Raw genomic sequence first — 57,671 nt, 5'->3', positions numbered from 1 at the left:
ATGCAGCAAGTTGGCAGCAGTATAGGTATTGCTATTCTCGGTACGATTTTTTTCAATTATATTGGAAGTTCATTTGAATTCAGAGGATTTACTTTGGGTGCAAGATATGCAATTTGGTCTGCTGTCGGTATTTTGATCTTAACTATACCACTTGTTTTCTTACTACCTAAAAAGATACACCAAAATACTGACAACCTGTAAAAACGGGATAGAAGATTCACATTTGATGGATCTTCAGAGCTAAAAGACCCTCAGATAAACTTTTCTGGAGGTCTTGATTTCACTATATAAATAAGCAAATAGGATATCAAATGAAGCCAGCATACCGAGAAATCCGAAATGAGCATTAGCTTCTTCGTGAGAAATACTTATCACTGGAAGGTTTAAATGTTTTCCGATAGTACTGGCAATTCCAAGGATATGTGTAAGTATGCTTTAATGTCAATCCAAATGTTGTTATTGACATTAAAGTACACTTACATGATAGACTCGAAAATACATAAAGAATACTTCTTTATGAAAATCTTGAAAGGAAGATGATTATGGAACTGTATGATAGCATATTTCGGCGCAAATCCACACGGAGGTATCTAGATCCATTGCCTTCGGCAAAGCTCAAAGAAATACAAGCTGAATTTGAGAAACTTACTCCCCTTATACCAGGTATAAAAACGGAATTGGTCGTACTCCCTCCTAGCGAAATGAAGATAACTATTCCATGGAGAGCTCCTCATTATCTGGTACTGTACTCCGATACTACTGATGGTTACCTAACCAATGCTGGTTTTCTACTCCAGCAAGCAGATTTATACTTGTCCTCCATCGGACTTGGAAGTTGCTATGTCGGAGCAGGGCGTCCGGCAAACGAAATAAAGAGTGGCAAGAAACATGTTATGATTTTAGCTTTTGGAGTAGCCAGGAACTCTCCACACAGGGAGTTGTCTGAATTTAAACGGAAGCCCATATCCGAGATTGTGGAAGGTGTAGATCCAAGAATGGAGGCGGTACGGCTAGCTCCGTCTGCAGGGAACTGTCAAGCATGGTATTTTCGCTGTCATGATGGCATTGTGGATATCTATAAGAGAAAGCTAGGAATTCTTCAGGGTGCTATTTATAACAAGTTGATTCCCATTGACATGGGCATTGCCTTATGCCACCTTTGGTTAGCTAGCCAGCATGCAGAAATAGAATTTCATTTCGAGCTAGATATGAGCGGTATTGAAGTGTCAAACAGCTTAACTACCTTTGGGCGGGTGACAAGTTAATATACTCGTTTAACTTTGCTACATGTTCTGCTTGTAAATGTTAATATGGAAGTGCATAAAAGTTCCAACATGGAAATGTAGGAATTTATGCACTTTTTATGTACGATTTTTTCAAGGTATAAGTGTATAGAAATTCTGATGAAGTAGGTGCAATTATCATGCGAAAAGATGTACATAATAGGCTGAAAAAATATACAAGAGAGGAGCAATGTTTCTTATTTTGAATAAAAGTTAGTTAGCTGAATGATGGATGATTATACCTACTAATAACAATAAATGGGCTAAGATTGCTTATTACTCTGTAAAAACAGGAAGCAGTATTTCATCGACAAATAATGCAATCTGCCTCGAATCAACATTTTTATACATAAGATTTTCCATACGAATAAGGTTAAACGGTAAGGCTAGTGTTATATCGCTTACCTCTTTTATCTTTTCGCCTCTTGACTTTGCATTTTCCAGTAACTTTCGCATAACCAGGATATTTTTTGCTGCTGCGTCTACCTCAGCTTCGGGTACTTTGTTATTACCTTGCCCTATTTCAAATAAAACTGCACTCAAAATTTCAGGTCCAACTTCTTCGTAGGTACTCTGGTAGGATGTATGTAAACTTAACAGATCTCCCCTTAAAGTTCCGGTATTTTTTATTATATCGATTAATTGACCGCCAAGTGCTTTAGATGATCTATCATCAACTATTTCCATAAGTAAATCAAACATAGTTGCCCACCGGCGGTATAACACACTACGGCTGGTTTTTGCTGTCTTTGCAATCTGCTGAAAAGTAAGATTTAGATTTGCATAGCCGACTTCTTTTATGAGCTTTACTGCTGCGTCATAAATACTTTCTACTAACGTATCTCCCCGTTTTCGTGTATTTGCGGTTTCCTCGTTCATATATACACATCTCCTCTCTCTATTTTTTATAAGAAATAATATATGATTTCTTATAAAAACATAAGATACACCTTGTATCTTGTCAAGAAATTGTTCGAAATAGATGAGGAAATCATGACAAATAATATAATGAAATCAAAACCGAATTATGGTTTGGATGGTTCACCTTTCGGCGTTACCATTTTTTGTTTTGCGGGAATAGTTTGTTTTGGTGGAGGAGTTTCTTTAATCACTTTTCCCAGCATCAGCCTAAAAATTGTGGCCTTTGTTCTTATACTTTGCGGTTTGTTAACGACTCTTGTTTGTGGTTCATATCTTTATTACATTAAGCTCGGCAAACTACGCCGTAGGGACAAGATAATTTCCATGATTGATTGGAAAGGAAATGAAAAAGTCCTTGATATAGGTACTGGACGGGGACTTCTAATGATTGGTGCTGCAAAAAAATTGACTCTGGGAAAAAGCATCGGCATTGATATTTGGAATGCGGAAAATATGCACAACAATACTTATCAAAATACCATGAGAAATGCTGAACTTGAGGGGGTCCTTCAAAAAGTTGAAGTAAGAAATGAGGATGTGCGAAGTATGTCCTTTCCCAATGATACATTTGACGTGGTTCTTTCCAATCTTTGTATTCACAATATCCCTACCAAAGATGGACGAAAGAAAGCCTGCCAGGAAATAGCGAGAGTATTGAAACCGAATGGAACAGTGATCATTAGCGATAAATCACACATAAAAGAATATGGCGAATTTTTCGCAATGGAAGGGCTAACGGTGGAGCTTTTTCACACTTCTTATGACGGTTCACTCCGCAGGATTGTAAAGGCGGCCAAAAAGTAAAGCCTATACTTGATACTAAACGCCTCAAAACTATTTGTGATTGGTGATTTTTGCAAAACTTAAAAGATAAACGTATAATAACTATTTTACGTCATAACAGCTACAAAATAGTAGTACCATTTTGATTTATAGTGCATTATAAATGGTAAATACTGTCTTGTGGCTGTTTTTTACACGAATCGTTGCCGTACCCCTATTAACAACATACATAGTGCAATTTTAGTGGTAGATGATCCCGTACCCAGGTTTTACTTGATGGTGCCTGCTTAAAGTATTATATATATAGTTTAATACATAAAAAAAGATAAGTCTATTCAGATATGGTTCTATAAAGTTGTAGTATGTTCGAATCATAACCACCAGCTAATGCTGATTTATCATCTGAATTGCATAGCATTCAAGAATGGGTTTTCTATTGTCAAATTCATAACTTCTTTTTGACAACTCTGAATATATAACCATCTCTTATTTTTGATTTGTTAAAAAACTAATTTTCATAAGTTCCTTTCAACGTATATTCTTCTAAAATATGTTCATCCATCAGATGATATAGTTCATTTAACAAGAAGCCTCTTTGTAGATTCAGCAGTTTATCTAAAGCAAAAACATGTATCTCATAAACATGTGATTTATCTGGTGGTGTCATACCGCCATAATAGCTAGAAAGCTCTTTTGACTGCTGATTCCCTTGTAAGCTAGTCCAGCTATTTATACCTTGTATAAAATCCTCTGCCGTCTGACTCTCATTATCTTTCAATTCATTACGTGTAATATTTGCTGCAAGCCAGTGTATCCATGAAAAGCCTCCTGTCACCGGATAAGCATCTTTATCCTCTAATACTATTGCAAATGAAACAGTATTTACTGGAGCATTTTCAATTTTTAAAGGAATCGAAAAAGTAGGGACTCCATTTTCATTAAAATATTCTCCACGGCTTCCATATTTATCTTGAATTATTCCATTTATAATTCCTGTACTTGTTACTATCATTTTGATTACCTCCATCACTATTATTTATAGGCAAATTATAGCAAAGGCTATCTATAAGGTAAATTACTAACTTTTTTGTGGGTATTACTCTGGAATGACCCCCTTTTCAATCAATATCGTTTCCATACCATGTTCTTTTAAATAATTAATGCCAATGGACTGCATAATTTTTAGAGCATCTATAATCTGCATTCCCATATCTATTGTCAGAGAGTATTCCACTCGAAGAGGATACCCATCAAATGTTTTCTTTTGTACAAATCCATAATCAATCAATTCTTTCAATTGCTCTAGCAGCATTTTTTGATTGATTCCATCAATATCTCTTTCTAATTTGGCCAATGATGTAGCACCTAAGCGTAACCTCCATAATATAATAGATTTCCATTTTCCTTTAATCATATCGTGCACCAATTCTAAAGGACAAGTATATTCTTCTCTTATTTTCATTTTATCTCCTAACACTTACAATCACCAATTATTCCTTACCTCTCGTACATCCTCTCTAAAAATCATATTCTCACGCTTTACTAAGTTAAGTGTGAGATAACTTTGGAAACATGAATTGATTTTCAGCAAGTAATTTTGTGTCTTTACCTAGAATAAATAAAGTATCTTCTCCCTCAAGGGGCATAATTGTATAAGACTCTATTTCTTTTGGTGTAAAATAAAGCTTCTCTCTTTTTATATTTTCGTTTATTAAACAATTAAGTATTTTATCTAAAGAATTTTCTTTTGTACAAAAAACATCTAATACTTCTATGGTATCTTCCTTAAATTCTGCAATTACAACTGCATCATAATCTTCGATATAATAAGCGTTATTCTTCATAAATAAAGTACAGTAAAACATAATTAATTCCACATTACCATGCATATAAATTTTTGATAGCGAACATGAATTATTTGCTTTGCTATACACCAGTGCCTTGTCCTGTTCATTAGACATATCTAATTTTCTTGCAAATCCACACTCCTCCTTTTTATTTATTAATTTAGAATATTGATATTCTTGCAATTTATTAAAACCAAATTTAGGATAAAAATCAAGAACTGAATTATTAGCAAACAAATAAATCAATTCACATTTATCTTTCCATTCTGCAATGACTCTTTCTATTATTATTCTTAGTAGTCCCTGATTTCTATATTTAACATCGGTCATCACAGTTCCTAACTGAATATACCTCTTTGTTTTTCCAAAAACATCAAAATCCATTGTACTAACTGATACATTTGAAACAACCACATCTCCATCCATAAGTGAATATGGTATATATTTATTTTTCCAGTATCCATTCTGATACCAGCTCTCAAAATTAAATCCAAATGTTTTCTCAGTTAGCGTATTAAAACTTTTTCTAAATTTATAGTCTTTACCAGTTCCAACAACAAATTTAAATTCTTTTTCATTAATCTTTATATATTCCATGAGTTATATACCTTTCGTAAAATTAAATATTTTCTCTTCCCCAATCACACATATCCTTAACTAGCTTAATAAGACTTTGTCCTTTTATCGTAAGGGAATACTCAACTTTGGGTGGAATCTGAGGATATTCTTCTCGAGATACTATATTTTCATTTTCTAGCGCTTTCAATTGTGAGCTTAACATCTTGTGGGTAATTCCTTCAATATTCTTCTTTAATTCCCCATACCTAAGGGTACCACTGCAGGCAAGTAAATAAATGATTTTCAAATTCCATTTTCCACTTATAATTGACAAAGTATATTCAAATGGCTCTTTATTACTAACATAGCACAGCTTTTCCAAATTCTTCACTCTCCTTAAGGATAGTATAGCACAAAAAAGTGCATACTTTTATTTTCTTGTATCTCATATATAATTGTCCCATAAGGCCTTATTAAAAATATTGTTAAAAAGGATTGATATATATGATTATTGATGGACATTCTCATGTCATTCTTCCAGTAGAAAAACACATTGAAACAATGGATAAAGCTGGAGTTGATAAAACTATTCTCTTTTCAACAAGAATACATCCCGAAAAAGCAGATAATCTAACTGATTTAAAGAAAGAAATGAAATCATTAAGTGAAATTGTAAATGGTAACTCAAATGCATTATTGATTAAAAATGACAGCGCTATTACTGAGCTCAAGGACGCAATAGAAAAATATCCATCAAGGTATATTGGCTTTGGCAAAATACCTACAGGACTAAATAAAAATGATACAAGCTCATATATCGAAGAACACATAATAAAAAATAACATTGCTGGACTCGGAGAATTTACACTATCTAGTGGACAAGTAAAAATACTTAAAACTGTTTTTGAAGCTTCCATTGAATTTGGAAAATTACCCATATGGATACATGCTTTTAATCCTTTAAATTTACAAGACATTAATGAAATTGCAGAATTAGCTAAGTTATTCCCTGCTATTCCAGTTATAATGGGTCATATGGGTGGCACTAATTGGCTAACAGCAATAGAATTATCCAGAGAAATTCCAAATTTATATCTTGATACATCAGCCTATTTTTCTACCCTTGTTTTAAAAATAGCTGTAAATGAGCTTCCACATAAATGTATCTTTGGTGTAGACATGCCTTATGGTGATTTGCAATTATCACTGGATACAGTAAGAAAAGTATGCAATGATTCATCTATCAGCAGTGCTGTTTTAGGTGAAAACATAGCAAAACTACTAGATCTATAAAAGCTTAAATATTTAGTGAAGAGTGTTTATCTATTTTTTATTAATTTCATAGAATTATAATTTATATATTGAAGACACTAGTAATGTACTTAAATCTATTAACTTTTTATTTTAGGAGGAAAATATTATGAGTGAAAAACATGATCCTTCTTGTTCAAGTCAACAGGAAAAAGAAAAGAAAGCGAATAACGGCAAAACAAAACATAATAAGAAAACCTACAAAAAGGATTAGACTGGTAATAGGGAATCTTCTATGGATTCCCTATTTGCATAAAAATATCATATTATTCATTGCTACACTGAATAATATGATATTTTAATTATATTTATTTTTAATGATTAATTATTTATAAAAGATCAACAGAACTGGATTTAAAATTATTCTACGTAAGCTTTTCAAATTGGGAATTTGATAAACTCCCAATTATACTCTTTTACGTAGTTATTTTTTCCTAATACGTAGTTATTTTTTCCTAACAGGAATCCAAATTTCACTGTAGTAGTTTTCATCTTGAATACCTTTTGGATAGTCAGCTGCATTAGTATACGTTTCAATGTTATAACCTGCTGCAATTTCATAATCCTTGCAATTAGGCAGCCATTCTGAGAATATTTTTTTATTCATATCTTGCAGAGATTTTGGCATTGCACCCTTGCAAGCAAAAACAGCCCAAGTGAATTTAGGAATAATCTTTGTAACAAAATCATTTGGTATTTCCATGGACGGATCATAATTGTCTGCAATCAAATATTCAAACTCATCTGAACCCATGCTCTCATCTATGCTTATTCCGTACATTCCACATACAATTTTCTCTTTTCCCATTGCATAATACTCTGTCCAAAACGGTGGAATTTCTGTAGTTGCCTTATCATATTTAAATACCTTTGATACACCCATGACAGTAAACGAGTCTTTTTCAACAATTTTGTAATCCATAATATAACCGCCTTCCAATAAAAACTTAATTTTCAGCGGAGCAAACGATTTAATCATTGCTCCATCTTTTCGAACAGCAGTAGGTGTCACACCATGAAATCGAGTAAAAGCTTTTGTGAAACTATCTGGTGAAGCATAGCCATATTTCAGTGCAATATCAATGATTTTTTCATCATTAGAAACAAGCTCACTGCCGGCAAGAGTAAGCCTACGTTGTCTGATATACTCTCCAACCGTAAAACCACAAAGCATTGCAAAGCCCTTTTGAAAATAGAAGGTCGACATATATGCTTTCTCCGCAATATTTTTTATTGTGATTTCTTCAGTGATATTATCCTCAATATAACTTATAGCTTCACCGATTCCTTCAATCCATCTCATAATCATCCCCCCTGTCTGTACATATATCTTATCTCTTTTCAAGCAGTTATTCCCGATTTTTTGTGTTATGTTTTGTCTTGCCAGAAATATCAATACATAACCTGTAAATGAAATTACTATTTATTGAATTGTTTTGCATATTTCATAATGATACTATATCGTTATTTTCTAGTGTTTTTAATTGTGAACTTAGCATCTTGTAGATAATTCCTTTAATTCCCTATATCTAATTGTACCACTATAGATAAGTAAATAAATGATTTTCAAATTCAATTTTCAAAATGTCTTCTGTTATAGAAATCAATATTATTTTTTGTGTTTCAATATATTCTAATAGTATTATCTCTTGATAACATTGCAAAACTTTAGTATCTTAAAAAGCTTAAGTATTTGGATAATATATGAAAAATATTGTTGACAATATCGAGTATCGATATTACTATAAATTTATAAATATCGATACTCGATATTAAAGGAGTGACAACAAATGGCGCGAGAACAGTTCCAAAACCTTACTGAACCAATGTATTACATACTGATATCTTTGCTCATTGAACGCTGTGGCGTTGATATTATGGATGCAGTTTCAGAAATATCAAAAGGCCGTGTGAAAGTTGGTCCAGGAACCTTGTATACCCTTCTTGGTAAATTTGAAAAAGAGAAAATTATAAGAGAAACCGAAGTACAAGGCAGAAAACGCAGCTATATAATAACAGATAAGGGTAAGCAGATATTACTAGATGAATATTCAAGACTCAATACTTTGATAAAAGATGGTTCTTTATATATGGAGGAAAAACATGATATTTAATAATATAAAAATAACTTTTTTATTTTACTCACCTTATGAGTGCACTGCTGTAGAGGAATACCTTGAAAACATGGCTGAAGATGGCTGGCTCTTAACTGGAATCAAAGGTCCCTTTTTTAAATTTAAGAAAATCAAACCACAAAAAATTAAATATTCAGTAGATGTTATTGGTAAAAGTTCATCTTTTGATTCAAAAAAATCCGATGAACTTTTAGAATATCGAGAATATTGCAGTGCTGCCGGATGGAATTTCATATGCCAAGCAAACGAAATTCAAGTGTTCTATTCAGAAGAAAATACCGAGATTGTATCAATACATACTGATGAAACCGAAAAGTTCAAACTTGTTTTTAAAGCTTCATTACGTGGAAGACTTAATGAATTATTTATAACTATTATGCTTATATTTAATGCTTCATTACAATTATCATCTAACACAGAATACTTGTTATCCTCAAACCTTTCAATATTCATATTATTTATAACAATACTCCTTATATTCGTAGATATAATTAAACTTATTAATTTTTCTACTTGGGCAATACGGGCAAAATTGAAATTAAAAGAAGATGATTATATGCCTTATAATACTTATAAGGTATTAAAAAGAAAAAATGCATTTCTAATTATTTTCTCTTTATTTTCAATACTAGGAATACTATTGTTTACACTTTCAGCTGATTATCAAAAGCGAAAATTGAACTTTATAATTTTTGCAATACTAACTGCTTTTATTATAATATATCCATTTATTAAAAAATTTATAAATAAAACTAGATATTCCAAAAATACAAGACTAATAACAAATGCATTTATTATACTTATATCTATTTTATTAATAATTTCTCTTACTACAAGAGCGATTCTTTCAAACGTATATAATAATAGTAACTACAATAGTATATCTTATTCAAACGTGAATTTAACAATTGATGATTTTATAAATACAGAAATCGTAGATAAGTCACCTGATATTGACTGCACTAGTAGTATTTTAGCTACTAGAATTGACTATTCCTGTGGTAATAAGGATAATTATTTTAACTATATGCTTCTTGAAAGTAAATATCCACTGGTTGTCAAATTTTATGAGAACAGATTATTAAATTGGTTAAATAGTATATCTTATAACTTCGTCAAAATTGATACTAATTTACCTAAAAATATCGTAGTTTATTCAAGCAGTAAAAATAAATGGTTTATCTTAGTTTCCAATGATAAAGTTATTAGAATAAGAAATCACTTCAATAATGTAAGTGATGATGACTTTTTAAATACTGTATATTTAAAACTTTTCTGTAATTAAATATATAGATATTAATTAAAATTCATGCAAATCCTATGATTTTAAGTATATTAAATCAATTTTGTCATAAAATTACCCGCTCTTCTTATAAACATATTATTTGCATTAATATTGTTCTTTGTTACAATTATTCATAAGAGATAAAAACACAGTTTCTGTTGGTAGTCAGAACCTATATATATATTTCAAATTTAATATAGCAGTAACCTGCCCTCCTGGGGTTGTCCATTCTCTGTGAATTTATACACATACAGGAGGATTAACTATGATATCTAAAATCAAATTAACTGTTCTTTTTGCTACTCCATTTTGGATTGGTGTCTTTGAACTCAACCAAAATAATGAGTACAAGGTAAGCAAAGTTACCTTTCCTATATAACTATTAATTTTTCATTTATTAAGCATGTGATAACTTTAATATATTTTGTCCATATACCTTTTTATATACTATAAATCCATTTATAAACAACAAGCTACTTGTAACAAAAAATACATATCTAATTCCAAAATCAGCAGCTATTTGTCCACCTAATACCGAACCTAAAAATGTCCCTAAATACTGTGCAGATATACTAAGTCCAAAAACTCTTCCTGTTATCTCTTGTGGGACAATCTTTTTTACTAATATATTAACTGATGGCAATAAACCTCCTGCTGCAAGCCCTAATATAAACCTTAACCCCATAAGCTCCCAAGGAGTTTTAACAAATGCTTGAGGTATAAATACAACACCTGCTACTATAAGTGCTACAAACATAACTTTTTGAGGGCCAATCTCATCTGAAATTTTACCAAGCTTTGGAGCTACAAGTATATTGGCTATTCCTGAGGCTGAAAAAGCTAGTCCAGAAATTAAAGCTAAATGTGACATGCTATCCGATAACTGATATACATATACAGTAATGATTGGCTCTATTGAATAAAATGCTAATTGTAAAATAAAAGCTGTTAAAAACATTATCAGTACTAAACTAGCGTTAGGAAGCATACTCCATACTTCTTTCATATTAAGTACCTTTTTATTTGAAGCAGTAAAATCTTCCTTTACATATAATAATGTTGTGACAAACGCAATTATTAGAAGAAATGATGTTATAATAAATACACTTCTCATTCCCAATGTATCATCTAAATATCCTCCTATTAACGGTCCTAAAAGAGAACCTGCAATAGATGCAGTTGAAAGTGTCCCTAATGCAAATCCTGCATTTTCCTTATCTGTTTGAGTTGCTATAAGAGTTGTACACGCTGTTCCATATCCTGAAATTATTCCTTGCAAAAACCTAAGTGCAATTAATTCATATACATTAGTTACATATCCCATGCAAAATATAACTATAGCCATTCCTAAACTGGCACGCAATAACATTGGTTTTCTTCCAACCTTATCGGCAAGTTTTCCCCAGATTGGAGAAAATACAGCTGAAACTATAAATGTAGCTCCAAATGCAATTCCTGAAAACTTTTCTATTAAAGTTGTATCTGTAACTCCAAGCCCTTTTATATACAAGGGCAATACTGGCGCAATTTGGCTTATTCCAACCATTGTCACAAACATTCCAAACCAGCAAAATATTAAATTTCTTTTCCAATTGTACAAATCTAAGCCTTCTTTCTTTAGTAAATAATAACCTTTTCTTAAGTATTTTTTGCCTGCATTATATACCTTTTTATAAAAATCTTATTTATAATCCATAAATATATATACTACAAAAACCATATTAATTGCAAGAATCCCTAAAAAACTATTCCTTGACATAAAGCACCAAAATGCTATCATAAAATTATTAGCTAAAAGCAATTTATACATAAAAAGGGGATACTAAAAAAATGATGACATTAGAAAAATTCGAAGAAGCATATGAAATTGTTCAAAAAGTGATTTTGAAAACTAAATTAGTGTATAGCGATTATTATTCTGGCATTACTGGAAATAAAATTTATTTAAAACCAGAGAATATGCAAAAAACTGGAGCTTATAAAATTAGAGGGGCTTATTATAAAATTAGTACTCTTAGTGAGAAAGATCGAAATAAAGGGTTAATAACAGCTTCTGCTGGTAATCATGCCCAAGGAGTTGCATATGCTGCTAAAGAATATAATACAAAGGCAATAATAGTAATGCCTACTTCTACTCCACTTATGAAAGTTAATCGTACTAAAGCTTATGGAGCTGAAGTCATTTTGCATGGCGAAGTTTACGATGAAGCCTGCAATTATGCATTAAAGCTTGCTGAAGAAAAAGGTTATACTTTTATCCACCCATTTGATGATCTTGACGTAGCAACTGGTCAAGGTTCTATTGCTATGGAAATCATAAAAGAGCTTCCAACTGTAGATATTATTTTAGTTCCAATAGGAGGCGGTGGACTTGCAACCGGAGTTTCCACTTTAGCTAAACTTCTAAATCCAAATGTTAAGGTTATAGGTGTAGAGCCAGCTGGCGCTAACTGCATGCAGGCTTCTTTAGAAAAAGGTGAAGTTGTTACTCTTCCTACTGTTAATACAATAGCTGATGGTACTGCTGTTAAAACTCCTGGTTCTAAAATTTTCCCATATATAAAAGAAAATCTTGATGAAATTATAACTATAGAAGATCATGAATTAATTGGAGCTTTTTTAGATATGCTTGAAAATCATAAGATGCTTGCAGAAAATTCAGGTTTGTTAACTGTTGCTGCTCTTAAACACTTAACTGTAAAGGACAAGAAAGTTGTATCTATCATAAGTGGTGGTAACATGGATGTGATCACTTTTGCATCTTTAGTTCAACATGGCTTGATTGAAAGAGAACGAATTTGTACAATTTCTGTTTTACTTCCAGACAAACCTGGAGAATTAACAAATGTATCTAAGGTAATAGCTGAAGCTCAAGGTAATATAATTAAACTTGATCATAATCAATTTGTTAGCATTAATCGTAATAATGCAGTTGAGCTTGATATCACTATGGAAACCTTTGGCCATGACCATAAAGAAGCTATTATTAAAGCACTTATTGATAATGGCTATAAACCTGAACTTATTCAACCTAAAATGATATATCAATAGTCATAACTATATATAACAATTAGAACTACTCGAAGATGTTTTTCTTAGTGCTAAGGCATAAAATAAAAGGTTAGTATTAATAGTTTTAGAATGATAATGAATAAATAATTCTCATTTCCGAAACTATTAATACTAACCTTCTTCTTTCTATTTATTAAGGCTTAGCTTTATTATATACATAGCTATTTTATTAACTTAAAGAATATCTATTTATATTTTAGATAATGCTGATTCATCAAAACTTTATCGCACACTGATCTTATTATTTGGAGATTGTATATAAGTTCACGGACAAGTAGTCCCCTCCAAATAATCTTTTTCAGCTCTAATAACTTTATTTAGAACTTCGATACTCTCAAGCACACTGCCTTTTATATTTAATGAATGATCACCATTTTTTATCTTCATTAAATTTACGCCTTTGATTTTTCTTATAATTTCAATAGTTTCTTTATTAATCAAAGGATCACTAGTTCCGCTTACAACTAGAGAATTCTCTTTAATTCCAACCTTTAATGTTTCATTAACAGGAGTTAAATAAATATTTTTAATTTCACACTCTTTAGCTTCATTGCAAAGTATAGTATGAACTATAGTCCCTATACTTTTAGATATAAAAACAATCTTTTTATAATCATTCTCCAAAGCATTTTTAAATATTTCTATTGACTCCTCTTTTACATATTTAAATTCATTTTCACGATCTAAAATTTTTCGAGCTACTTGAAAGCCATATTCAATTTGAAGTACATCATAGCCTAATTCTAAAGCTAATTTTTTTGAATAATCCAGAAGTGGCCTGTCCACTGTATATCCTATTCCTGGTAGTATCACAGCTAAAGTACCACTTTCCTTACTTATTATTTTATCTTCTAAATCAACTCCCCAATAAGAAATTATTGCCTTTTGCTCATCCATATATCATGACTTCCTTTCTAATTATGTTCTTCTAAAAATCCTTTAACATCAATTAGATTTTTGCATATCTTAAATGCTAATTTCTTTGTTTCGTCTTCTAATTCTTTCATATCAGGAACATGTATACCAACCATCTTAGCTGCATGTGCTGCTGTTATTCCCGCATCTGAATCCTCTATAACCATACAATTTTCAGGTTTTACCTCTAACCCCTTTGCTGCTTTTAAAAAGATTTCTGGATTTGGCTTAGAATGTTCTACTTGATCTCCGCACACTACACAATTCACCTTATCCTTTACTCCTGCCTCTTCTAATAATTCGAGTGCTCTTTCTCTTCTTGTAGAAGTAGCTACCGCTATCTTATATTTTTTATTATTTAAATAATCTAATAATTTATGTACATCTGGTTTAACTTTTACTCCATTTTTATTAGTAAACTCTAACGCCATTTTAGATTTTTTCTTATATATCTCTTCGAATGGGAAGTCTTCTCCATACTCTTTCTTTAATACTCCCCTTATACCATCAATGTTTCTCCCTATGAATTTAAGATAAATTTTTTCATCCATCTCATAGTCATAATCTTTTAAAACTTCCTGGAAACACTTAAAAGATAATCTTTCTGAATCTATTAATACTCCATCCATATCGAAAATTACTGCGTCTACTTTTTCCATCTGTGTCTTCCCCTTTTCATCAAATTATTACTTTTCTAATTAATTCTAACATATATAAGTATAACCTCAAAATAATTTGCACTAAATTATTTTGAGGTTATAACGTTATATACTTACTATTCTCCAATTATGGCATTTAAAACATCTGCTTTCGCATTATCATCTGCCTGCCAAACATTTCCTTTTTTATTTAAAGTTATTGATACTGTTTTTGTATCATCTTTAAATGTACCATCTGCCAATTCTTCTCCAATAACTTTAAAAGATTCTTGTAACACATCCTTTTGAGACATTGATGGATTAGCAAGATATTCTCCTGTGATCTTATCTTGAGCATCCTTAACAATCTTATTCATATCAAAAACTTTTACTTTTACATTAACTTTTGCTGTTTCTTTATCTGTTGAATCTGGAGTCACTTCAAAATCTGCTTTAGACATACCTTTAAGAACATTATCCTTAAATGTATTTTTAACATCATCTGTCACTATATCGCTTCCAAGTCCTGAAGCTGCAAAAAATGCCATTATCTTGTCTTCATCGTCTTTCTTTATCTTATCAAGATCTTCTTGCTTCATTCCTATTTTGTCAATTCCTGTTTTGTCGTCCTTTAGCAAAGCATTAAAATAAATTTTAGCACTTTCCTCTGGTGTAGCTTTCATTCCGCATGAAATAAGCATGATACTAGCCATCATTACAACTAACATCATTGAAAATAGTTTTGTTAATTTTTTCATAATTATTTATCCCCCTAAAAATAAAATTTCACTCTATAATTTTATCCTATAATTTCTGTTTATGGCAATCCGCTGACATTCTCTCTAGTCAAATCCCTCTTATTTTCCTCTTATTTCCTTAGAATCTCTCCCATTTTTACACCATTAATGGAACAACTTCCAAATAAGTATATAAACATTACATATCTCTACAATTATCTAACAGAAAAATTCTAAAAATTTCTTTGCACTTATGAGTAAACCCTCCAATGATCATATTAGATGAAACTATAAGCAGCATAGATACACGAACTGAGATAAATATCCAAGAAGCTTTCAATAAACTGATGATTGGCCGCACAAGCTTTATAATATCCCATATATTATCTACAACAAAACAGGCTGATGCAATCTTATTCCTAAAAGACGGACAAATTATAAAACAAGGTAATAACAATAACCTTCTATTACAAAATGGCTTCTACACAGAATTATACAACAGCCAATTTGCAGTCGGTTAACCCAAACTTGAAACTTAAACTTATGTAGCGGCTAACCAAAAAAACATACATTTTTGTTCCACAGGACTTATGAAATTTTCACTGGAAAGTTCTAAGTGAAAGGTTGTCCCCATTTCTGCATGCTCCTCAAACAAGTTGAGGACAAGCAGTAAATGGAACAACCATTCACTAACAACTTTCATCAGCTCAATTTCAAATGCCTATTGCAAAGATATGTATGTGATTTCTGGTATAGATGTACAAAAAAGTTTAACAAGTATAGATTATTATCCTATGTGTCAGTAAATCTACAAATTGTATACCCATATAGATTTAGAATTTATAAATCATATTTATACTTTGGAATATATGCCATATCAGAAAGGACAGGTACTCTTTTATGCAGTGTTACATTAGAGAATTGGTTGTAGGCATTTCTTCAGCAGAAGTTGTTCCATTTTTTGCTTGTCCAAGTTTATCTTGGAGCATGCAGAAATGGTGCAACTTCTGCTGTTAGAAATCCCCAACCAATTCTCTCAGTAACCGAAATAATAGAGTACCTGTCCTTTCTGTGAGTTATGGCATAATTCTAGTATAAATATCTATACAAATTCTATAGATCCTTTTGATAATTTTGCTATTCTTGCTAAAGAGTAAACATCGTAACCTTTGTCTTTTAGAATTTGTGGACCTTTTTGGAATGACTTTTCTATTACTATTCCTATTCCTGCAACTTTGGCTCCTGCTTCTTCTACTAGCCTAGCTGCTCCAAGAGCTGCTTCTCCATTAGCTAAGAAATCATCTATTATTAGTATGCTATCTTCTTTACTTATGTATTTTTTAGACAATGTCAACTCATAATTTAGATCTTTTGTAAAAGAATGAACGGTAGTTTGATAAACTTCACCATTTAATATTTTTGAATTTTGTTTTTTTAGAGTAACCATAGGTAGACTCATTTGCATTGCAGTCATTACTGCTGGTGCTATACCTGAGCTTTCTATTGTAAATATCTTAGTAACTTTATGATTTTCAAAATAATTTTTGAAATATGTACCCATTTCGAACATCAATGCTGGATCAACTTGATGATTTAAAAATGAATCAACTTTTAATACATTTTCAGATAATGCATTTCCTTCTTCTAATATACGTTTGCGTAAACTTTCCATTAATTATCAACTCCATCTTTTTCGTCTTTAAATATAAAATTTAGTATTAACACTACAATTGTTCATGTTGATGTTGCTAAAGAGAATATTATTTTTATTCCTTCTTGCAATTACCTCATAAAATATGGCAGGCAAATATGATTATTTTTTATTCTTTTTGAACCATTTAACTATAGTAAAATGTCCATTTATAATAATTATCCAAAGATTTAAATTTATTATAAATTCCAAAAGAATAAAAAAACACCTCAAAAAAATGAGGTGTCGTATTTTTAGATATAAATATACAATAAATATTTAAAACCAAAACACTACCTCGTAGTCTGCTAATTTACGGATAGCAGGTAGAGACTTCCTAAGCCATAACCTCGGGAATATACGAGTCTTTTGTATGAACTGTTTTTTATTATATCACATGCATATTTATTGTACAAACATATTAATAATTAATTCTTTTTATTTAGAGAGATTAACTTCATTTCCTATTTGGAATCTATCTATTTCTTTTATAATGGACTCAAAACCTAACTCCATTTTCTCATCCTTATCGAAATTATCAAATTCCACAATATATCCTAGAGAATCATTTGCGTCCTTATAGAAAGACATATTTTCTTCATCTTTATAGAAACTATAATGCTTTGCTTTTATGTCTTCAATTGTAGGATATAAACCCATAGTGCTTGCCATTAAAAGACTTTCTTTTTCAGTAGCTCCCTTACAATATATTTTTACACTATTATCATTTCTTTCAACCTTATATATTTCTCCTTTTGTTCCATCAGAAAAATCAAAGTTTTTATCATAGCTTATATTATTGGTTATTTCCTTGCTAGCCTCAGCTTTTTTTTCATCAAAATTTTTATAATTCTCCTCATTAATTTTTTCTCTCTCATCCTCACTCATGTTGCAGCTTATAGGTATTATACTTATAGCCTTTTGATCTTTTACTTTATCAAAGGTAGCTGCTTCTGATTCATAAACACCTTTAACCACAGTATTATCACCATTATTTGAACTGTAGGTTTGTTCATTCATTGTTCTATACATCCTATCTCCAGCTTTTAATATCAATTGATCAGAGAAAATGTCATAATCTTCAATTGAATCACCTTTCTCTTGCTTATCATAAGTAATTTCTGTACCTAAAATATTGGATTCTAATTTGCTTACTGTAAAATCAGATTCTGGCACCTTAATTGAAACATCTTTTTCCATTGTATCGTTAAATGATTCTGTAAAATCTACATTGGCATCCATACCTACATTAATTTTATACTCAGGAATCACAATATCTACTCTTAAATTTCCCTTTTCAGGTATTTCTTCATCATCTACTTCTTTATTAAGGGTAATTTGCAATGTATTTTCATCAATATCCTCATATGATGTACCAGAACTCTTCTCTTTATTGTCACCATAGGTTAATAATGATATTACATTATTTCCATGTGATTCACCAAAGGCTTTTTGACCTTGAACTTTAATTACAGCTTGTAATTTATGCTTTGTTGCTGTTATGCTGTCTATTGATATTTTCAAACCATTTTGTTCTATATCATTATCTTTACTAACAATGTATTTTTGATTTCCCAAAGAATTATCGCTTGCAGTATAAGATGAAACTGCTTGCATACCGCCACTATTGGCAAAAACAGGTATTTCCAATATTCCAAAATTTAAAGCTACTCCAAGTATAGAACTCAATAATATATTTAACTTTTTATTTAACATAAAATCTCCTCACTTTTACAATACAGTATTTTTTCGTCTAAATAGTAAATTTTAAAATATACTTTTATAATAAAAATATTACTTTAATAAGCTTATTTCGTCTTCCAATTTAAACTTATCAGCCTGCTTTATTGTTTTATCAATATTTAGCGCAACTGGCTTGTCTTTTTCAACATTATTAAATTCTAAAATATATCCAAATGCTTTGTTTGCATCTTTATAAAAACTTACGTTTTTATTATCATAATATATGCTATCAACTTTTCCATTTGCATTTTCATAATGCATATTTATATTGCATGCCATTAATAAACTTTCTTCTTCAGATTGTCCAGCACAGTACACTTTAATTGTATTGTCCTTTCTTTCTATATTATATATCTCTCCCTTTGTTCCATCCGTAAAATTAAACTCTTTCTCATAACTTATATTATTAGCAAGGTCTTTAGTAACATTGTTTTCATCTTTATCTTCATATAATTTATTCATTTCATCTGGAGTAAGATTACAAATCAAAGGTATTAAGCTTATATTTTTTTCATTTTTAACTTTATCATATGATAAGGAACCTATTTCATAATTTCCTGTGCCTACTCCATCTTTTTCAGAATATCCACCTTTTCTACTCATTCTATACATCCTATCACCAGTTTTTAATAGTATTGCTGAGTTCCACAAAGCATTTTCATCTTTGCCTTTATTTCCATTACCTTCGGGTCTTGTATAGCCAATTCTTGTACCTAGCGCATCAGCTTCTAATTTATTAAGATTATAGTTTGTTCCTGGTATCTTTCCTGATATGTCTTTATCTAATATATTATTAAAGGATTCTGTGAAATCCACAGGAATATCCATTCCTATATTAACTTTATAATTAGCAAGTACTATATCAACTCTCATATCTCCCTTTGAACTATATTCTCCATCATAATTATATTTTTCTAAAGTTACAGTCATGGTTTTATCGTCTATATTATCCTGCCTTGAAATCGCGCGGCCAAAATCATTATCATAATTTCCATACGTTACTTCAAAAATAGAATTTGAATGATCCACTTTATCAATCGGCTTGTCACTTTCTATCTTAAGTATTACTTCCATATCCTTCTTAGTAGCAACTGCTTTATCTACAGTCACTTTAATTCCATTTTGCACTTGACTTTTATTTATATTTACAAAATAGTCCTTATTTTCTGCATATGTAACCCCTGCTGATGTAGTTGTAGCTGCAACGGTCAAATTATTAACTGAAGCATTTACTGCTGTATCATCGGCATAAGCTGGCGTCAATTCCATTACTCCTATTATTAACGCAAATGCCATACTTCCTAACACTGGTCCTAGAATCCTACTTATTTTCCTATTTAACATCTTAAATACCCCCTTGTTTTATTTCAAGGACTTTCCTTTATGATTAATTTTATCCTTATAATGGTATTATAAACCAATTATTATCTTATAACATCTTAATTTTTTCTAAACTTTCAGGTTAATCCCAATAACTTATATAATAATAGGTTGTTGAATAACTATTTGTAAAAATTAGTTACTCAACAACCTATACTTAAATTATCTGTTAATTTTATTTAAAAGCCAAGCCATATTATCGCCAATAGATTCCATATTTTTCATTCCTTCAATATCATTAAGCACTTCTCCAACTTCTTTTCCGTACACCATATTCCAATAAGTGCCACCAACTAGATACATTTGTGTACAGTGTAAGAAATAATTCATAGTATCAAAAGCACGTGTTGCCCCCCCTCTACGAACAGCTACTACTGAAGCGCCTGCTTTATGTTTAAAAAGATCTCCATTAGCGCTGGATACCATACCAATCCTCTCTAATAAAGCCTTCATATTAGCTGATACATCTGCAAAATATACTGGTGAACCTAAAATTATACCATCAGCTTCAATCATTTTTTCTATACATTCATTTACAATATCATTTTTAAAAACACATTTATTATCTTTGTTTTTAAAGCAATTTCCACAGCCTATACATCCATTAATTTTTGCATTACCTAAATCAATCAGTTCAGTTTCTATACCATTTTTATTTAATTGGCTAAATATTTCTTTAATAATAATAGATGTATTCCCATCCTTTCTCGCACTTCCATTAATACCTATAACTTTCATTTATATACCACTCCTATTTTGTAATTATTGTTTTAAATTATTGATTTATATGATAAAATCAATTTAAATGCTGTACAACATAGTTTTATTATATTTTATATGCAGAAATTTTAATAATATCAATACAATATATCTATATAACTTTAAGTTATAACAAGAGGTAAAAATGATTAGTGTGGATCAAATGAAATATTTTATAGAAATAGTTAAGCAAGGCAGTTTAAATAAAGCCTCACAGCATTTATATATTTCGCAGCCTGCACTTACAAAACAATTAGGAATTTTAGAAAAGTCTATGAAATGTACATTATTGATAAGAACTCAAAGTGGTATAAAATTAACTGCTTCTGGCAGATATTTTTATGAACGTTCAAATATGATTATTTCAATGATTAATGAAACTATAAATAAGGTTGAAGGATTTAGTGATGAAAATACAATTAGGATTGGTGCACTACCAAATTTAATTACATATTTTCTGCCTAAGTATGTAGATAAATTTAAGGGTATGGATCATGATGTATTTATTGAAGCAATGGATACAAACAGTGAACTTCTTGCAAATTTAGATGATAATGTATTCAATATAGTGTTCGTATCTGATGCAATAGAAAAATCTAACTTTGTTACTATTCCGTTAATTGTTGAACCATTTTTCGTAGTTATGAGTAACAGAAATCCTTTAGTTAATACTCCGGAAATTGATTTTTTCACCATCATGAAGGAAAGATTAATTTTGTATAGAGATCCCTGCCCAATAAGGGCAAAGATCAGGGAACATTGCAATCTTATGAACCTTATACCAAATATTGTATTAGAACTTGAAGAAACAGAATCAGTTATAAAGTATGTTGAACAAGACTTTGGCATAACAATTTTACCTAAAATGGCTATCAATAAAATAGATAACCATTTAATAAAAGTTCGAGAAATAAAAAAATTTCCTATCTGTAGAGTAGTATCAGCGGTAATAAAAAACGAGAAAAGTTCGTTTTTCTTACCAATGCTATTGTAGGAATCACTTTTATTTATATTTACAAAATGATAATAGATATGCACTAAGATTTCTAAATCGACATTTGAAATAGGTATGAAGCAGAACTGGTGTGGACCTAATGGAGCAATTGATTCAAAATGGATGTGGAATTTCTAATCATAGTGAGTTTTAAGTAATCTTCTCATATTTCAGGCAAATTAAACCTTTAAGATAAAAATGTTAAAATCAAATTAGACTTGAATGTAGCTAGATCTATGTTAAATAAATCTACTACATTATTTTTTGTGATGGTGCATTAACAATTTTTGCTCCAACTTCATTTTCCATGTCTGTTTCCATCCTCTAAAAAATATTTTCACCTTAGTATAACTTCATATTCTATTTTTTTGAAATCTATGTGACGTAATTTAATTCTATATCTTAAAACTTAACACTAACTGAGTTAATTTCTCTGCAGTTTCAGCCTGGGATTGTGCAACCTTTGCAACTTGCTCAATTGCATTATTAGTTTCACCTATTCCCACTAAAATTTCTTCAGAATTGCTTTTAGTATTCTGCATCTTTTCTGCAATATTTTGTACAACACTTGTGATTTCTTCTGTAGATGCATTTAATTCTTCAGCCATTGCTGCAATATTTTGTGATAAATCACTAATAAAAACCGCATCTTTTTCATATTTTTCACCTGTATCAATCAATAAATCATAATCTTTTTTTACACTATCATCTATATAATATAAGATATCTTTGGAATTACCTGATAAGTTATCAAAAGTAGCTTGGACATTTGAAACTACATCCTGAATATTTTTTACATATTCAGCCGATTGTTCAGCAAGAACTTTAACTTCATTTGCAACAACTGCAAAACCTTTTCCATTTTCTCCTGCTCTTGCAGCTTCAATGTTAGCATTTAAAGCTAGTAAATTTGTTTGTTCTGCTATTGCTGCTATAGATTTAGCAATTACACCTATTTCACTTACTACCTTTCCTTGCTCAATAGCACTAATTATTTTTCTGTGCTTTTCTTCATATAACTTATCTGCATCATTTTTAGATTTAAAACCTTTATCTTTTATATCAGTAGCTCGTTCTTTAATGTCTATAGATTGCTCACTGCTTTCTGTTGAATTAGATGCTAATTGAGTTATTCCAGAGTTAACTTCACCAATTGTTGCAGTCAATTCTTCAGTAATTGTATTTATTCCAAGTATATTATTTACTATTTCAGATGTATTCTTATCTATATATTGAAAATTACTAGACAATTCTTCTAAATTTGAAGATAATTCTCCACTAGACGCTGTTACTCCTTGTGCCTGATTTATTACATTTTCAATTACTACTTTCATTTTTTCTTTTGCATTATTCAAAGCTTTAATGAGTTTTCCAAGCTCATCATTACTGTTACTTTCCATTGAATAAGTCAAATCTCCATTTCCTAAAGCTTCTGCAAATAGTAATCCCTTTTTTACTGCCTTTGAAATATATGACGATAAAGCTATTCCAATTGCTATTGCTGAAATAAGGCCTAATATTAAAATTCCATGCATTATATTAGTTGTTATATTATAATCTTCCGTATTGTTTGTATACGCCTCTTCTGCTTCCTTTTCATTTATTTGAATCAAATTATTAAGATCTTCCGTCATACTATCTGTAATTTTAGTAACCTCAGCCCCCTTAATTTTGGCCTCCGCATAATTTTCTTCCTTAAGAAGCTCAAAGACATTATCTTTTTCAGTTGAATATTCCTGTAAAAGAGCTTCAAAATCATTAAATGCTTTTTTTTCATCATCTGACATATCACTATTAGCAAAAGCATCAACATATTCAGTATTTTTAGTTCTAATTGACTCAATTTTCTGTAAAGCTGCTTCTACTTTTGAATTATCTTGCTCTAAAACAGCGTTATTAACCATTGCAATTTCACTTAAAAAATTCTCTTTAATTGCATGTATTTGATCAATACTTTGAAGGTTATCTAAATATAATTCCTCTGAACCACTTTTCATTTTTGTCATACCAAACTTCCCAAAAAATCCAGTTATTCCAATCAATAAGGCAACAATCATAAACCCTGTTAATAATTTCGTTCTAACAGATAAATTTCTTATGCTTTTCATATGTATTCCTCCTATGTAATCTTATCTTTAGTGTTATACTTAATTTTAAGCATATTTATGCAATAACTATGTTAGCACATTAAATTTATCTTTATATCACTAATATACCATCTAAAGATATAATTTCATGTATTTCTAGATTTTAGTGAAATCACTTCACCAATAGAATAGCAAAGAAATATCTCAGTTCTGTCACAGCCATGTCACAATTTAGTTATAAATTAATAACTAACTCAAAGTTATTTATTTAGATAAACTTATTTCTTCACCAATAATAATACATTTTGAATCTTTACCATGACCTATTTTACTTGTTTTAACAATTGGAATGTTTGGATTATCTACTATTCTTGTAACAATATCTATTATATTAGGTAAATACTTTTTCTTTTCCATTTCTGTGAAACTTCCAAGTATTATACCTTTAACCTTTTTAAACGCTCCCATTTGTTTATAGTGAGTTACATAGGTATCCATTTTAGGAACATCCCCGCCTAAACTCTCTAAGAAAATAATTTTATCCTGAAAATCCGGCATATATTCTGTACCTGCAAGTTTTGCAAAACAACGAAGATTTCCTCCCACAACAATTCCTTCCATGTTCCTACCCTGTATCCATTCATAATCGAAAGTTAATAATTCATTTCCATCACCCATAAATGTGCTTTTAAACTCTTTAATTTGTTTTTCCCTATTATCTTCTACTAGGTTCCTTATTTGATAAAGATAAGTTTTTATATTTGTCTTTGAATACAATGAATTTATAATTACAGATAAATCGCTGTATCCAAAGAAAGGCTTTGAATTTTCCTTAATAATTTCAAAATTCAAATACTCTAAAACCCCATTTGCTAAATCCCCACCTGATACATCAAATATAGCTTTAATACTATTGTCTTTAAAAAACTCCATCAGAATCTCGCCTCGTTCTTTTCCATTACCATTAAACTCCGAGTATTTTTTATATATTTTATCACTAAAAACAACTTGAAGCCCTAAATTATTTAGTGTATTCTCTAGTTCCATCATTGTTACTTTTCTACTTTCATCCAATCCATTGGAACAAGCCACTATTCCTACTTTATCTCCATTATTTAATATCTTCATATAATACCTACTCCTTTTCCGTCAAATTAAAACTCAAAAATATTATTATAACAAATATCCTTATATATACCCAATTCGCAAACTTGACTTATTATATACTAATTATCTATTTAATTTAAATTTTTATATGTTCAACTATACCAGAAATCACATATATTTTTGTGAAACAGGCATTTGAAATTGAGCTACTCTAAAGTTCTTAATGTGAGTTTGTTCTATTTATGCTTGTCACAAACTTGTTTCGGGAACATGCGTAAATGGATGCATACTCATATTTAGAACTTTTCAGCGAAAATTTCATAAATCCTGTGGAATAAAAATGTATGTGATTTCGGTAAGTTTCCAAATAACTCTAAGTTCAAGTTTATAATAAAATATCTCCTTTTTGTAATTCTATCACAAAAAGAAGATATTTCATCTGCTCAATCCCACATATTAACTTTAATTAGAACTATTGTCCTACATGTGTTCCAGTTTTCCCTAAATTCACTTGATGGTCTAGTCCTATAAATTTTCCGTTAGCCTGCCATAAAGTAGGTTGTACAAGTGCTAATTTTTGAGTATCAACAGTTTTAAAATCATATTCTAAGATCCCCCCAGTATCACCTGAGTTAGGATTTAAGCACCAAAATGTATGGCTCATGTTATTTTCTTTAATTGTATCAGCTAATGCCTGCATCCATTTTTGATTATCTCCGCCATCCATTTGTCCTCCCCATTCGCCTATTAATAATGGTGCTATATTTTCCTTTTGAATATAAAACCAATTAGGTTCCCACGCGTCCTTCATTAAACTATCTTTAGTAAATCCAGACTGGAACCATGTCTGCGCTGAAACACTTGGGCCATAGTCATGTGGTGAATATACAACTTGATTTGGATGATTTGCTATAGTTACTGGAAGGTCTTTAACTCCTCGAAGATTTCCTCCCCACCAAGTTCCATAATAATTATTAACATCCTTCGTAGTGTAATCAAAACCTTCCTTTGGGTAAGTTTCTACCCCTTCTACCATTACTAAAAGGTTTGGATTAATATCTAAAATTTCTTCACCTACTTTTTCCGCTTCATACTTCCAGTTATTTATATCTGTTGTGTTATCCCATTTTGCAGTAACTTCGCCTTGGTAAACCTTTCCATGAGGTTCATTAAAGATATCCATGGCAATTACAGTATCATCATTTTTATAATGATCAGTAAGCCACTTCCAACATTCCTCATAATCATTTACACTATAATCATTTGTATACCAAGTATTTGATTGGCTTCCATTTATAATTCTATGCATATCAAGCATAACTTTTATTCCCTTTTCTTTACACTTAGCTATAGCCATATCAAGTATTTCTAAGCTATTCTTACCTGTCAAATCTGGATTAACATAATCATTAATAGAATCTGGCATTGGATAAGTTCCCTGTCTCCACTGATTAACTAATTGTACGGATAAAGGCACCCTTAAGGTGTTAAAGCCATTATCTGCCACCTTATCTAAAATATCATCCATTGTGTTAGCCCATAATCCATGAAAAGAATTATTTGGAGTTTCAAATCCAAACCATGCTATTCCAGTCATTCTAACCTCATTACCTTTAGAGTCTAAAATTTTGCTTCCATTAGTGTGAAGGTAATCGTCATTACTGCCATTCTCTCCAGCAAACACTATGCTACTTGGTGTCATTAAAGAAAGTACCATAATTAACGTCATTGCAATGTTTTTTAAATTACTTTTCATTGTTAAAACCTTCCCTTCTACAAAATATAAATTTTAGAATAACTTTATTTTTGTAAAATTATTCTATTTGATTATAATTTTATATTTTTGCATACGTAATTCAAGACTCTATGCTTTATTGCCCATTTTTTTGTCAAGAAATAAAACATATTTTATATTTTATATTTTATGTTTAAAATTTAACATTTCAGGAATCTTAAATATTTATAGCTTCATCCATATGCATAAATTAAATACGGAATGACATATTATTGGTATCCATAACGACTTATATTCTTTAAAAAGATATCCTAACACAAGGCTAACTATTGAAATATTAACAGCTAATTTTATAATATCTCCATTAGAATTTATAAGCCATGTTGGTATATGAAATAATATAAATATTACTGTAGTCAGTGTATTTGCCTTCCAAAATCTCATGTTTTCATTGAGCTTTTGTAATATGAATCCTCTAAATGGAATTTCCTCTAAAAATCCCACGAGTAAACCACTTACCCATAACATTTTTATATCCAATTTATCGAAAGCAAATACACCATTTCCATTTTTGTAAAATAGTAGTATTATAAAAACAGAACTTATTACAATTCCTATAAGTATACCCCGTTTAGTATTTCCTAAGAGTCTTAAATAAATTAACGGATTAACCTTACTTTTGAATTTTAGATATAAGAATATTGGAATTATAAATAAAATCGAATATGTTAAAATACCTTTAACTAATTCTGATATATTATACATGTTAAAATCCACCTCCAAATAAGGAATTATTCATAACAATAGTATAAGATAAATAATACCTTTTTCCAATATGCACCATTCGTAATTTCTTTTAATACATAAAAATTTCTGTTTTAATCCGTTTCTCTTTAACTTTCATAGAGAAAATAACATAATAATAGTATGGTATTAGAAAGGTGTTGGATATTTATGAGTATTTCTAAAAAATTAAGTCTAGGGTGCTTAAATTTTGTGAAAAATAATACTACTTCTTCAGAAGAAGATTTAGAAAAAATTTATTATGGTATACAAATTTTTTGGATAAATATATTTAAATTCATCCTTTTATTTATAACTGCATATTTATTAGGAGTGCTAAGGTATACGTTTACCGCATTTATTGTTTTTGCAATTCTTAGAACCTTTGCTTCAGGAGTTCATGCAAATTCTACACTTCAATGTATTATTATAAATTATATATTGTTTTTGGGGAACGTATATCTAAGTTTAAACATAACTTTAAACTTAGAAATCAGAACTATTATATACTTCATTAGCTTTGCACTACTTTTATTATATTCTCCGGCTGATACTGAAGAGCGTCCTTTAATAAGTAAGAAATTAAGAAAAATTTTAAAAATAAAATCAATATTAGTTATCATAACCTTTTATATAATAACCCTATTTATTGTAAGTAATGAATACGTCAATTTAATAACCTTTTCTATTTTAGAGGAAACCATAGTAATTACTCCTATGGCTTATAAATTATTAGGCAAAAAATACGCAAATTATAGAAACGTTAGTATTTAGCACGTTTTCCACTTTATATCATACAAAATTAACTATTAACATGCTTTTCTAAATATATTAGTATTTTTTATTTAAGGAGGTTAATAAAATCATGCTTAATGTTATTATTTGCGAGGATAATGCCGTTCAAAGAAAAGAAATTGAATCTATTATTAACGGAATATCAGATTTTCATAATGAAATTGCAATTTCTACCGATAATCCAAAAGAAGTTCTTACCTATATAGATAATACTGCTGAAAGCTTTATTTATTTTCTTGATGTAGAATTAAATTCTGATCTTAATGGTTTTGAATTAGCTCATTTAATTAGAACTATTGACACTACTGGATATATTATTTTTTTAACTGCTCATGCGGAATTAACTCTGCTTACTTTCCAATATAAAGTACAAGCTCTCGATTATATAATCAAAGGTAATTCTAATATCCTAAAAGAAAAAATATTAGATTGTTTTAAAGCTGTAAATAATAGTTTAAATATTTCAAAATCTAAAATTAATAATAAAATTCCTATAGACATAGGTAATAATATCGTCTTTTGGAACTTTGATGATATTTTGTTTTTTGAAACTGCAGGAAAAGGCCATAAAATATCTATACACACAAAAAGTGGGCAATCTGAATTTTATGGAACTTTAAAAAATATTGAAAAAAATGTATCTTCTGACTTCTATAAAACCCATAGATCCTATTTAATTAATACAAAAAAAATCAAATCCATTAATAAAAGCAGTATGGTTGTAGAAATGATAAATGGTGAAATATGCTATGTATCTATAAGATATTTGAAAGGACTGTTAAGGAAATGCTTACATTATTAATAGATATTTTATATCCACTAATTTCTGTACTCACTATACTTGTTCCAGTTATAAATTTCACATTCTTCACTAAATTAAACAAAAGAAATCTAGTAGTATTTACATTCATTCTTTATATATTTACAATTTTTTTATGCAAATATAAATTAAATTATCTATCTACTATCACTTTGTTTATAGGAAGTTTTATATATATATTATTAATTTATAAAACGATTGTTGCATCTATTGTTATTTCGATATTTATAGGAAGCTTTGTCTTTGTTTGTGACGCCATTACAGGCTTTTTGTTTGTGTGTATTTTTCAATATCGTTACTTAACTTTAATTAACGATACTTTATTATATTTTTTATCTGGGCTTTGTGTTCTTTTATTTAGCTATATTTTCAGTAAGTTGTCGAGAATAATTATATTAAAAATTCTCAATAAAATTGATGTTAACTTAGAATTTCCCAGCAAATTTCGTAAATTAGTTATAATCACTCTTATTATCCCAGCGGTTATATTTTCAATTTTGGTAGGATTTTTAAAAGGAGAAGTAAATATTGGTGACACATCTATAATTTCGATATATACATTAGCTGCATTCTTATTACTGCTATCTGCAGTAACTTTAATATATTATACTTTTAAAACATTAATAAATACTTATAAAGAAAAGGAGTTTATTCAATTAAGAGATTATACCATTATGCTTGAAAATATGTACAAAGATTTACGAAGTTTTAAGCATGACTATTTAAATATACTTTCAACTTTGGAGACATTCATCCAAAATTTGGATATAAATGGACTAAAAAAATACTATTATAAAGATCTATTACCTGAAAGCAATAATATAATGAAGAAAGATATATCATTATCATTGTTATCCCATATTAAGCTTAATCCTTTAAAGGCATTATTATCTTCAAAAATTATTAATTCTCATTCCAAAGGAATTAATGTAAAAATAGAGATACTAGATGATATTGAAAACCTTAATATTAGTACAATTCACATTTGCAGAATTATTGGTATTTTAATGGACAATGCCATTGAAGGAAGTGCTTTATGTAATAATAAATTTATTCACTTCGCTATTATTAAAACTGATACTGATGTTATTTTTAATATAACTAACTCATGTTTAGAATCTACCCCTCCAATTCAAAAGATTTACCAAAAAAATTTTTCTACAAAAGGCGAAAATAGAGGCATTGGTTTAAATACTGTACGTTACCTAATTGATAAATATTATAAAAATATCCTTCTTAACACTTCCATTGAAGATTGTATTTTTAAGCAAGAACTTATAATACATAGCTAGATAAAAACTGTTGCAAGATTTGTGACAGTTTTATAATTTTTCTTAATTTTATAACTTTTCTTAAATTGTAACTATCTTCTTTTTACTACTTGTAATCTTTTCTTATTTCTATTATTAATCAAACTACTAATTTTTTCTATAGTATTTCTTAATCGAGAAATACATATTCATTATATAGTATATTTTTACCAATGAGTTTTTTTAAGTTGATATTGTATCATTTTAGGAATTTTATTAATTACAATATAAGACAAGATACTCTTGATCTATAACCGATCAAGAGCATCTAAATCACACACCAAAGTTATATTTAATCAACTTTGTATAGAGACTTTGGCATTTTTATATCTTCAAATCCATAAACTATACACATAGAAGATGAAGTTGCTGCCAAAAACATTGACACCGCAGCTAAGCTAACCGCAACAAGATTTTTAATTTTACTAATTTTCATATAATACACCTCCAATTTATTAACAATAAATGTTATAATATTAGTTTACATAAATATATACCATCGCTTTTTCGCTATGATAACTTATATATTATAAATTTCATATTATATCATATATATTAGCTGGATTTTTCTATTTATATAGTACAATATTTTCTACTTTTTGTAAACTTTTTCCATAAAAAAATACTCCTAAAAACATAAAATAGCAGGAATCCTACTCTTGTTTGTTTCATTATTCATTTAACAAACAAAAGTAGAATTCCTGCCATTAGTAATTAATTTAAACTATAGAATGTCACTTTCTATATCATAGCCCCGTCCTCTCCCAGATAATATCCATCTACATATGTATTATATGCCATAGAACCATCAGAATTTAAATAATACCATGTTGTTCCATTATTTATCCATCCAGTTTGCATTACTCCATCAGCATCCATGTAATACCACTTTCCTCTTACACTTTGCCAACCAGTTGCCGGAACTCCTTGTTGAATTAATATCCATTTTCCATCTTTAGTCCTTCCCCAGAAGTCTCCTCTGTTTCCTGTACTTGGAGCAGTGCTATCAATAATATTTCCTATATTATCGGCTACAGTAGTGGTAGTTGTAGTCGAAGTATCATCCTTCTTATCTTCTTCATCATCTTCATCATCTGTTTGAGTACTTGCAAATGAATTTTTATATGAGCTAACGTTATAATTACTTTTATTAATATCATCTTTTTCCCATCCAGGAGTTAAATTTTCCAATTCCTCCTTTGTATAATCATCGTCATCCTTACTGCTCGATGAACTTGCTGCATAAGCACATGTTCCCTGAGCCAAAGCTGCTATTAAAGCAAAAGTTAAAATTCTTAATTTATTCTTCTTCATTCTTATCATCTCCTAGAATATTTTATGTAAAAATTTAATGTCGTCATAGTCCATATTCCTATAATTTAATATCGATTTAATTTTAGAATTCTTAAGCTTAAATTTTTAAATTTTCTAATTTATATTATGATAAGAATTAATTTATTTTCGATCAATATACTGATTAAAATCTTAAAAATAAATAGTTTTATAAAATTATTTTCAATTAAATTAAGTTCCAATTAATCAACACTTAATTGGAACTCATTATCTAATCATGATATTTATTTTTTATTATAAATTGCTTTCTAAAATAAATCTTTAAATAAATGAATGTCAAAACTTTATTATTCTTTATCTTTAAATGAATACGTATGTTTATTTATTTATTGAACTTCTTACATAATTCTATCATATCCTCTTGAGCATTAACATTTTTGCCTTCTGCCTCTACCTTTGTATACGATCCATCTGAAAGCAATATTCTGCTTTTAACATTATCTCTTATATACATCCCCAACATTTCTTTAAGCTCCTTCTTTATGGTTGTATCCTCAATTATTGTCATAGTTTCAACTCTTTTATCTAAGTTTCTATACATCCAATCAGCACTTGATATATAAATATCTTCTTTACCTTCATTATGAAAGTAATATATCCTACTATGCTCTAGATAACGCCCCACTATGCTTCTAACCGTTATATTTTCACTTAATCCTTTAATTCCGGGTTTTAAACAGCAAATTCCTCTAACTATAAGTTCTACTTTAACACCTGCTTCTGAGGCTTTATATAAAGCTATCATAAGTTTTTTATCTACTAAGGAATTCATTTTAGCAATTATTTTAGCATGTTTACCATTTTTAGCATGCTCGGTTTCTCTTTCTACCAAGTATTCCAATTTTTTTCTTAATCCATATGGTGCAATAGTAATTTTACTCATATTTTCTGGCTTAAAGTATCCTGAAAGCATGTTGAAAATTACAGACGCATCTTCCCCATATTCTGATTTTGATGTTAAAAGACCTATATCAGTATAAAATTTTGCAGTCACATCATTGTAATTTCCAGTTCCTAAATGGACATATCTCTTTATGCCTTTCTTTTCCTGTCTAACTATAAGCAATATCTTACTATGAGTTTTGAGACCTATTACTCCATAAATAACATGACATCCCGCTTTTTCAAGCTGCCTAGCCCAATGAATATTGTTTTCCTCATCGAATCTTGCTTTAAGTTCAACTAAAACGGTAACCTGTTTACCATTTTCTGCTGCCTTTGAAAGAGCTGCAATAATTGGTGAGTTACCACTTACTCTATATAGTGTTTGTTTTATAGCTAGTACCTTTTCATCTTGTGCAGCAGTTTCCACTAGCTTTACAACTGTAGAAAAGCTTTCATAAGGATGATGTAAGAATATATCTTTTTTGCCTATAGCTTGAAACATATCACACTCTTGAAATTCTTTAACTGGTAAACTCTTCAGCTGTTCAAATTTAAGTTCATTATATCCTTTTATACTATATAATTTATTAATAAATGTTAAATCAATAGGACCTCTTATTCGGAATATTTGATTACTTGTAATTTCAAATTCCTGCTCTAACTTACTTATAACTCTATTATCATGAGTATCTTCAATTTCTAATCTAACTGCAAGCCCCCATCTTCTTTGTTTTAATGATTCTTCTATTGTCTCAAGTAAATCTTCTGCACCTTCTTCATTTAAACTTAAGTCAGCATTTTTTGTTATTCTATAGCAGGCTGTTGTTAATACTTTGAAGCCAAATAATTCGCTTAAATGATTCTTTATTACATCCTCTAATAATATAAAATTTTCCCCTTCACTTCCTGGAATCCGCACCAATCTATCTAATACAGATGGCACCTGAATTGTCGCAAATACTTCATGCTCACTTTTGCTTTCTTTTAATATTACCCCAATATTTAGTGTTTTATTTAATAGCAATGGAAATGGTCTTCCTGAATCAATTACCATTGGAGTTAACACTGGATAAAGTACATTTTTGTAATAATCATTTACATAATTAATTTGTTCTTCATTTAACATGTCATATGTAAAAATCCTTATCTTCTTATTTCCTAAATGATCATATAAATGATCATATGTTTGATATTGATCATTTATCATTCCTCTTACTTTATCTAATATTTTTTCGATTTGTTCATTAGGGGTTAATCCTGAAACTTCCCTCTCTTCAAATCCGGCTTGAATTTGACTGTATAACGATCCAACTCTCACCATAAAGAATTCATCTAAGTTAGAACTAGTTATAGCTAAAAATTTTAATCTTTCCAAGAGAGGATTTGTATTATCCTTAGCTTCATTTAAAACTCTTTGGTTAAATTCTAACCAGCTAAGCTCTCTATTAAAAAAATTCTCATAATTATCATATGTATAAATTCTATTCATAATTATTCCCCTTATCCGTTAAGCAAATTTTTTTGTATTATATTTAATTATTTGTAATTATAGTATTTAAAATACTCTTTGAATAATGTAATATATACTAATATAATCTAACATTTTTGTTAACTATATGTTAACACTTTATTATTTATAAGTTAACTTTTTGGCATATTTTATGATAAAAGGAGAATATAAATGAAAAATATTGCAGTTATTGATATTGGCTCTAATTCTATGAGAGTTTTAGTTTATGAAATCTATGAAAATAACTCGTATAAAATAATAGATGAAGAAAAAAGGATGACTAGACTAGGTCAATATATTGATAAGAACGATAATTTGTCATACGAAGGAATCGAAAAATTATTGATCACCTTAGAATTTTTTAAAATTTTATGCGAAAAAAATAATGTTATTGAAACAATTGTAGTAGCTACTGAAGCAATTAGAAGAGCAAAAAATAAAACAAAAATATTAAACTTAGTAAAAGAAAAACTTAATTTTGATATTAGAATATTAAGCGGTCTTGAAGAATCATCATATGGATATACAACAATAAAAGCTACCATGGATATCAATGATGCCATTCTTGTTGATATCGGTGGTTCCAGCATGGAAATCACTTTAGTCAAAAACAGAAGAATTTTAAATGGCATAAGCCTTCCACTAGGTTCAATTCCATTAACTAAGCGTTTTCCTTTTGATATACCTCAAGAGAAGGATGATATATGTGAATTTAAAAAATATATTTTCAGTCAGTTCGATAAACTGCCTTGGCTAAATGATGGTAAAAATCTCCCAATAATAGGCATAGGCGGAACAGCTCGCTCAATAGGTAAAATCCATAAAAAATTCATTAATTATCCTCTAGATTTATTGCACAATTATACTATGTCATTTGAAGAGGTAGAAATAATATATAATCATGTCCTTAGCTTAGATATAAATCAAAAAGCTAAATTAAAAGGACTTCCTAAAGAAAGAGCAGACATATTTACTGCACCTTTTTCTGCCCTAGTAATGCTTATGAATTATTGTAGCTGCCCAATTTTAAAAATTAGCCAGTATGGAATTCGTGAAGGTGTTCTATATGAAAAACTTTTAGGTAAAGACATAGAAAATATTGATATCTTGGATTTTTCTTTAAATAACATCTTAACTAATAATGATTTAAATATTGTTCACGCTAGAAAAATTAGTGATCTATCCCAAGTTCTTTTTAATTACCTAGAGGACCGTAATGTAAAACACTTAAAGTTAGAGCGTAAATTACTTGACGTTTCTGCAAAATTACATGATTTAGGCGTTACTATATCTGTAAAACATTCTTACAAGCACAGTTTTTATATTACAATTAATTCTTTAATATCTGGACTTACTCATAAAGAAATATTGATGGTTGGATATACGATTGCTCTAAGTGGTAAATTCGATTATAAATTAGCTGATGAATATAGAGAATTGCTTAATAAGGATGATATCATGATATGCAAGAAACTTTCTGTTCTTTTATGTCTTGCTCATAAAATTGATAAATATTTTTACAACAGTTTAGCTGAAGTCATTATTAGAAATGAAAAAGATTCTTTTAAAATAGCTCTTTCTAAAAGCAGCGTAAAGTATATGAAAGACAGCTTGCCTATAGAAATGAATGAAAGTTTTAAAAAATGTTTTAACAAAAACCTATCAATTATAGCTATTTAAATGTCAAACTTTGAACTTGGCCTTAAGCGTATATGAATCGATATATGATTTATAATATGTTATAATGTAAGCAATTATATATGAATTACTGTTACCACTAAATTTATATATTTACAATAAATCTCAAATATATAACAGTAAAAATAACACCTAACAAGGAGATAAAAACCACTTTATGAAAATTGAATTTGATAAAAAACTATTTAAGTACTCTATATATATCGCTATTACTACGGTCGTAATATATGTCGCATTTTTAGTCATATCAAATGTAGGCACAATATTCAAGACTATATTTGATATTCTAGGGACCGTTCTAGATTTAATTAAACCATTAATTATAGGTATAATAATTGCTTATCTTTTATATCCAATAACTAAGGGTATCGAGAATTTTTTAGAAAAAAATAAATTATATAGAATCCATAAGGCATCACCAAGGCGTATTTTATCTATTATCTGCGCATACCTTTTGATAATAGGCATCTTTTTAGGGTTAATATCTGGAATTTATTATATGATTGGTGGGCAAATTTCAAATAATACAACTATATTAAATATGACACAACATATTTCCTCATATGTTAGCAGTACTTCTTTTTCAACAACGTCGATTAAAGAAACCCTAGATAAAATTAATAACCCGTTTATAGATAGTGTTGAGCCGTACATCATAAATGGAATTATTTATTTACAAGAATATGTTAAGGATAATATTGGAAATATGACCTCTTATGCAATGTCTATCGGAACTAGTGTTGCAACATTTTTTATTGCACTTGTAATTAGCATATATTTATTGAAAGATTCTGAATACTTTTTCGGCTTATGGTATAAATTTTATTACTTAATATTTAGAAATAGCAATGTTGGAAATAAGATAACTTATGTTTTTAGAGTTATTCATGAATCTTTCGCTAAATATATAAAAGGACAATTATTAGAAGCATTTTTCGTAGGAATTTTATCAGCTATAGCCCTTTCAATTGCTGGTATAGATTATGCTTTTGTTATTGGTATTATCGCAGGTATCTCCAATATGATTCCATACGTTGGTCCGATTGTTGGAACCGTCCTTGCAGCAGTCATGGGATTGCTTAGTGGGACACCAATTAGGATCTTATATGCTATTATTGCTATGGTAATTGTTCAACAGTTTGACGGCCATATTTTAGCACCTAAGATTGTTGGTGACAGTGTTGGTTTACATGCTGTCTTTATAATACTAGCAATTTTAATTGGAGGCAATGTAGGCGGATTACTTGGAATGTTAATTGCAGTCCCTATTGCCGCTTCCTGCAAAGTACTAATTAATAATTGGTATGAGAATTATAAACATAACCAACCCGAAGCATAAGCTCAAATATATACGAAAATAATATAAATTTAAATTTGTTCCTAATGAGTTTATTTACATAAAACTTATAACATGAAGGCTGTTCTAAATATTTATATAAAACAGCCTTTTTATTAATTGCTTAAAATTAATTGTCCTAATATAACTCATAATTATAAAATTATTTAATTATCTTCACAAACTTCTTTTTACCAATCTTGATTATATCACCGCTTGTAATAACCGCATTTTCAAAATCAGTTATCTTTTCTTTATTTATATATACTCCGCCTTGATTTGCAATTCTTTTAAATTCATTTGCTGATGGTATAATTTTTTCTTTAACAAGAAGTTTACCTATTTCTTTTAATTTTTTGCACTCTTCTGGTATCATTATTTCAGGAACTATATCTGGTAAATTACCATGCCTAAATACATTTTCAAAATATTCAATTGCCAATTGAGTTTCCTCTTCTGTATGATATAACCTAGTAATAGTTTTGGCTAATTCATGCTTAACGTCTCTTGGATTTTCTCCATTCTCTAGTCTTTCCTTAACTTTTTCAATTCTATCAGGATGCTCATCCGTAGCTAATTCAAAATATTTTATTATAAGATTATCAGGAATCTCCATTACCTTCTTAAACATTACTCTAACATCATCTTCTATACCAATATAATTTCCTAGACTCTTACTCATTTTTTCTATGCCATCTAAGCCTTCTAAGATTGGCATAAATATAGCGATTTGCTGCTCAATTCCTTCATTTTTTTGAAGCGATCTTCCCATTAAAATATTAAACGTTTGATCTGTTCCTCCTAATTCTACATCAGCTTTTAATGCTACTGAATCATAACCCTGCATGAGCGGATAGAAAAATTCATGAATTCCAATTGCTATATTGTTATTATAACGATTTTTAAAATCATCTCTTTCTAACATTCTGGCAACAGTAGTAGTTGCTGCTAATTTTAGTACATCTTCAAAATTTAATTTTGACAGCCATTCGCTATTAAATCTTATTTCGGTTTTCTCCTTATCTAATATTTTAAAAATCTGTTTTTCATACGTCAAAGCATTTTCCATTACTTGTTCCTTTGTAAGTGGCTTTCTAGTTTTAGATTTACCCGTTGGATCTCCAATTTTGCCTGTAAAATCTCCAATTACTATTACTGCCTTATGCCCTAAGTCCTGCATCTGCTTAATTTTTCTAAGTACAACAGCATGACCCAAATGAATATCTGGCGCTGTTGGATCTAATCCTAGTTTAATAATCAATGGCTTATTTTCCTTCTCAGATTTAATAAGTTTTTCTTTTAATTCTTCTATACTGATTACATCGGCTGCTCCTTTCGTTATGATTCTAATTTGTTCTTCGATAGTTCTTCTCATTTCTTTTAACTCCTTACATATTTTTTAATATAAATAACCTATATAAAATTCAATATGCAATAAAAAAACTCTTGCCCTCTACATAATAAAGGACAAGAGTATATCTCTCGTGTTACCACCTTAAATTCATTAACCGCTCACACGATTAACCTCTTCAAGTACGCCAAAAACTTGGTTATACTTTAGCACTATAACGGGTGCAGGGTTCCGTCATCACCTACTCAAGACAATTCTTTTTCAGCTTGAAGCTCTAAGATGTATTCAAAATTAGTTTCCATGCACCTCTCATCATCCGGTAACTTTCTGTTTGGTTTAGACATGCTAGTTAAACACATGTCTTATCTAATTCCTACTTATTCTTTTCATTGCTTTTATTGAAAACATCATGATTAAAAATAAACTTATAAATCTAATCACGTTATATATTAAATTAATAAGATTATATCCAAAAACTCCGCTTCTGTCAATATACTTATCGAACTTAAAATGGTTGACATATATTTATAGAACTTAAAATTTATATATAATTACAAAATAATAAATTTATGATATCCATGCTCCACTGGAATCAACTTTATATCCATCAATTATAGAATTTACTGCCATTGCTCCACTACCAGGATAACAATAATACCATTTTCCACTGGAATATATCCAACCTGTTTGCATCGCTCCATCATTTCCCAGGTAATACCAATTACTATCAATGATATTCCATCCTATTGCATAATTTCCTGTATTTTTTACAAAATACCATGAACCATTAGTAAACTTCCAATTACCGTCTATATTTGATCTGTATCCACTTGACGCTTGCTGATTAATATTTCCTGTTGTTAAATTACTGGTGCTAAGATTTGAATTGTTATTTACTTCATAATATTTTTCAGTACATGCTGGATATTCATCACTATTCCAAGTAAATCCATCTTTCTTAAGCACATCATCAGAGGTTAGAAAATACTTATCTGAATTTGTTGCATCATTGTTTGTTATATCTAGCTGGTACCACTTATTATTAAGCTTAACCAAATTCCATCCGTGCCCGACTCCATTTATTTTTCCAACAACAATCCTATTTTCAATTCCTGCTAACTCAAGCATCTTATAAGCAGTTAATGCATAACCTTCACATGTAGCTTTACCTGTTGTTAATGCTTTATATGCTGTATCCGATGTAAGACCATAATCATAATCAAGCCTATTTACTAAATAGTCATTTATTTTCTTAACTTTATCAACATCAGTCATATTATCTGTTATTATAGATTTAATTACTTTATTCAATTCCGTATTGATATACTCTTCTTCACTCTTAGTTGTTTTATATGTTATGTATAATTCATCAGTATTTTTATTAAAAACCAATTCCTTAAGAGATAAACTCAAATAATCATCCTTTTCAGCAATATTTCGAACTTCATCAAGTACATCACTATCATTATAATCAAGATTAAATTCTGTATCCCAATTTTCTAAATGATTATATACATATGTATTTAAATCATAATCTGCTGCTAATACAGGTTGTCCACCTATTGCTGATAACATCATTAATACTAATAATAAATTCCTAATAAATTTTTTCATCAACAAATACCTTCTTTCCTCTATGAATTTTCATGCATATAAATATTATCTAAGAGTTATATAAAATAAACATATTTATATTATATAACAGAATTTTTTTCAAAACTATAATTTAATATATTAAGAAAAAATAACAATTATCTAACATTTTTTTATTATGTCGTATATTAGATAACTGTTACTTATAAATTACTATTAAACTTCAAAACTACTCTGATCAATCCATTTATATTCTGGTCTTATAGCCTTAATCTCCTTTGCTAATAAATATAATGCTTCATCCTTTTGCTTGCATTCCAGCATTACATCAAAATCTCTATCTAAAATTTTAGCTTTCTCCAAAAATTCAATAAAAGCTTTTGCATTTATATAATCAGCATGTTTCCTGTCTTTTTCATGATCCTTAGGTGTAGAAAAATGTATTTTTGGATTTAATCTCTCCTTATTCCATGTATTAAAAATTCCTTCTAATAACTCCTCTATTTTTTCACCATTATTATTGCAATTGTGATGATGTACATCTAACACCATTGGAATTTCTAAAGTCTTGCATAATTCTAATACTTCTTTTGCTGTATACATTTTATCATCATTTTCTATTATTAGTTTTGATGTTACTTCCTTTGGAACCATCTTAAAATTATATATAAATCTCTTAATCCCCTCATCTTTTCCTCCTGTCGCTCCACCAACATGCAGTACCATTTTTCCTGTACTATAATTTAGATCTTCAAACCATGTAGCCTGACTCATTAAATTTCTTATAGTATTTTGAACGACCTCAGGATTAGTGCTATTTAACACGTTAAATTGATCAGGATGAGTGTCAACTCTCATATTATTTTCGTTGATTATTTTTCCTAAATACTCAAAATCCTTTTTAAAAATTTTTCTGTGTCCCCAGTATCCTACTTCTGGATGTGTCTCTAACGGGATTAAAGCAGAAGTTATTCTATAAAAATGTATATTATTTTTTATGTTATATTTAAGTATTATTTCTAAATCATTTAAATTTGATATAGTAATGCCTTTAAGTTTATGTAATTTATCTTTTTCAGATATTATTTTTTTGTAGTTAGCAAAAGTAACTGTACTTGAGCTGGTAACCTTTTTCCCTAATCTCATGGATACTGCCACATAACCTAATCTCACTTTCATATATTTCTCCTTTGTAACATTTATTATGTTTACCTATATAATTTTTCACTTTGTCAGTTTATATATACATTAATACTGTCTTTTTAAACAATGTGATTTTTCAACAAAAAAAGAACTCCATCACTGGAGTTCAATCCTATTATGTAAAGAGAGATTAATGAGTAATTTCAAAGATATTCTTAAAGTTACCCTAATAATTTAGAGCAAACTTTCATCTTACTTTTTTACCCATTTCATTTTTTATTATAACTCTTTTATTTTTACTTGTAAACATTTTCTTGTATATACTTTATAATTTTTTTGCATTAATCTGACAATCTATGCTTAAGCCATTTATTCCCACTAAGCCTAATACAATACATAGTTCCTCTTACAATCCAATCTATATACATTGCTATCCAAATACCTAATACTCCTATTTTTAAAATCACACCTAGAAGATAACCCATAAATATTCTAAAAATCCACATCCCAATAAATGCAGTTAACATTGTAAATCTTGTATCCCCTGCGCCCTTAAGTCCAGATGAAAGTATAAATGATAATCCCCATGCAAGTAAAGCAATACTATTGCTTCTAATTAATACTTTAGAAATTCCTATAACTTCCGGAACATTTGTATATAATGATGCAACCCATCCAGCTATAGGTATAAAAATGAGTCCCAATGTCACTAAACAAAAGGTACCAAACTTAGTTAGATAAATTAAGGTATTCTTTGCTCCCTTTATATCATTTCTACCTACATATTGTCCAACTAATGCAGTAGCCGCTAAACAAAGTGCATTTCCTGGAACATTAACCATTATTGCAACTGATGATGAAATAGCATTAGCAGCAATAGAGGCTGTCCCCATTGTTACTATAAACATTTGTACTATTAATTTTCCTGCATTAAAAATGACTTGTTCCATACCAGCTGGTATTCCTATATTAAATATACTTTTTTGCAAATCAAAGTCAAATTTAAAAGGAATAATGTTTTTAATTTTTATAATTTTACTTCCTCTAAATAAAACAAACACTATAACAAAAGTTCCAATAAGTCTTGCAATAGCAATAGCAATTGCTGCACCACTTATTCCAAAGGAAGGGATATAAATTGCATCAATTCCAAATATCAGTATATATCCTAAAACTATATTTATACCATTCATAAACATAGTTATTTTCATAGGAGTTTTTGTATCTCCACACCCTCTTAATATTCCATTGGCGATTTGTTCAATGGCAATAAATGGATATGTAAGTAAGGTAAATTCCAAATATAGTTTTGCATCTGTTTTAACTAATTCTTCTGCTGATCCATATAATACATTAATTAACTGTAATCTAAAGATCCATAAAAGTAATGTTATCACGGAAGATACCAATATACCTGATACAATAGCCTGCTTTGCAGTCTCATTTGCCCTTTTGGGTTTACCTTGTCCAATCTGCTGTGCAACTACTACTGTTGCTCCAACTGATAATGCCGCAAAAAATGATATGAACATATTGTTTATTGAATCGACCATTCCAATTGCTGAAACAGCTTGTTCTCCAATATGTCCTGCCATCATTGTATTGCATGTCCCAAGCAGCATGACAAAAGTCTGCTCTACTATTATTGGTATTGCCAATTTTAATACATCTCTTCTTATGAACATAGAATATCCTTCTTCCTCTTAAGCAACTCGTATATTAAAACAAGGGAAATTCTCATTCTAGAGAAAATCTAAGAAATTTCCCTGTATATATTACTATATTAGCTACGAGCGATAAAAAATCTTGTATTTACATATTTTTAAATGTATAAGTTATTCTCTATTTAGTAATTGCATCAATGTTCTTTCTAATTTTCTTTAATACATACGTTTCTCTAAAAATCCAATTTGCAATTGGTTCAATTCCTGCCGATATTATCTTCTCATTATTATTAATAGCATCTTCTAATGTAATCCATTCTGGTTTAAATCCTAATTCTGCTTCGTAGGGATCTAATTTTTGGCTTCTTTTTTTATTCAGCACCTCAGCAAAATAATAGTAAGATATCATTTTAAAAACTCTATTATTAACATATCTATCATTACTTCGCTCTACTACAATTCCAGCTCTATCATTAATTTTGCTGCAGATATAGCCCGTTTCTTCTTGTATTTCTCTTGCTAATGCATTCATATGCCCTTCATCTCTTTTTATTCCTCCACCAGGAAACTTATAATCTTGATTTTTAGAATGCACCATTAAAATTTTCTTATCCTTTATAATAATTCCTCTAACTGCTTCCCTAAAATTAATATTTCCTATAGAATCACTTACTTTATCTATCTCAAAGAGTTTATTAAATAACATAAGCATCACCTCATATTCTATTCTACAAATTCTTAGAATCCAAATTCCTTCTTATGGTCTATACTATCTAAGTTAGATAGCTTCAAGATAATATTTTTTATATTTTCTGCTCTTATATTCTAAAATATCCCCATTATAATTATTTATAAAAAATGCCATAACATAAATTATACTGTAATTTATTCTAATTGTAAAAAACAATTAGAATAGCAATTATTTGGTTTCGGTGACTTAATGCCTATATCATACATAAATCTCCAAAAATTATAGGTTCATAAGGCTATGTGCTAACCTTATGAACCTTATATAAATTTCATGGAATGTACGTAATTACTCTAATTAATATCTGTAAGAAATAATTTGTTTGTGTTTCATAGAAAGCATCCTTAATGATGTGTGAGCATCAAGAATATTTTGTATGATTAATTATAATATATTATTTAATGGTATGTGATCAATAAATAATATAACTATGGTGGTTAATTACTTTTGTTTACAGCAGTGTGTGCTGTAAAGAATATTTTCTATTTTAACTTCATAATAATTTTTTTCTATCTAAAATATTAGATAGCATTTATATAGAATGAGGTTTTTATACTTAAAGCGAGGTCATGCGATAAGTATCCTTGAAGCATATTTTTTATGGTGTATTCTTTAACTTTATCATATATGTTGAAGATTATTTTTGCATTCTTACTATCATTGTATACCTTCCAGTATCCGCATAATAGACATTTCTTAGTGGTACATTCCATAAAATCTTTAACATCATTAAAAGGTATTCCCAGAAACAACCCTAATTCATGTGGACAGTGATATTTATCATACCTAGATTTTAATGTATTCATATATTCATCCATTTCTACTTTAGAAGGATAACCTATGTCATTTAAAAATTTTATATGAGATTCCTGATTTAATTCTTTTTCTAGTATTCTTTCATCATAAATCATAATTATTATAGAATTATCGCTTTCTCTTAATTCTATAAACCTTAAATTTAAGTTCTCCAAAAAAATCTTTCCAAATATATTCCAGCTCTCATATAACTTTATGTTATTTTTCTTCAAATTCACTGTTACAGCTGGTTTCACTCCAGCAATTACTAATGATGAATTATACACTAAAAAATTTTCTATATACTCTTTATTTTTCATAGACTCCAATCTCTTATAAAAATCTAGATATTCCATATCACGTCACCACCAACTCAATTTATATACTAGCTATTTTTTTACCAAGATTTATGCACTCTTCTGCCATTTCATCTGGTTCATTTTGGACTATTAATGGTTCATCTATTACAGTGCATCCATATCCTGTCATTCTTTCTTCAAATTCTCTCATCCATTTACCATCTCCCCAACCATAAGAGCCAAATAGTGCAACTTTCTTTCCTGATACCTTAGTTGAAATTTCCTCTATAAAAGGTTCAAACTCCCCTTCTTCTAATACTTCATCTCCCATTGCTGGGCAACCTAAAACAAGAATCTCTTCATCTAATAATTCTAATAATGCACTTATATCTACATTTGAAACATTTATAACCTCAACTTCTTTTCCACTTTCAGTTATTCCTTGTCCAATTAATTGAGCCATCTTTTCTGTATTTCCTGTTCCTGACCAATATACTATTTTCATTTTCTAGCTCTCCTTTACTTTTTAATTAATTATGAGAATCATTTTCAATTAAATAATATTATATATAACCACTTTTGTCAAGTTTTATATTTATTTTTTCCTTATCCAATTTGCTATATTTTAATTTTATAAAAAATTATAGCGTATAGATAGTTACTAATATTATCTATACGCTTTCTAACCTATTATTCTACTAACTCTAAAACTGGTCTATAACCAACTGTTTCATATCTTAAATCTTTAATGGATTGACTTGAATATAGTGTAGCATAAAATCCTCTTATTATACAAAACTTCTCACTTTGCAATTCTTCACTTTGTGTAAAACTGGAAAACTTATACCAATGCCAAAGCTTATTATTTTCTCCATTTAATTTTTTCTCACTATCCTGTTTTGAATTTATATCTGCATCGATAGCACTATTTTTAGGTAATCCGCTAATTTTATCAGTATTTACTATATATTTATCCCATTCATTAGCTTTATGATTTTTCTTTTCACTATAACCAGACAAAAGTCTTAAAATATATTTCTTATCTTCTATCATTACTACTTTACCAAAAATTAAATTTTGCTTATTTAATTCATTCCATGAAATTCCTTTAATAATATTTCTGTCACATATTAAAAGTTTTTTGCCATTATCATCTATTTCTACCCATGACAACTTATTTTCATTATTTCCATCCGAATTTCCTATTTCTATTTTTTGACCATTATATTCTGGAATATCACTAAACTCTATGAAGTCTACTGGATTCTTCATCTTTTCATCATCTAAATATAATGTTCCATATTTTCTAATATTACCTGTAATGTATTCATTTTTTTCTGAAATATTTTGGGCTTTATTTTCTTTAAATTTTTTATGTGCAACTACAGCTATTACACTACTTAAAGCTGCCATTGTTCCAACTCCTAAACCAGCACCAATCAATTTAAACTTTTTATTTTTATCCATGAATCACTTCCCCTTTTCCCCTAAAATCATTAAATATTTTTATGCATTGTATTATTCTTCTATACCTTATTTCTTACTGTCTTCATTCTCTAAAATATTTTTTGTATTTTTAATATATTATTTCTTATTATTTTTATTATAATACATTTTTATCAACATTATAACTTAAATTTACATAAATACTATGTTACCGTCCGTAAATTTACATATTACTTATCTATATCAGCCTATGTTTAAGCCATTTAGTTCCCCTAAGTCTAATCAAATACATTGTTCCACGAACAAACCAATCGGTATACATTGCAATCCATATTCCAAGAATTCCAACCTTAAGCAATATTCCTAAAACATATCCCAAACATATTCTAAATATCCACATACCTATAAATGCGGTCAGCATAGTATATCTAGTATCTCCTGCTCCTTTGAGTCCTGATGAAACTACAAATGAACTTGCCCAAAATAAAACTGCTATGCTATTACTTGTAAGAAGGATTGATGTAAGCCTTATTACCTCTGGATCGCTTGTATAGAAACTCGCTACCCATCCTGAAATAGGAACAAATATAGCTCCAACCGTTACTAGACAGACAGTTGCGAATTTTGCCAAATAAAATAATGTACTTTTTGCTCCTTTTATATCATCTCGTCCAACATATTGCCCAACTAAAGTTGTGGCAGCTAAGCAAAGTGCATTTCCTGGAACATTTATTATTTGTGTTATGGACATTGTAATAGCATTAGCCGCAATAGACGCTGTTCCCATTGTAACTATAAATACTTGTACAAGTAACTTGCCCATTTGAAAAATCACCTGTTCCATTCCTGCTGGTATTCCTATATTGAATATATCCTTTTGTATTTTCAAATTAAATTTAAACGGATATATTTTATCAATTTTTATATTTTTGCTTCCTCTAATTAGAACTATTATTATAATTATTGCTCCTATTGTCCTAGCAATAGCTATGGCCATAGCAGCTCCCATTATTCCAAATGGAGGTATATGTAAGAGATCTACTCCATATATCAATGTGTATCCTAAAATTATATTCACTATATTCATAAACATAGAGATGTACATCGGTGTTTTAGTATCTCCAGTTCCTCTAAGTATCCCATTAGCAATTTGATCAAGTGCTATAAGTGGATAAGTTAACAATGTAAATTCTATATATAATTTTGCATCTGATTTTACTAATTCTTCTGCAGATCCATAAAGAAAATTTATCACCGGAATCCGTAAAATCCATAGAAGCAAGGTTATAGTCACTGAAACTGCAATTCCAGACACTATAGCCTGTTTTGCAGTCTCATTAGCCCTTTTAGTATAGCCTTGTCCAATTTCTTGTGCGACAACTACAGTTGCTCCAACTGATAATGCCGCAAAAAAAGCTATAAATAAGTTATTTATTGAATCGACCATTCCAATAGCTGAAACGGCTTCTTTCCCAATATGTCCTGCCATCATGGTATTACACACTCCTAGCAGCATAACAAAAGTCTGCTCCACCATTATTGGTATTGCAAGCTTCAATATATTTTTCCTTATAAGCACTAGACAACATCATCCTTCCTTACAATCATCATATTCAATTGCATGAAAATTGCTTCTTTTGTTCACGTTTTCACAATTACTAGTTAATTATACCACATATTTTAAATTTTTAAATAAAATACATACTTATCCTAAAACCTTTCTAAAACTTCTTAGAATAAATATGTATATGCTTTATACTTAATTATAAAAATTCAAATTTTTAATTATTAATAGATATTCTATTTTCTGGGACTTCGTTCTTTATAAGCTTATTTCCACTTTTAGATATAATCCCTTTTGAATATGACTGTAATAATTCGCCTTCATACTTAATGGTCTTTTTACCTATAAGCTCTGAAACACTATTTGAGGCTTTATCATTTATGTAAACATCTCCTGAATAATCGATTATTATATCTTCTCTTGCTACTGGACTTTGTAGAGTTAATGTATGCCATTGAGATTTTTCATTATTTAATACTTTATAATATATTTTGGTTATCTTGCCACTTACCTCTTCTCCAAAATATACATTATCATTAACATCACTGCCTAATACCCTCTTAACTTGAACATTAGGTATTTCTATATCCGGGCCATTTAATATAGTTGCCCCATTCCCCATTTCCATCACTGCATTTGTACTTGTTGTTGGTACCACCACATTTCCTATTTCCTTGTTTGATCTTACCTTTTCCAATTCATTCATTATATTTGCATAATATAAATCGCTCTTTCCACTTGTCTTTTTCACTTTTATATAAAGAGTATGAGTTGCAGTAGAAAATATTACATCATCAACTGTGTCACCTTTATTTACATTTATATTTAATTCATTATAATTAAAATCTGTTAGTTGTCTTGTTTCACCTTTTTGTGCATTAAATGATACTGGTTCAAAATAAGATCCGTTATTGGTTTGTACTTGCTGAATAACAATTATACTATTTTCATTTGTTAACCATTTATAAAATACTACTTTTCCGTTATCTTCACTTTGAAATTCTTTTTCACTATTATCATTGCTATCTAATACTTTAAGTTTGCTATCATCTAAATAAGCAGCGAATCTTCCATCTGATGATACTGAAACTTTATCTACACCATTTTTTATATCAATCTCATTTTTTTGCTCTGGAGTAGTTTCCTTTTCTTCAACTTTCTCAGCCTGTATTTTTACATCTGAAGCTAAATATACATTCTCTATATATAAAAATATACCTTGCTGAATTACTAACGCCATAAGTGTCCATGCAATTATTCTTACCAGGTTTTTCATACTTAATCCTCTCCTAAAAATACTTCTTATTCCTATCTCCACTTTACTAATATAATGTTAACCATAACTTGAGATTCGATAAGAAAGTTATACTTTATTCAACATAAAATGCAGTAGCAACAGATCTTTCTCCATCCCAAGCATTTGGAGAATTTATTACATCTCCCTTATAATACATTGTCGATGAATAGCCACCATCAAGAGCACCAGCATTAATGGCACCTCTATCTAACATAATTTGCTGAACATCATATAGGCTTGCTCCTGGAGCAGTAATTTTTCTACCATCAATGACCAAAAAAATTACAGTTCCGTCTTCTTTTTGTCCAACTGCTGTTCTAGGATTTAAACCATCTGCATTTTTGTCTTTTACTTGTGGTTCTCCATTAATGATAATATTAGGTCTTCTAAAACACATTGCTTCCTGTACGTTTAATTTCTGCAATTCTGCAAGAGTATGATCTCCAACAATAAGCTTGCCTTCTTTAGTAAAAGCTATAACATTTTCTACATTATCTCTTTTTACATTGCTTTGAGGATATATAAGTTTTCCTCCTGATATTACAAATCCACCTGGAACGGCTCCTGTTCCTGCATATAAAGTTCCATCTGAAGATTTATCAACAAAAGCTCCTCCATTAATAGCAGCAATAGCATTATGTTCCTCAGCCATTTCACTTGTCTTTTGTCCCATTTTCCCTAAATACTTCGTCATTGCCACTCTGACACCCAATGGATTTTTTATTTCTAGCACATATCCATTATATCTATCCGTATGTATATCGTATCTGGTAATTTCATTTCCACTTGTATATTTAACTTGAACTTTGTTTAAATCTGTAGCGCTTTCCTTAGCTGTATCTTCATTTGTTTCTTCTGCTGCTTCATTAACTCCTAAAATTTCATTTATCTTATCTTGCGATAAGAAATCAGTTAATAAGTAAGCATGCCTCGTTCCAAGCAAAGTTGATACAAAAACCTTGCGCGTATTTTCATATGGTCCAAAAAGTAATACAAGTGGGGTACTTATACTTAAAAAAAGAACTATATAAATTATCCCTGCAAAAAATACTAATATACTAAATCCCTTTTTCTTTGGTTGTTCTTTTACTAGCTTACTATTTTGCGTGCCCATAATTACCTCCAAGTTGTTTTCATTTAAAAATTCTAACCATTATATATATTGCAGATTAATATTCTAAAACTTCTAACCAGTTTATTCCATAATCAACTTGCATGTAGTAAACTTGTTTTTCGCCATGTTTCCATATATCTTACTATATATACTCTGCATTTATAAATCAACTATAAAACAGTTTTATTAATATTAAAAATGATACCTTTAAATTTTCACATTACTTAAGCAAAAATTATATGCACAATGTACAATATCTATAATATATATTTTGTACATTGTGCATTAATTTTAAATATAATTATTAAATATATTTTTTAAATATAATAAACTATTATCTAAATATAAACTTTTCTATTACATTTTAGATATTATCCTCTAGTGTCAAGCCTATTTCATTTGGAAATGAATGCTTGTGAGTACTTTCTTGATGCTCCTTTTGAAGTTTAACTTCTTCTTCTAAATTCTTAAACGCAACAGATAGCATTAATTTGATTCTGTTTAATTGATTTACATTTGAGGCACCTGGATCATAATCTATAGCCACTATATTAGACTTAGGATATCTTTCCTTTAATGCTTTAATCATTCCTTTTCCTGTTACATGATTAGGCAAGCAGGCAAAAGGTTGAAGGCATACTATATTAGATGCTCCACTTTCTATAAGCTCTATCATTTCAGCAGTTAAAAACCATCCTTCACCTGTTTGATTTCCAAGTGAGAGTATAGGTGATGCCATATTTGCTAGTTCTTTTATGTGTTTTGGCTTAGAGAACCTTTCACTATTTTCTAAAGCTTTTTTCATAGTTTTTCTATATGACTCTATATATATAATTGCAGCATTACTCAAATTTCTTGTCATTTTGCTGCCTGCAAGATATTTAGCTTTAAAATCAGCATCAAAAGCTGAATAGAAAAAGAAATCTAAAAGATCTGGAACAACTGCTTCCGCTCCCTCACTTTCCAAAATTCCTACTACATCATTATTAGCTGTTGGATGGAATTTAACTAAAATCTCCCCAACGACTCCAACTCTTGGTTTCTTAATATTTAATAATGGCAGATTATCAAAGTCACTAATTATTTCTTTTATATTTTTATTAAATTCTTTCTTACTTCCATTTATTAAATTAGCTTTAACTCTTTCAGCCCATTTTCTATGAAGTTCATTTGCAGATCCTTTAACTTTTTCATAAGGCCTTGTTCTATATAGAACACGCATAAATAAGTCACCATAAACCAATGACATTATTGCTCTATGAAGCAGCTTCAATGTAATCTTAAATCCTGGCTGCTTTTCAAGACCAACCGCATTTAACGATATAATTGGAATATTTTCAAAGCCAGCATGTTTTAAAGCAAGCTTTATAAAACCAATATAGTTAGTAGCTCTGCATCCCCCTCCAGTTTGAGACATTATAACTGCAGTACTATTCAAATCATATTTTCCCGATTTAAGAGCTTCAACTATCTGCCCAACAACTATTATTGAGGGATAACAAGCATCATTGTTAACATATTTTAATCCTTCATCAACAGCTTTCATATCCATTGAAGGCATAACCTCTAAATTATATCCTGCTGCTCTCGCAGCTGTTTCTATCAATTCAAAATGAATTGGTGACATTTGAGGACATAAAATTGTATGAGTTTTTCTCATTTCTGGTGTAAATACTGGATTATTATAAACTATCTTTTCTTCAACTGGTTTATAATTCTTTCTTTCTCTCTCATCCACAGCAGCTTTTAATGATCTTATTCTTATTTTAGCTGCTCCTAAATTATTTCCTTCATCTATCTTTAATACTGTATATATCTTTCCTTTTGATGAGATAATTTCTGAAACTTGATCTGTTGTAACAGCATCTAATCCACAACCGAAAGAGTTTAACTGAATTATTTCTGTGCATGGCTCATCAGCTACAAAAGCTGCTGCCCTATATAATCTTGAATGATACATCCACTGATCTACAACTCTTAATTTATCCTTTAATCTTCCTAAATGAGATACACTGTCTTCAGTTAATACAGCCATATCAAAAGAAGTTATAATATCAGGAATACCATGATTTATTTCTGGATCTATATGATATGGTCTTCCACATAATACAATTCCCTTTTTATTATTTTTTCTTAAATACTCAAGGACTTCTTCACCCTTATTTCTTATATCTTGTTTATATGCTTCTCTTTCCTTACTTGCTGCTTCAACTGCTTCTTTAGCCTCATCTAGGGTAACATTAAACATCTTAAATTCGTGAGCGATTCTTTTAACAAGTTCTTTATCATTATCTAAAGATAAAAATGGCTCCATAAAGTTAATATTATTAAGCTTCAATTCATCCATATTATTTTTAATTGATTCTGGATAAGAAGTTACCATAGGACAGTTATAATGATTTTGGGCCTCTTCAAATTCTTTTTTCTCATACGATATACAAGGATAGAATATATTTTTAATTCCCCTGTTTATTAAATTCATTATATGTCCATGAGCAAGTTTAGCTGGATAACATGCTGACTCTGAAGGAATTGTTTCAATTCCAAGTTCATATATTTTTTTGTTTGAATGTGCTGAAAGCTTAACGCTGAATCCTAAGTTAGTTAACAATGTAAACCAAAATGGGTAATTTTCATACATATTTAAAACTCTAGGAATCCCTATTACTCCACGCTTTGCTTCTTCCTCTTTAAGTGGCTTATAATTAAATGTTCTCTTATATTTGTAGTCATATAAGTTTGGCAATTTATTCTCTTTAGACTTCTCTATTCCAAGTCCTCTTTCACACCTATTTCCAGAAATAAATTCTTCTTCAGTAGAAAATTTATTTATAGTTAGTAAGCAGTTATTTCCACACTTACCACATCTTCTAAACGATGATGTCATTTCAAATTTATTGATTTTCTCTTTTGGCAACAAAGTTGATTTAGTTTCTTCAACATATCTATCCTTTGCTATAAGTGCACATCCAAAAGCTCCCATTAATCCTGATATATCTGGCCTTATAGCTTCTCTTCCAGAAATGAGTTCAAAACTTCTAAGTACAGCCTCATTATAAAAAGTTCCACCTTGTACTATTACCTTTTCACCTATATCTTTTTCATCTCTTAACTTTATTACTTTATATAAAGCATTTTTTATAACTGAATATGAAAGTCCAGCTGAAATATCTGAAATCTCAGCACCTTCCTTTTGTGACTGCTTAACTCTAGAATTCATAAATACAGTACATCTAGAGCCCAAGTCTACTGGTGCTTTTGAGCGAATTGCTTCCTTTGCGAAATCTTCAACCTTCATATCTAATGACTTAGCAAAACTTTCAATAAATGAACCGCACCCTGATGAACAAGCTTCATTTAATATTATACTATCTATTGCACCATTTTTTATTTTAATGCATTTCATATCTTGTCCACCTATATCCAAGATAAAATCTACTCCCGGTAAGAAATAATCTGCAGCCTTGTAGTGAGCAATTGTTTCAATTTCACCAATATCTATATGAAGAGCTGCCTTAATTAAAGCTTCTCCATAACCTGTAACTGTGGAATTTACAATTTCAATGTCTTCTGGAAGCTTTTCATATAAATCTTTAATTATGCGAACAACTTTCTTTAATGGGCTTCCTTCATTACTTCCATAGAAGGAGTATAACAATTCAGAATCTTCTCCTATAAGTGCAATCTTAGTTGTTGTAGATCCTGCATCAATACCCAAGTATGCTCGTCCTTTGTAGTTATTAAGTTCTCCTCTTTTTACTACAGCATTGTCATGTCTATTTTTAAATTTTTTATAGTCTTCATCGCTCTTAAATAATGGTTCAAGTCTTTGATCTGTATCATCTTTTACTTTAGAGATATGAGCAATTTTATCTGCTATTTGTTCTAAAGATGTTATTGGTTCCTTTTCTGCCAAAAGAGCAGCTCCCATTGCAACAAAAAGCTGAGAATTTTCTGGAGCAATAATTTGATCTCCACTTAAATTTAAAGTTTCTATAAATCTATTTCTTAATTCTGATAAGAAGAATAGTGGCCCTCCAAGAAAAGCTACATTTCCTCTTATAGGTTTACCGCAAGCGAGTCCACTAATAGTTTGGTTTACTACTGCTTGGAATATTGATGCTGCTATATCACTCTTTTTAGCCCCTTCATTTATTAAAGGTTGTACATCTGTTTTAGCAAAAACTCCACACCTTGAAGCTATTGGGTACAATACTGTATATTCTTTAGCATATTCGTTAAGACCCAATGCATCCGTATTTAATAGTACTGCCATTTGATCAATAAAAGCTCCGGTCCCCCCGGCACAGCTTCCATTCATTCTTTGCTCTATTCCACCTTTAAAGTATGTTATCTTGGCATCTTCTCCACCAAGCTCTATTACAACATCAGTTCTCGGAATAAATGTTTCAACTGTTTTTGAACACGCAATTACTTCTTGAACAAAACCAAGACTTAACCACTTAGATACAGATAGTCCTCCCGAACCAGTTATATTAATCTTGCAGCTAATATCTCCTAATGTTTGGTAACATTCAGTTATTAAACCAACAATAGTACTTCTTACATCTGAAAAATGCCTTTTATATTTGCTATAAATTAAACTATTATCATTATCAAGAACCGCTAATTTCACTGTTGTTGATCCTATATCTAATCCAATTTTATAATTTGTCATATTTTATTATTCACCTACTCTATTTTTTCAATACGTTTATATTGTTACTATAATCTAATATTATTTAAAAATAAGTCCATATGTATAGTTATTTAAACTATTGTCTATAATCATAAAGTATTCTAGTTAAAACTTATAATTTTGCTTTTGGAGGTTACAAATGAATTACTTTAATGAAGGAAATAAATTTTACAATAGTCAAGACTATGAGAAAGCTATTGCTTACTATAAAAAATCTGCATCTGAAAATACAAACAAAGCTTGTTCATACTATAATTGTGGAGTTTGCTTTATTAAACTAAAAAACTTTGATGATGCCATCATAATGTTAAACAAAGCAATTTCAATTAGTCATGAAAGTAAATATTTCTTTAATCTTGGTTACTGCTATGTTATGAAAGAATGCCTTGATACGGCTTTACGTCTTTTCAATCTTGCCTGGTCTATAGATCCCGCTGATAAAGACTGTGAAAAAGCCATCGATGTTATTATTTCAAAGCTCCAAAAAAAAGTAAATTAATTTTTATTGCCATTCCCCAGCAACTTCCTCTTCTTTATGTTGGTCAAACAAATTGGAATCAAAGTAATTTCCCCCATCATAAAATGTTGGATCTACATTTATCCATTTTCCTTCATCGCTTAAATAAACTTGATTCCATGCATGTCCTACATATTCTTCCCCATTATATGCCTGTCCACCTACTAACCTTACTTTAAGGCCTGAAGCTCTCGCCATCGCTACATAGAGACATGCTTCATCAAAGCATATTCCACTTCTACTTTTAAAAGCAGAAATTGCGCCACCTTCTGGCATTTTTTGAATATCGCTACCCTTTAATACCTCATCAGCCTTATTATCATCATACTTTATATTACTTCCCACCCAGGTATATAAAATTTTAGCTTTTTCTCTATCACTTTTCGAATTTTGAGTTAACAAAGCAGCCTCATTATTAATCTCTTCATTTGATTTTACTCCTTCATCTATGGTAATTCCATTATAAAGAATAACTTCCCTAGCTTGATCCTTTTGACCTAATGTCAATTTTTTAAAAAATGTTTTAATTTCATTTTTATCAGATTTATTAGATGAATACTCTTGACTTAGACCACCGTCTGAGAACAAATTCATGATTTTAGAATTAACTATCCCACTTGGTATAACTAACATTCCAATAATTATACTTACTTGAATACAGCCTGCAACAATCCCAGCAATCACTAATCTAAATTTGTTTCCATTCATGATTTTCTTCCCCCCATCAATAAATTCTCACCCTATCATATTACCATTATAACAAAAATAATAACTTTTCGCATATAAAAGAAACTCTTCTTACTTAATTTATGTCTTCAAATATAATGTTTATAGTGCTATTTTGTTAAAATTCTTCTAAAGACATAACCTCTTTAACAACGCCATTTACAATATCGCTTCCATATCCTTTTGAAACCAAAAATCTATATAATTTGCCAGAAATTTTATAATTATCATTTTCCGTCTTTTTTATAGTGCTTAATTTTTTCTTTGCTATATTTAGTGCTATATTCCTTTCATTTTCTTTGTTTAAATTAGATAATTCCTCTTCTATAACTTCCTTAGCTATTCCTTTTTGAATTAATGAATATTTTATTTTCTGACTTCCCATTGTTTTCAATTTATCATTTACAAATGCTTTTGTATACGCTCTATCATTTACGAAATTATATTCTTTAAGAAATTCAATACTTTTTTCTATCGAATTATCGTCATATCCTTTTAACTTTAATTTCTCTCTTACTTCTTTTTCCGTTTTTAAATTTCGTTCAATTATTCTTAAAGCAGATTCCTTACACTTAATATAATTTTCACTTTTGGCTATGCTTTTAACTTTTTCTTCATCAATTTCTGAACTAATCTTAAGACCTTCCTTATAAACTAATTCCGCTGAAATCGAAAAGGCATATTCCCCATCCAAAAATAAATTAACTCTTTCTTTATTTCTTTTTTGAACTTCTATTTTTGTAATTTTTGACATGATATTTTTCACCTTTACTTATACTTTCAATATATATATTAATTAGATTTTAATATATGTATTGTTGGATTTTTTAAAACTTTTTTCCCAACTTCATTAATTTTGATTATATCAAGGTTATTTAATCTTTCCATATCCTTAACAAATTCAAATATATCTTCATCATCTAATGCTTGATGTAAAATATAATTGCATAATTCTGCCGGATCTTCCAATGTTGATATTACGGCTGTCTTATGAACCTTCTTCATAATATTTAAATCTTTGTCACCTATTTGAATCTCTCCATCAGCTACTTTCTTTAATGTATCATCAATTGCTTTATTAGCTTCATCAATGTTTTCCTCACTTACTGCAGTATAAATATAAAGAGTTTTTATACTACTGGTTATTTCTAAGTGAGTATATATATCATAAGCTAATCCTCTCTTCTCTCGAATCTCTCTAAATAACAATGAGTTAGAACTTTCTCCTAACCTGTGGTTTAGTAT

Annotated in this window: 50 protein-coding genes, 2 pseudogenes and 1 riboswitch (2 of these 53 cut by a window edge); of the genes and pseudogenes, 15 read left to right on the top strand and 37 right to left on the bottom strand. The window is 29.5% G+C overall.

Features of this window, described 5'->3' with window-relative positions; translation table 11 throughout:
* Together CDLVIII_RS14255 and CDLVIII_RS14250 are read left to right on the top strand one after the other, a co-directional pair.
* Nucleotides 1–201, top strand: partial view of an MFS transporter gene (locus tag CDLVIII_RS14255; protein ID WP_009170146.1) — the end only. 1,233 nt of this gene lie to the left of the window's left edge; the window shows 201 of its 1,434 coding nt (coding positions 1,234–1,434); its start codon lies off the left edge, out of view; the stop codon is at nucleotides 199–201.
* A 398-nt stretch (nucleotides 202–599) separates the two neighbouring features.
* Nucleotides 600–1,265, top strand: a complete 666-nt coding sequence (locus CDLVIII_RS14250) for a nitroreductase family protein (protein WP_242835928.1) — start codon at nucleotides 600–602, stop codon at nucleotides 1,263–1,265.
* 294 nt (nucleotides 1,266–1,559) lie between these two features.
* Here the strand turns inward: CDLVIII_RS14250 and CDLVIII_RS14245 are convergent, their stop codons facing one another.
* Entirely contained in the window at nucleotides 1,560–2,162 is a 603-nt protein-coding gene (locus tag CDLVIII_RS14245) for a TetR/AcrR family transcriptional regulator (RefSeq protein WP_009170144.1), read from the bottom strand.
* 114 nt (nucleotides 2,163–2,276) lie between these two features.
* Between CDLVIII_RS14245 and CDLVIII_RS14240 the strand changes: the two genes are divergently transcribed.
* Complete coding sequence (locus CDLVIII_RS14240; protein ID WP_009170143.1) at nucleotides 2,277–3,008, top strand: class I SAM-dependent methyltransferase; 732 nt, start codon at nucleotides 2,277–2,279, stop codon at nucleotides 3,006–3,008.
* Nucleotides 3,009–3,371: 363 nt separating this feature from the next.
* Here CDLVIII_RS14240 and CDLVIII_RS32030 read toward each other — a convergent pair.
* The 5 genes and pseudogenes from CDLVIII_RS32030 to CDLVIII_RS14220 all read right to left on the bottom strand — a co-directional run.
* Nucleotides 3,372–3,482: pseudogene (locus CDLVIII_RS32030) on the bottom strand (DNA gyrase inhibitor); the annotation flags it as partial.
* A gap of 13 nt (nucleotides 3,483–3,495) precedes the next feature.
* The gene (locus CDLVIII_RS14235) at nucleotides 3,496–3,999 is read right to left on the bottom strand and encodes a YbhB/YbcL family Raf kinase inhibitor-like protein (RefSeq protein ID WP_009170142.1); all 504 of its coding nucleotides are present in this window, start codon (nucleotides 3,997–3,999) and stop codon (nucleotides 3,496–3,498) included.
* Between the two features lie 84 nt (nucleotides 4,000–4,083).
* Entirely contained in the window at nucleotides 4,084–4,449 is a 366-nt protein-coding gene (locus CDLVIII_RS14230) for a helix-turn-helix domain-containing protein (protein WP_009170141.1), read from the bottom strand.
* Between the two features lie 85 nt (nucleotides 4,450–4,534).
* The gene (locus tag CDLVIII_RS14225) at nucleotides 4,535–5,431 is read right to left on the bottom strand and encodes a GNAT family N-acetyltransferase (RefSeq protein WP_009170140.1); all 897 of its coding nucleotides are present in this window, start codon (nucleotides 5,429–5,431) and stop codon (nucleotides 4,535–4,537) included.
* A 22-nt stretch (nucleotides 5,432–5,453) separates the two neighbouring features.
* Nucleotides 5,454–5,774 carry a helix-turn-helix domain-containing protein gene (locus CDLVIII_RS14220; protein ID WP_009170139.1) on the bottom strand — a complete coding sequence of 107 codons (321 nt, stop codon included), beginning with the start codon at nucleotides 5,772–5,774 and terminating at the stop codon, nucleotides 5,454–5,456.
* A gap of 122 nt (nucleotides 5,775–5,896) precedes the next feature.
* Between CDLVIII_RS14220 and CDLVIII_RS14215 the strand changes: the two genes are divergently transcribed.
* Nucleotides 5,897–6,685: an amidohydrolase family protein gene (locus tag CDLVIII_RS14215; RefSeq protein ID WP_009170138.1), complete on the top strand. Its 789-nt coding sequence runs from the start codon at nucleotides 5,897–5,899 to the stop codon at nucleotides 6,683–6,685.
* 463 nt (nucleotides 6,686–7,148) lie between these two features.
* On the opposite strand, the gene CDLVIII_RS14210 is transcribed toward CDLVIII_RS14215, so the two are convergent.
* Nucleotides 7,149–8,006, bottom strand: a complete 858-nt coding sequence (locus CDLVIII_RS14210) for an AraC family transcriptional regulator (RefSeq protein ID WP_009170136.1) — start codon at nucleotides 8,004–8,006, stop codon at nucleotides 7,149–7,151.
* Between the two features lie 487 nt (nucleotides 8,007–8,493).
* On the opposite strand from CDLVIII_RS14210, the gene CDLVIII_RS14205 reads away from it, so the two are divergent.
* The 3 genes and pseudogenes from CDLVIII_RS14205 to CDLVIII_RS30470 all read left to right on the top strand — a co-directional run.
* Nucleotides 8,494–8,817 (top strand): helix-turn-helix transcriptional regulator, encoded by a 324-nt coding sequence (locus tag CDLVIII_RS14205; RefSeq protein ID WP_009170135.1) that lies wholly within the window; start codon nucleotides 8,494–8,496, stop codon nucleotides 8,815–8,817.
* On the top strand, nucleotides 8,807–10,123 hold the full coding sequence (locus CDLVIII_RS14200; RefSeq protein ID WP_009170134.1) for a DUF2812 domain-containing protein: 1,317 nt from the start codon (nucleotides 8,807–8,809) through the stop codon (nucleotides 10,121–10,123). The genes CDLVIII_RS14205 and CDLVIII_RS14200 overlap by 11 nt, the downstream gene beginning before the upstream one ends.
* 265 nt (nucleotides 10,124–10,388) lie before the next feature.
* Nucleotides 10,389–10,493 (top strand): annotated as a pseudogene (locus CDLVIII_RS30470) (DUF2992 family protein); the annotation flags it as partial.
* Between the two features lie 27 nt (nucleotides 10,494–10,520).
* On the opposite strand, the gene CDLVIII_RS14195 reads toward CDLVIII_RS30470, so the two are convergent.
* Nucleotides 10,521–11,723, bottom strand: a complete 1,203-nt coding sequence (locus tag CDLVIII_RS14195; RefSeq protein ID WP_009170133.1) for a multidrug efflux MFS transporter — start codon at nucleotides 11,721–11,723, stop codon at nucleotides 10,521–10,523.
* 230 nt (nucleotides 11,724–11,953) lie between these two features.
* On the opposite strand from CDLVIII_RS14195, the gene ilvA reads away from it, so the two are divergent.
* The gene (ilvA, locus tag CDLVIII_RS14190) at nucleotides 11,954–13,174 is read left to right on the top strand and encodes a threonine ammonia-lyase (protein WP_009170132.1); all 1,221 of its coding nucleotides are present in this window, start codon (nucleotides 11,954–11,956) and stop codon (nucleotides 13,172–13,174) included.
* 285 nt (nucleotides 13,175–13,459) lie between these two features.
* On the opposite strand, the gene CDLVIII_RS14185 is transcribed toward ilvA, so the two are convergent.
* From CDLVIII_RS14185 to CDLVIII_RS14150, 7 genes are all read right to left on the bottom strand, one after another.
* Nucleotides 13,460–14,092 (bottom strand): alpha/beta hydrolase, encoded by a 633-nt coding sequence (locus CDLVIII_RS14185; protein ID WP_009170131.1) that lies wholly within the window; start codon nucleotides 14,090–14,092, stop codon nucleotides 13,460–13,462.
* A 17-nt stretch (nucleotides 14,093–14,109) separates the two neighbouring features.
* A complete protein-coding gene (locus CDLVIII_RS14180) occupies nucleotides 14,110–14,769 on the bottom strand; it encodes an HAD family phosphatase (protein ID WP_009170130.1) in 660 nt (219 codons plus the stop codon).
* A gap of 116 nt (nucleotides 14,770–14,885) precedes the next feature.
* Nucleotides 14,886–15,506 carry a DUF5105 domain-containing protein gene (locus CDLVIII_RS14175; RefSeq protein ID WP_009170129.1) on the bottom strand — a complete coding sequence of 207 codons (621 nt, stop codon included), beginning with the start codon at nucleotides 15,504–15,506 and terminating at the stop codon, nucleotides 14,886–14,888.
* A 1,081-nt stretch (nucleotides 15,507–16,587) separates the two neighbouring features.
* Nucleotides 16,588–17,157: a xanthine phosphoribosyltransferase gene (locus tag CDLVIII_RS14165; protein WP_009170128.1), complete on the bottom strand. Its 570-nt coding sequence runs from the start codon at nucleotides 17,155–17,157 to the stop codon at nucleotides 16,588–16,590.
* A gap of 299 nt (nucleotides 17,158–17,456) precedes the next feature.
* Nucleotides 17,457–17,559, bottom strand: a riboswitch (purine riboswitch).
* A 54-nt stretch (nucleotides 17,560–17,613) separates the two neighbouring features.
* Nucleotides 17,614–18,891 (bottom strand): hypothetical protein, encoded by a 1,278-nt coding sequence (locus CDLVIII_RS14160; protein WP_009170127.1) that lies wholly within the window; start codon nucleotides 18,889–18,891, stop codon nucleotides 17,614–17,616.
* A gap of 78 nt (nucleotides 18,892–18,969) precedes the next feature.
* Entirely contained in the window at nucleotides 18,970–20,262 is a 1,293-nt protein-coding gene (locus tag CDLVIII_RS14155) for a DUF4179 domain-containing protein (protein WP_009170126.1), read from the bottom strand.
* A gap of 198 nt (nucleotides 20,263–20,460) precedes the next feature.
* The gene (locus CDLVIII_RS14150) at nucleotides 20,461–21,036 is read right to left on the bottom strand and encodes a flavodoxin family protein (RefSeq protein ID WP_009170125.1); all 576 of its coding nucleotides are present in this window, start codon (nucleotides 21,034–21,036) and stop codon (nucleotides 20,461–20,463) included.
* A gap of 166 nt (nucleotides 21,037–21,202) precedes the next feature.
* On the opposite strand from CDLVIII_RS14150, the gene CDLVIII_RS14145 reads away from it, so the two are divergent.
* Nucleotides 21,203–22,051: a LysR family transcriptional regulator gene (locus CDLVIII_RS14145; RefSeq protein WP_009170124.1), complete on the top strand. Its 849-nt coding sequence runs from the start codon at nucleotides 21,203–21,205 to the stop codon at nucleotides 22,049–22,051.
* Nucleotides 22,052–22,446: 395 nt separating this feature from the next.
* On the opposite strand, the gene CDLVIII_RS14140 is transcribed toward CDLVIII_RS14145, so the two are convergent.
* The 4 genes from CDLVIII_RS14140 to CDLVIII_RS14125 all read right to left on the bottom strand — a co-directional run bounded on the left by CDLVIII_RS14140 (nucleotide 22,447) and on the right by CDLVIII_RS14125 (nucleotide 27,745).
* A complete protein-coding gene (locus tag CDLVIII_RS14140; protein ID WP_009170123.1) occupies nucleotides 22,447–24,159 on the bottom strand; it encodes a methyl-accepting chemotaxis protein in 1,713 nt (570 codons plus the stop codon).
* A 243-nt stretch (nucleotides 24,160–24,402) separates the two neighbouring features.
* Nucleotides 24,403–25,266 (bottom strand): S66 peptidase family protein, encoded by an 864-nt coding sequence (locus tag CDLVIII_RS14135; RefSeq protein ID WP_009170122.1) that lies wholly within the window; start codon nucleotides 25,264–25,266, stop codon nucleotides 24,403–24,405.
* Nucleotides 25,267–25,717: 451 nt separating this feature from the next.
* Entirely contained in the window at nucleotides 25,718–27,001 is a 1,284-nt protein-coding gene (locus CDLVIII_RS14130) for a glycoside hydrolase family 5 protein (RefSeq protein ID WP_009170121.1), read from the bottom strand.
* A 204-nt stretch (nucleotides 27,002–27,205) separates the two neighbouring features.
* Nucleotides 27,206–27,745 (bottom strand): CPBP family intramembrane glutamic endopeptidase, encoded by a 540-nt coding sequence (locus CDLVIII_RS14125; RefSeq protein ID WP_009170120.1) that lies wholly within the window; start codon nucleotides 27,743–27,745, stop codon nucleotides 27,206–27,208.
* 189 nt (nucleotides 27,746–27,934) lie between these two features.
* Between CDLVIII_RS14125 and CDLVIII_RS14120 the strand changes: the two genes are divergently transcribed.
* From CDLVIII_RS14120 to CDLVIII_RS14110, 3 genes are all read left to right on the top strand, one after another.
* Nucleotides 27,935–28,537 carry an accessory gene regulator B family protein gene (locus CDLVIII_RS14120; RefSeq protein ID WP_009170119.1) on the top strand — a complete coding sequence of 201 codons (603 nt, stop codon included), beginning with the start codon at nucleotides 27,935–27,937 and terminating at the stop codon, nucleotides 28,535–28,537.
* Between the two features lie 91 nt (nucleotides 28,538–28,628).
* Complete coding sequence (locus tag CDLVIII_RS14115) at nucleotides 28,629–29,360, top strand: LytTR family DNA-binding domain-containing protein (RefSeq protein WP_009170118.1); 732 nt, start codon at nucleotides 28,629–28,631, stop codon at nucleotides 29,358–29,360.
* Nucleotides 29,361–29,530: 170 nt separating this feature from the next.
* Nucleotides 29,531–30,670 carry a GHKL domain-containing protein gene (locus tag CDLVIII_RS14110; RefSeq protein ID WP_242835926.1) on the top strand — a complete coding sequence of 380 codons (1,140 nt, stop codon included), beginning with the start codon at nucleotides 29,531–29,533 and terminating at the stop codon, nucleotides 30,668–30,670.
* Nucleotides 30,671–30,980: 310 nt separating this feature from the next.
* On the opposite strand, the gene CDLVIII_RS30465 is transcribed toward CDLVIII_RS14110, so the two are convergent.
* The 3 genes from CDLVIII_RS30465 to CDLVIII_RS14100 all read right to left on the bottom strand — a co-directional run bounded on the left by CDLVIII_RS30465 (nucleotide 30,981) and on the right by CDLVIII_RS14100 (nucleotide 34,415).
* Nucleotides 30,981–31,124 (bottom strand): hypothetical protein, encoded by a 144-nt coding sequence (locus tag CDLVIII_RS30465; RefSeq protein ID WP_009170116.1) that lies wholly within the window; start codon nucleotides 31,122–31,124, stop codon nucleotides 30,981–30,983.
* A 305-nt stretch (nucleotides 31,125–31,429) separates the two neighbouring features.
* On the bottom strand, nucleotides 31,430–32,002 hold the full coding sequence (locus tag CDLVIII_RS14105; RefSeq protein ID WP_009170115.1) for a cell wall-binding protein: 573 nt from the start codon (nucleotides 32,000–32,002) through the stop codon (nucleotides 31,430–31,432).
* Between the two features lie 361 nt (nucleotides 32,003–32,363).
* Entirely contained in the window at nucleotides 32,364–34,415 is a 2,052-nt protein-coding gene (locus CDLVIII_RS14100) for an RNA degradosome polyphosphate kinase (protein WP_009170114.1), read from the bottom strand.
* 192 nt (nucleotides 34,416–34,607) lie between these two features.
* Here CDLVIII_RS14100 and ppx point away from each other — a divergent pair, with 192 nt between their 5' ends.
* Complete coding sequence (gene ppx / locus CDLVIII_RS14095) at nucleotides 34,608–36,116, top strand: exopolyphosphatase (RefSeq protein WP_009170113.1); 1,509 nt, start codon at nucleotides 34,608–34,610, stop codon at nucleotides 36,114–36,116.
* A gap of 175 nt (nucleotides 36,117–36,291) precedes the next feature.
* A complete protein-coding gene (locus CDLVIII_RS14090; protein WP_009170112.1) occupies nucleotides 36,292–37,473 on the top strand; it encodes an AI-2E family transporter in 1,182 nt (393 codons plus the stop codon).
* Nucleotides 37,474–37,633: 160 nt separating this feature from the next.
* On the opposite strand, the gene tyrS is transcribed toward CDLVIII_RS14090, so the two are convergent.
* From tyrS to CDLVIII_RS14030, 12 genes are all read right to left on the bottom strand, one after another.
* Nucleotides 37,634–38,845 carry a tyrosine--tRNA ligase gene (gene tyrS / locus CDLVIII_RS14085; RefSeq protein WP_009170111.1) on the bottom strand — a complete coding sequence of 404 codons (1,212 nt, stop codon included), beginning with the start codon at nucleotides 38,843–38,845 and terminating at the stop codon, nucleotides 37,634–37,636.
* Nucleotides 38,846–39,388: 543 nt separating this feature from the next.
* Complete coding sequence (locus CDLVIII_RS14080) at nucleotides 39,389–40,435, bottom strand: transglutaminase-like domain-containing protein (RefSeq protein ID WP_009170109.1); 1,047 nt, start codon at nucleotides 40,433–40,435, stop codon at nucleotides 39,389–39,391.
* A gap of 195 nt (nucleotides 40,436–40,630) precedes the next feature.
* The gene (gene uvsE / locus CDLVIII_RS14075) at nucleotides 40,631–41,593 is read right to left on the bottom strand and encodes a UV DNA damage repair endonuclease UvsE (RefSeq protein ID WP_009170108.1); all 963 of its coding nucleotides are present in this window, start codon (nucleotides 41,591–41,593) and stop codon (nucleotides 40,631–40,633) included.
* A 305-nt stretch (nucleotides 41,594–41,898) separates the two neighbouring features.
* On the bottom strand, nucleotides 41,899–43,242 hold the full coding sequence (locus tag CDLVIII_RS14070) for an MATE family efflux transporter (protein WP_009170107.1): 1,344 nt from the start codon (nucleotides 43,240–43,242) through the stop codon (nucleotides 41,899–41,901).
* A 157-nt stretch (nucleotides 43,243–43,399) separates the two neighbouring features.
* On the bottom strand, nucleotides 43,400–43,927 hold the full coding sequence (locus CDLVIII_RS14065; protein ID WP_009170106.1) for an NUDIX domain-containing protein: 528 nt from the start codon (nucleotides 43,925–43,927) through the stop codon (nucleotides 43,400–43,402).
* A gap of 563 nt (nucleotides 43,928–44,490) precedes the next feature.
* Entirely contained in the window at nucleotides 44,491–45,120 is a 630-nt protein-coding gene (locus tag CDLVIII_RS14060; RefSeq protein ID WP_009170105.1) for a DUF3793 family protein, read from the bottom strand.
* Nucleotides 45,121–45,142: 22 nt separating this feature from the next.
* A complete protein-coding gene (locus tag CDLVIII_RS14055; protein ID WP_009170104.1) occupies nucleotides 45,143–45,568 on the bottom strand; it encodes a flavodoxin in 426 nt (141 codons plus the stop codon).
* Between the two features lie 185 nt (nucleotides 45,569–45,753).
* Nucleotides 45,754–46,530 (bottom strand): hypothetical protein, encoded by a 777-nt coding sequence (locus CDLVIII_RS14050; protein WP_009170103.1) that lies wholly within the window; start codon nucleotides 46,528–46,530, stop codon nucleotides 45,754–45,756.
* A gap of 217 nt (nucleotides 46,531–46,747) precedes the next feature.
* A complete protein-coding gene (locus CDLVIII_RS14045) occupies nucleotides 46,748–48,088 on the bottom strand; it encodes an MATE family efflux transporter (protein ID WP_009170102.1) in 1,341 nt (446 codons plus the stop codon).
* Nucleotides 48,089–48,290: 202 nt separating this feature from the next.
* Complete coding sequence (locus CDLVIII_RS14040) at nucleotides 48,291–49,349, bottom strand: hypothetical protein (protein WP_009170101.1); 1,059 nt, start codon at nucleotides 49,347–49,349, stop codon at nucleotides 48,291–48,293.
* Nucleotides 49,350–49,443: 94 nt separating this feature from the next.
* Nucleotides 49,444–50,484, bottom strand: coding sequence for a phosphodiester glycosidase family protein (locus CDLVIII_RS14035; protein ID WP_009170100.1), 1,041 nt, complete (start codon nucleotides 50,482–50,484; stop codon nucleotides 49,444–49,446).
* A gap of 364 nt (nucleotides 50,485–50,848) precedes the next feature.
* A complete protein-coding gene (locus tag CDLVIII_RS14030; protein ID WP_009170099.1) occupies nucleotides 50,849–55,162 on the bottom strand; it encodes a 2-hydroxyacyl-CoA dehydratase in 4,314 nt (1,437 codons plus the stop codon).
* Between the two features lie 160 nt (nucleotides 55,163–55,322).
* Here CDLVIII_RS14030 and CDLVIII_RS14025 point away from each other — a divergent pair, with 160 nt between their 5' ends.
* Complete coding sequence (locus CDLVIII_RS14025; protein WP_009170098.1) at nucleotides 55,323–55,682, top strand: tetratricopeptide repeat protein; 360 nt, start codon at nucleotides 55,323–55,325, stop codon at nucleotides 55,680–55,682.
* A gap of 3 nt (nucleotides 55,683–55,685) precedes the next feature.
* On the opposite strand, the gene CDLVIII_RS14020 is transcribed toward CDLVIII_RS14025, so the two are convergent.
* The 3 genes from CDLVIII_RS14020 to CDLVIII_RS14010 all read right to left on the bottom strand — a co-directional run.
* The gene (locus CDLVIII_RS14020; RefSeq protein WP_009170097.1) at nucleotides 55,686–56,408 is read right to left on the bottom strand and encodes a transglutaminase-like domain-containing protein; all 723 of its coding nucleotides are present in this window, start codon (nucleotides 56,406–56,408) and stop codon (nucleotides 55,686–55,688) included.
* A gap of 136 nt (nucleotides 56,409–56,544) precedes the next feature.
* Nucleotides 56,545–57,180, bottom strand: a complete 636-nt coding sequence (gene recX, locus CDLVIII_RS14015; protein WP_009170096.1) for a recombination regulator RecX — start codon at nucleotides 57,178–57,180, stop codon at nucleotides 56,545–56,547.
* A gap of 38 nt (nucleotides 57,181–57,218) precedes the next feature.
* Nucleotides 57,219–57,671 carry the 3' end of a pitrilysin family protein gene (locus CDLVIII_RS14010; protein ID WP_009170095.1) on the bottom strand. The gene runs 789 nt beyond the window's last position, so only the last 453 of its 1,242 coding nucleotides appear in the window; its start codon lies beyond the right edge, outside the window; its stop codon occupies nucleotides 57,219–57,221.

This window comes from Clostridium sp. DL-VIII (genome assembly GCF_000230835.1).
In the GTDB taxonomy this organism is placed as follows: domain Bacteria; phylum Bacillota; class Clostridia; order Clostridiales; family Clostridiaceae; genus Clostridium.
This window is presented reverse-complemented; position numbering and strand designations above follow the sequence as displayed.

What these genes read in the sequence shown, in the direction of transcription:
- CDLVIII_RS14245 (WP_009170144.1), bottom strand. Translation starts at nt 2,162, where the DNA reads ATGAACGAGGAAACCGCAAATACACGAAAACGGGGAGATACGTTAGTA.
- CDLVIII_RS14240 (WP_009170143.1), top strand. Translation starts at nt 2,277, where the DNA reads ATGACAAATAATATAATGAAATCAAAACCGAATTATGGTTTGGATGGT.
- CDLVIII_RS14235 (WP_009170142.1), bottom strand. Translation starts at nt 3,999, where the DNA reads ATGATAGTAACAAGTACAGGAATTATAAATGGAATAATTCAAGATAAA.
- CDLVIII_RS14230 (WP_009170141.1), bottom strand. Translation starts at nt 4,449, where the DNA reads ATGAAAATAAGAGAAGAATATACTTGTCCTTTAGAATTGGTGCACGAT.
- CDLVIII_RS14225 (WP_009170140.1), bottom strand. Translation starts at nt 5,431, where the DNA reads ATGGAATATATAAAGATTAATGAAAAAGAATTTAAATTTGTTGTTGGA.
- CDLVIII_RS14215 (WP_009170138.1), top strand. Translation starts at nt 5,897, where the DNA reads ATGATTATTGATGGACATTCTCATGTCATTCTTCCAGTAGAAAAACAC.
- CDLVIII_RS14210 (WP_009170136.1), bottom strand. Translation starts at nt 8,006, where the DNA reads ATGAGATGGATTGAAGGAATCGGTGAAGCTATAAGTTATATTGAGGAT.
- CDLVIII_RS14205 (WP_009170135.1), top strand. Translation starts at nt 8,494, where the DNA reads ATGGCGCGAGAACAGTTCCAAAACCTTACTGAACCAATGTATTACATA.
- CDLVIII_RS14200 (WP_009170134.1), top strand. Translation starts at nt 8,807, where the DNA reads ATGATATTTAATAATATAAAAATAACTTTTTTATTTTACTCACCTTAT.
- ilvA (WP_009170132.1), top strand. Translation starts at nt 11,954, where the DNA reads ATGATGACATTAGAAAAATTCGAAGAAGCATATGAAATTGTTCAAAAA.
- CDLVIII_RS14185 (WP_009170131.1), bottom strand. Translation starts at nt 14,092, where the DNA reads ATGGATGAGCAAAAGGCAATAATTTCTTATTGGGGAGTTGATTTAGAA.
- CDLVIII_RS14180 (WP_009170130.1), bottom strand. Translation starts at nt 14,769, where the DNA reads ATGGAAAAAGTAGACGCAGTAATTTTCGATATGGATGGAGTATTAATA.
- CDLVIII_RS14175 (WP_009170129.1), bottom strand. Translation starts at nt 15,506, where the DNA reads ATGAAAAAATTAACAAAACTATTTTCAATGATGTTAGTTGTAATGATG.
- CDLVIII_RS14165 (WP_009170128.1), bottom strand. Translation starts at nt 17,157, where the DNA reads ATGGAAAGTTTACGCAAACGTATATTAGAAGAAGGAAATGCATTATCT.
- CDLVIII_RS14160 (WP_009170127.1), bottom strand. Translation starts at nt 18,891, where the DNA reads ATGTTAAATAAAAAGTTAAATATATTATTGAGTTCTATACTTGGAGTA.
- CDLVIII_RS14155 (WP_009170126.1), bottom strand. Translation starts at nt 20,262, where the DNA reads ATGTTAAATAGGAAAATAAGTAGGATTCTAGGACCAGTGTTAGGAAGT.
- CDLVIII_RS14150 (WP_009170125.1), bottom strand. Translation starts at nt 21,036, where the DNA reads ATGAAAGTTATAGGTATTAATGGAAGTGCGAGAAAGGATGGGAATACA.
- CDLVIII_RS14145 (WP_009170124.1), top strand. Translation starts at nt 21,203, where the DNA reads ATGATTAGTGTGGATCAAATGAAATATTTTATAGAAATAGTTAAGCAA.
- CDLVIII_RS14140 (WP_009170123.1), bottom strand. Translation starts at nt 24,159, where the DNA reads ATGAAAAGCATAAGAAATTTATCTGTTAGAACGAAATTATTAACAGGG.
- CDLVIII_RS14135 (WP_009170122.1), bottom strand. Translation starts at nt 25,266, where the DNA reads ATGAAGATATTAAATAATGGAGATAAAGTAGGAATAGTGGCTTGTTCC.
- CDLVIII_RS14130 (WP_009170121.1), bottom strand. Translation starts at nt 27,001, where the DNA reads ATGAAAAGTAATTTAAAAAACATTGCAATGACGTTAATTATGGTACTT.
- CDLVIII_RS14125 (WP_009170120.1), bottom strand. Translation starts at nt 27,745, where the DNA reads ATGTATAATATATCAGAATTAGTTAAAGGTATTTTAACATATTCGATT.
- CDLVIII_RS14120 (WP_009170119.1), top strand. Translation starts at nt 27,935, where the DNA reads ATGAGTATTTCTAAAAAATTAAGTCTAGGGTGCTTAAATTTTGTGAAA.
- CDLVIII_RS14115 (WP_009170118.1), top strand. Translation starts at nt 28,629, where the DNA reads ATGCTTAATGTTATTATTTGCGAGGATAATGCCGTTCAAAGAAAAGAA.
- CDLVIII_RS30465 (WP_009170116.1), bottom strand. Translation starts at nt 31,124, where the DNA reads ATGAAAATTAGTAAAATTAAAAATCTTGTTGCGGTTAGCTTAGCTGCG.
- CDLVIII_RS14105 (WP_009170115.1), bottom strand. Translation starts at nt 32,002, where the DNA reads ATGAAGAAGAATAAATTAAGAATTTTAACTTTTGCTTTAATAGCAGCT.
- CDLVIII_RS14100 (WP_009170114.1), bottom strand. Translation starts at nt 34,415, where the DNA reads ATGAATAGAATTTATACATATGATAATTATGAGAATTTTTTTAATAGA.
- ppx (WP_009170113.1), top strand. Translation starts at nt 34,608, where the DNA reads ATGAAAAATATTGCAGTTATTGATATTGGCTCTAATTCTATGAGAGTT.
- CDLVIII_RS14090 (WP_009170112.1), top strand. Translation starts at nt 36,292, where the DNA reads ATGAAAATTGAATTTGATAAAAAACTATTTAAGTACTCTATATATATC.
- tyrS (WP_009170111.1), bottom strand. Translation starts at nt 38,845, where the DNA reads ATGAGAAGAACTATCGAAGAACAAATTAGAATCATAACGAAAGGAGCA.
- CDLVIII_RS14080 (WP_009170109.1), bottom strand. Translation starts at nt 40,435, where the DNA reads ATGAAAAAATTTATTAGGAATTTATTATTAGTATTAATGATGTTATCA.
- uvsE (WP_009170108.1), bottom strand. Translation starts at nt 41,593, where the DNA reads ATGAAAGTGAGATTAGGTTATGTGGCAGTATCCATGAGATTAGGGAAA.
- CDLVIII_RS14070 (WP_009170107.1), bottom strand. Translation starts at nt 43,242, where the DNA reads ATGTTCATAAGAAGAGATGTATTAAAATTGGCAATACCAATAATAGTA.
- CDLVIII_RS14065 (WP_009170106.1), bottom strand. Translation starts at nt 43,927, where the DNA reads ATGTTATTTAATAAACTCTTTGAGATAGATAAAGTAAGTGATTCTATA.
- CDLVIII_RS14060 (WP_009170105.1), bottom strand. Translation starts at nt 45,120, where the DNA reads ATGGAATATCTAGATTTTTATAAGAGATTGGAGTCTATGAAAAATAAA.
- CDLVIII_RS14055 (WP_009170104.1), bottom strand. Translation starts at nt 45,568, where the DNA reads ATGAAAATAGTATATTGGTCAGGAACAGGAAATACAGAAAAGATGGCT.
- CDLVIII_RS14050 (WP_009170103.1), bottom strand. Translation starts at nt 46,530, where the DNA reads ATGGATAAAAATAAAAAGTTTAAATTGATTGGTGCTGGTTTAGGAGTT.
- CDLVIII_RS14040 (WP_009170101.1), bottom strand. Translation starts at nt 49,349, where the DNA reads ATGAAAAACCTGGTAAGAATAATTGCATGGACACTTATGGCGTTAGTA.
- CDLVIII_RS14035 (WP_009170100.1), bottom strand. Translation starts at nt 50,484, where the DNA reads ATGGGCACGCAAAATAGTAAGCTAGTAAAAGAACAACCAAAGAAAAAG.
- CDLVIII_RS14030 (WP_009170099.1), bottom strand. Translation starts at nt 55,162, where the DNA reads ATGACAAATTATAAAATTGGATTAGATATAGGATCAACAACAGTGAAA.
- CDLVIII_RS14025 (WP_009170098.1), top strand. Translation starts at nt 55,323, where the DNA reads ATGAATTACTTTAATGAAGGAAATAAATTTTACAATAGTCAAGACTAT.
- CDLVIII_RS14020 (WP_009170097.1), bottom strand. Translation starts at nt 56,408, where the DNA reads ATGAATGGAAACAAATTTAGATTAGTGATTGCTGGGATTGTTGCAGGC.
- recX (WP_009170096.1), bottom strand. Translation starts at nt 57,180, where the DNA reads ATGTCAAAAATTACAAAAATAGAAGTTCAAAAAAGAAATAAAGAAAGA.